General features: G+C 71.1%; 43 protein-coding genes and 1 pseudogene (2 of these 44 running past the window's edge). 20 read left to right on the forward strand and 24 right to left on the reverse strand.

The annotated features are described in order from the left end of the window. The 4 genes from ACIA8D_RS16880 to ACIA8D_RS16895 all read right to left on the reverse strand — a co-directional run. Window positions 1-664: the 5' portion of a carbohydrate ABC transporter permease gene (locus tag ACIA8D_RS16880; RefSeq protein WP_399232761.1), read on the reverse strand. The gene continues 227 nt to the left of window position 1, outside the view; the window shows 664 of its 891 coding nt (coding positions 1-664); it begins with the start codon at window positions 662-664; its stop codon lies off the left edge, out of view. Continuing rightward, window positions 661-1,524, reverse strand: coding sequence for a carbohydrate ABC transporter permease (locus ACIA8D_RS16885; RefSeq protein WP_399232910.1), 864 nt, complete (start codon window positions 1,522-1,524; stop codon window positions 661-663). The genes ACIA8D_RS16880 and ACIA8D_RS16885 overlap by 4 nt, the downstream gene beginning before the upstream one ends. 119 nt (window positions 1,525-1,643) lie before the next feature. Next, on the reverse strand, window positions 1,644-2,975 hold the full coding sequence (locus tag ACIA8D_RS16890) for an ABC transporter substrate-binding protein (RefSeq protein WP_399232763.1): 1,332 nt from the start codon (window positions 2,973-2,975) through the stop codon (window positions 1,644-1,646). A 126-nt stretch (window positions 2,976-3,101) separates the two neighbouring features. Further along, window positions 3,102-5,078 (reverse strand): beta-galactosidase, encoded by a 1,977-nt coding sequence (locus ACIA8D_RS16895; protein ID WP_399232765.1) that lies wholly within the window; start codon window positions 5,076-5,078, stop codon window positions 3,102-3,104. Window positions 5,079-5,251: 173 nt separating this feature from the next. Between ACIA8D_RS16895 and ACIA8D_RS16900 the strand changes: the two genes are divergently transcribed. Both ACIA8D_RS16900 and ACIA8D_RS16905 read left to right on the forward strand, forming a co-directional pair. After that, window positions 5,252-6,019: an SDR family NAD(P)-dependent oxidoreductase gene (locus ACIA8D_RS16900; RefSeq protein WP_399232766.1), complete on the forward strand. Its 768-nt coding sequence runs from the start codon at window positions 5,252-5,254 to the stop codon at window positions 6,017-6,019. A gap of 71 nt (window positions 6,020-6,090) precedes the next feature. Then, window positions 6,091-6,819, forward strand: coding sequence for a FadR/GntR family transcriptional regulator (locus ACIA8D_RS16905; RefSeq protein ID WP_399232768.1), 729 nt, complete (start codon window positions 6,091-6,093; stop codon window positions 6,817-6,819). Between the two features lie 49 nt (window positions 6,820-6,868). On the opposite strand, the gene kdgD is transcribed toward ACIA8D_RS16905, so the two are convergent. Both kdgD and ACIA8D_RS16915 read right to left on the reverse strand, forming a co-directional pair. Next, entirely contained in the window at window positions 6,869-7,786 is a 918-nt protein-coding gene (gene kdgD, locus ACIA8D_RS16910; RefSeq protein ID WP_399232769.1) for a 5-dehydro-4-deoxyglucarate dehydratase, read from the reverse strand. A gap of 208 nt (window positions 7,787-7,994) precedes the next feature. Beyond that, on the reverse strand, window positions 7,995-9,173 hold the full coding sequence (locus ACIA8D_RS16915) for a mandelate racemase/muconate lactonizing enzyme family protein (protein ID WP_399232771.1): 1,179 nt from the start codon (window positions 9,171-9,173) through the stop codon (window positions 7,995-7,997). A gap of 109 nt (window positions 9,174-9,282) precedes the next feature. On the opposite strand from ACIA8D_RS16915, the gene ACIA8D_RS16920 reads away from it, so the two are divergent. Continuing rightward, a complete protein-coding gene (locus ACIA8D_RS16920; RefSeq protein ID WP_399232772.1) occupies window positions 9,283-10,158 on the forward strand; it encodes a LysR substrate-binding domain-containing protein in 876 nt (291 codons plus the stop codon). Window positions 10,159-10,305: 147 nt separating this feature from the next. After that, a complete protein-coding gene (locus ACIA8D_RS16925) occupies window positions 10,306-10,728 on the forward strand; it encodes a PPOX class F420-dependent oxidoreductase (protein WP_399232774.1) in 423 nt (140 codons plus the stop codon). Window positions 10,729-10,743: 15 nt separating this feature from the next. On the opposite strand, the gene ACIA8D_RS16930 is transcribed toward ACIA8D_RS16925, so the two are convergent. Next, window positions 10,744-11,799, reverse strand: coding sequence for a biotin/lipoate A/B protein ligase family protein (locus ACIA8D_RS16930; RefSeq protein WP_399232777.1), 1,056 nt, complete (start codon window positions 11,797-11,799; stop codon window positions 10,744-10,746). A gap of 188 nt (window positions 11,800-11,987) precedes the next feature. Here ACIA8D_RS16930 and ACIA8D_RS16935 point away from each other — a divergent pair, with 188 nt between their 5' ends. The 3 genes from ACIA8D_RS16935 to ACIA8D_RS16945 all read left to right on the forward strand — a co-directional run bounded on the left by ACIA8D_RS16935 (window position 11,988) and on the right by ACIA8D_RS16945 (window position 17,169). Further along, window positions 11,988-13,103, forward strand: coding sequence for an LLM class flavin-dependent oxidoreductase (locus tag ACIA8D_RS16935; RefSeq protein ID WP_399232778.1), 1,116 nt, complete (start codon window positions 11,988-11,990; stop codon window positions 13,101-13,103). Continuing rightward, a complete protein-coding gene (locus ACIA8D_RS16940; protein WP_399232780.1) occupies window positions 13,100-13,906 on the forward strand; it encodes an SDR family NAD(P)-dependent oxidoreductase in 807 nt (268 codons plus the stop codon). Before ACIA8D_RS16935 ends, ACIA8D_RS16940 begins: the two co-directional genes overlap by 4 nt. A 128-nt stretch (window positions 13,907-14,034) precedes the next feature. Continuing rightward, window positions 14,035-17,169, forward strand: coding sequence for a glycoside hydrolase family 2 TIM barrel-domain containing protein (locus ACIA8D_RS16945; protein WP_399232782.1), 3,135 nt, complete (start codon window positions 14,035-14,037; stop codon window positions 17,167-17,169). A gap of 52 nt (window positions 17,170-17,221) precedes the next feature. On the opposite strand, the gene ACIA8D_RS16950 is transcribed toward ACIA8D_RS16945, so the two are convergent. Then, window positions 17,222-19,387, reverse strand: a complete 2,166-nt coding sequence (locus tag ACIA8D_RS16950; protein ID WP_399232784.1) for a DEAD/DEAH box helicase — start codon at window positions 19,385-19,387, stop codon at window positions 17,222-17,224. A gap of 179 nt (window positions 19,388-19,566) precedes the next feature. On the opposite strand from ACIA8D_RS16950, the pseudogene ACIA8D_RS16955 reads away from it, so the two are divergent. Beyond that, window positions 19,567-19,701: pseudogene (locus ACIA8D_RS16955) on the forward strand (pectin esterase); the annotation flags it as partial. Window positions 19,702-19,741: 40 nt separating this feature from the next. On the opposite strand, the gene ACIA8D_RS16960 reads toward ACIA8D_RS16955, so the two are convergent. Continuing rightward, window positions 19,742-21,568: an AMP-dependent synthetase/ligase gene (locus ACIA8D_RS16960; protein WP_399232786.1), complete on the reverse strand. Its 1,827-nt coding sequence runs from the start codon at window positions 21,566-21,568 to the stop codon at window positions 19,742-19,744. 188 nt (window positions 21,569-21,756) lie between these two features. Between ACIA8D_RS16960 and ACIA8D_RS16965 the strand changes: the two genes are divergently transcribed. Beyond that, on the forward strand, window positions 21,757-22,269 hold the full coding sequence (locus ACIA8D_RS16965; protein ID WP_399232788.1) for a hypothetical protein: 513 nt from the start codon (window positions 21,757-21,759) through the stop codon (window positions 22,267-22,269). 12 nt (window positions 22,270-22,281) lie between these two features. Here the strand turns inward: ACIA8D_RS16965 and ACIA8D_RS16970 are convergent, their stop codons facing one another. Then, a complete protein-coding gene (locus ACIA8D_RS16970) occupies window positions 22,282-23,748 on the reverse strand; it encodes an MFS transporter (protein ID WP_399232790.1) in 1,467 nt (488 codons plus the stop codon). A gap of 87 nt (window positions 23,749-23,835) precedes the next feature. Beyond that, entirely contained in the window at window positions 23,836-25,008 is a 1,173-nt protein-coding gene (locus tag ACIA8D_RS16975; RefSeq protein WP_399232792.1) for an epoxide hydrolase family protein, read from the reverse strand. An 82-nt stretch (window positions 25,009-25,090) separates the two neighbouring features. On the opposite strand from ACIA8D_RS16975, the gene ACIA8D_RS16980 reads away from it, so the two are divergent. Further along, window positions 25,091-25,666 (forward strand): CGNR zinc finger domain-containing protein, encoded by a 576-nt coding sequence (locus ACIA8D_RS16980; protein ID WP_399232794.1) that lies wholly within the window; start codon window positions 25,091-25,093, stop codon window positions 25,664-25,666. A gap of 62 nt (window positions 25,667-25,728) precedes the next feature. Here the strand turns inward: ACIA8D_RS16980 and ACIA8D_RS16985 are convergent, their stop codons facing one another. Then, window positions 25,729-26,970 (reverse strand): CynX/NimT family MFS transporter, encoded by a 1,242-nt coding sequence (locus ACIA8D_RS16985; RefSeq protein WP_399232796.1) that lies wholly within the window; start codon window positions 26,968-26,970, stop codon window positions 25,729-25,731. Between the two features lie 162 nt (window positions 26,971-27,132). Here ACIA8D_RS16985 and ACIA8D_RS16990 point away from each other — a divergent pair, with 162 nt between their 5' ends. Then, window positions 27,133-27,813 carry a FadR/GntR family transcriptional regulator gene (locus ACIA8D_RS16990; protein WP_399232797.1) on the forward strand — a complete coding sequence of 227 codons (681 nt, stop codon included), beginning with the start codon at window positions 27,133-27,135 and terminating at the stop codon, window positions 27,811-27,813. Between the two features lie 101 nt (window positions 27,814-27,914). Then, the gene (locus tag ACIA8D_RS16995; protein ID WP_399232800.1) at window positions 27,915-29,573 is read left to right on the forward strand and encodes a cytochrome bc complex cytochrome b subunit; all 1,659 of its coding nucleotides are present in this window, start codon (window positions 27,915-27,917) and stop codon (window positions 29,571-29,573) included. 50 nt (window positions 29,574-29,623) lie between these two features. Here the strand turns inward: ACIA8D_RS16995 and ACIA8D_RS17000 are convergent, their stop codons facing one another. Further along, on the reverse strand, window positions 29,624-32,269 hold the full coding sequence (locus ACIA8D_RS17000) for a TIM-barrel domain-containing protein (RefSeq protein ID WP_399232802.1): 2,646 nt from the start codon (window positions 32,267-32,269) through the stop codon (window positions 29,624-29,626). Window positions 32,270-32,405: 136 nt separating this feature from the next. Here ACIA8D_RS17000 and ACIA8D_RS17005 point away from each other — a divergent pair, with 136 nt between their 5' ends. Further along, window positions 32,406-34,595, forward strand: coding sequence for an MGH1-like glycoside hydrolase domain-containing protein (locus ACIA8D_RS17005; protein WP_399232804.1), 2,190 nt, complete (start codon window positions 32,406-32,408; stop codon window positions 34,593-34,595). Window positions 34,596-34,610: 15 nt separating this feature from the next. Here the strand turns inward: ACIA8D_RS17005 and ACIA8D_RS17010 are convergent, their stop codons facing one another. The 3 genes from ACIA8D_RS17010 to ACIA8D_RS17020 form a co-directional block, all read right to left on the reverse strand. Next, a complete protein-coding gene (locus ACIA8D_RS17010) occupies window positions 34,611-35,747 on the reverse strand; it encodes a serine hydrolase domain-containing protein (protein ID WP_399232805.1) in 1,137 nt (378 codons plus the stop codon). A 77-nt stretch (window positions 35,748-35,824) separates the two neighbouring features. Continuing rightward, window positions 35,825-37,213, reverse strand: a complete 1,389-nt coding sequence (locus ACIA8D_RS17015; protein ID WP_399232807.1) for a hypothetical protein — start codon at window positions 37,211-37,213, stop codon at window positions 35,825-35,827. Continuing rightward, the gene (locus ACIA8D_RS17020; RefSeq protein ID WP_399232809.1) at window positions 37,206-40,091 is read right to left on the reverse strand and encodes a peroxidase family protein; all 2,886 of its coding nucleotides are present in this window, start codon (window positions 40,089-40,091) and stop codon (window positions 37,206-37,208) included. Before ACIA8D_RS17020 ends, ACIA8D_RS17015 begins: the two co-directional genes overlap by 8 nt. A 301-nt stretch (window positions 40,092-40,392) precedes the next feature. Between ACIA8D_RS17020 and ACIA8D_RS17025 the strand changes: the two genes are divergently transcribed. The 3 genes from ACIA8D_RS17025 (at window position 40,393) to ACIA8D_RS17035 (ending at window position 42,533) form a co-directional block, all read left to right on the forward strand. Next, a complete protein-coding gene (locus tag ACIA8D_RS17025; RefSeq protein WP_399232810.1) occupies window positions 40,393-40,599 on the forward strand; it encodes a hypothetical protein in 207 nt (68 codons plus the stop codon). Window positions 40,600-40,779: 180 nt separating this feature from the next. Further along, a complete protein-coding gene (locus tag ACIA8D_RS17030; protein ID WP_399232812.1) occupies window positions 40,780-42,261 on the forward strand; it encodes an RNA-guided endonuclease InsQ/TnpB family protein in 1,482 nt (493 codons plus the stop codon). Next, window positions 42,192-42,533, forward strand: a complete 342-nt coding sequence (locus ACIA8D_RS17035) for a hypothetical protein (protein ID WP_399232813.1) — start codon at window positions 42,192-42,194, stop codon at window positions 42,531-42,533. Before ACIA8D_RS17030 ends, ACIA8D_RS17035 begins: the two co-directional genes overlap by 70 nt. A gap of 9 nt (window positions 42,534-42,542) precedes the next feature. Here ACIA8D_RS17035 and ACIA8D_RS17040 read toward each other — a convergent pair whose 3' ends face one another. From ACIA8D_RS17040 to ACIA8D_RS17060, 5 genes are all read right to left on the reverse strand, one after another. Beyond that, a complete protein-coding gene (locus ACIA8D_RS17040; RefSeq protein WP_399232815.1) occupies window positions 42,543-43,982 on the reverse strand; it encodes an amidase in 1,440 nt (479 codons plus the stop codon). Continuing rightward, the gene (locus ACIA8D_RS17045; protein WP_399232817.1) at window positions 43,979-45,304 is read right to left on the reverse strand and encodes a purine-cytosine permease family protein; all 1,326 of its coding nucleotides are present in this window, start codon (window positions 45,302-45,304) and stop codon (window positions 43,979-43,981) included. The genes ACIA8D_RS17040 and ACIA8D_RS17045 overlap by 4 nt, the downstream gene beginning before the upstream one ends. 131 nt (window positions 45,305-45,435) lie before the next feature. Next, complete coding sequence (locus ACIA8D_RS17050; RefSeq protein ID WP_399232819.1) at window positions 45,436-46,341, reverse strand: polysaccharide deacetylase; 906 nt, start codon at window positions 46,339-46,341, stop codon at window positions 45,436-45,438. Window positions 46,342-46,358: 17 nt separating this feature from the next. Then, complete coding sequence (locus ACIA8D_RS17055) at window positions 46,359-47,552, reverse strand: GAF domain-containing protein (protein WP_399232821.1); 1,194 nt, start codon at window positions 47,550-47,552, stop codon at window positions 46,359-46,361. Next, window positions 47,549-48,901, reverse strand: coding sequence for an MFS transporter (locus ACIA8D_RS17060; protein WP_399232823.1), 1,353 nt, complete (start codon window positions 48,899-48,901; stop codon window positions 47,549-47,551). Before ACIA8D_RS17060 ends, ACIA8D_RS17055 begins: the two co-directional genes overlap by 4 nt. A 162-nt stretch (window positions 48,902-49,063) precedes the next feature. Between ACIA8D_RS17060 and ACIA8D_RS17065 the strand changes: the two genes are divergently transcribed. The 4 genes from ACIA8D_RS17065 to ACIA8D_RS17080 all read left to right on the forward strand — a co-directional run bounded on the left by ACIA8D_RS17065 (window position 49,064) and on the right by ACIA8D_RS17080 (window position 52,283). Then, on the forward strand, window positions 49,064-49,762 hold the full coding sequence (locus ACIA8D_RS17065) for a GntR family transcriptional regulator (protein WP_399232825.1): 699 nt from the start codon (window positions 49,064-49,066) through the stop codon (window positions 49,760-49,762). Between the two features lie 19 nt (window positions 49,763-49,781). Continuing rightward, window positions 49,782-50,237 (forward strand): hypothetical protein, encoded by a 456-nt coding sequence (locus tag ACIA8D_RS17070; RefSeq protein ID WP_399232826.1) that lies wholly within the window; start codon window positions 49,782-49,784, stop codon window positions 50,235-50,237. Window positions 50,238-50,275: 38 nt separating this feature from the next. Continuing rightward, window positions 50,276-51,412, forward strand: coding sequence for a sensor histidine kinase (locus tag ACIA8D_RS17075; RefSeq protein WP_399232829.1), 1,137 nt, complete (start codon window positions 50,276-50,278; stop codon window positions 51,410-51,412). A gap of 253 nt (window positions 51,413-51,665) precedes the next feature. Continuing rightward, complete coding sequence (locus tag ACIA8D_RS17080) at window positions 51,666-52,283, forward strand: DNA-binding response regulator (RefSeq protein ID WP_399232831.1); 618 nt, start codon at window positions 51,666-51,668, stop codon at window positions 52,281-52,283. Between the two features lie 20 nt (window positions 52,284-52,303). Here ACIA8D_RS17080 and ACIA8D_RS17085 read toward each other — a convergent pair whose 3' ends face one another. The 3 genes in view from ACIA8D_RS17085 to ACIA8D_RS17095 are tightly spaced (at most 1 nt apart) and all read right to left on the reverse strand, a layout consistent with a single transcriptional unit that may run on beyond the window. Continuing rightward, the gene (locus ACIA8D_RS17085) at window positions 52,304-55,126 is read right to left on the reverse strand and encodes an NHLP bacteriocin export ABC transporter permease/ATPase subunit (protein WP_399232833.1); all 2,823 of its coding nucleotides are present in this window, start codon (window positions 55,124-55,126) and stop codon (window positions 52,304-52,306) included. Window position 55,127: 1 nt separating this feature from the next. Next, the gene (locus ACIA8D_RS17090) at window positions 55,128-57,359 is read right to left on the reverse strand and encodes an NHLP family bacteriocin export ABC transporter peptidase/permease/ATPase subunit (protein WP_399232834.1); all 2,232 of its coding nucleotides are present in this window, start codon (window positions 57,357-57,359) and stop codon (window positions 55,128-55,130) included. Further along, window positions 57,356-57,671: the end of a DUF2118 domain-containing protein gene (locus ACIA8D_RS17095; protein ID WP_399232837.1), read on the reverse strand. It continues 482 nt past the right edge of the window; the window shows 316 of its 798 coding nt (coding positions 483-798); the start codon falls outside the window, past its right edge; its stop codon occupies window positions 57,356-57,358. Before ACIA8D_RS17095 ends, ACIA8D_RS17090 begins: the two co-directional genes overlap by 4 nt.

Raw genomic sequence — 57,671 nt, forward strand, 5'->3', positions numbered from 1 at the left:
GCACGAACTGGAAGAGGAACACCGTGACGAGCGCCGGGGTCATGATGCGGAGCACCAGCGTCGCGAAGATCCGCTCTTCGCCCGCGCCGTCCACCCGCGCCGCCTCCAGGAGCGAGTCGGGGATGGAGGCCTCCGCGTAGATCCGGCACAGGTACACGCCGAAGGGCGAGACGATGCTGGGGATCAGGACCGCCCAGTACGTGTCCGTCAGGTGCAGCTTGCTGAAGAGCAGGTACAGGGGGAGGGCGAGCGCCGTCGAGGGGACCAGGACGCCCGCCAGGACGAACTTGAACACCGCCTCGCGGCCCCGGAACCGGTACTTCGCGAGCGCGAAGCCGGCCGCCGCCGAGAACAGCGTGGCGAGCACCGCGCCCACCCCCGCGTACAGCAGGGAGTTCAGCGCCCACTGGAGATAGACGTGGTGGTCGTAGGAGAAGACGTTGCCCAGGTTGTGCAGCAGCTGCGGGTTGTCGAACCAGAAGCCGAACGAGCCGTAGAGGCTGTCGTTGTTCTTCGTCGCCGCGACGATCAGCCAGTACACGGGGACCAGGAAGTAGATCGCGGCGATGGTGAGGACCGCGACCAGTACGATCCGGCCCGGTGTGACACGGCGCGGCCTGTCGGCGGTCACGCCCTCGGGTGTCTTGACGTCGACGGCGCTCATCGCTCGCTCCTCTGCTTGCGGGTGACGAGGCTCAGGAAGCCGAAGGACAGGACCATCGCGACGACGGCGAGGATCACGGACTTGGCGGCGGCCACATAGATGTTGGCGTTGGAGAACGCGTCGAAGTACGCGCTGAGGTTCGGCGTGTAGTCGGGGATGACGGCCGGCGCGATCTTCTTGAGGACCAGCGGCTCCGCGAACAGCTGCATCGTTCCGATGATGGAGAACACGCAGGTGAGGACGAGGGCCGGGCGCACCAGCGGGATCTTGACACGCAGCGCGATCTGCCAGGGTCCGGCGCCGTCGATCCTCGCGGCCTCGTACAGCTCCTGGGGAATGGACTTGAGCTGGGCGACGATGATCAGCATGTTGTAGCCCGCGAACTCCCAGATCACGATGTTCGCGATGGACCACAGCACGTTGTCCGGGCCGAGGAAGTCCGGCTGAAAGCCCATGTCACCGAGCATCTCGGTGATGGGGCTGATGCCGGGGACGTACAGGAAGCCCCACAGGATCGTCGCGATGACGCCGGGGATGCCGTACGGGAGGAAGTACGTCGCCCGCATCAGGCCGGCCCAACGGTCGGAGATCTGGTCGAGCAGCAGCGCGAGCACCAGTGAGAGCAGCAGCATCACCGGGACCTGCACGATCCCGAAGAGCAGCACCCGGCCGAAGCCCTCCAGGAAGGCGTCCTGCTGGAGCGCGAGCGCGTAGTTGTCGAGGCCGCCGAAGACGACCTTCGGGGAGCCGAGCCCGAGCGGTCCCGAACGCTCGACCTTCAGCATGCTCTGGTAGATCGCGTAGAACACCGGGATGATCATCGCGAACAGATAGACCGCGAGGAACGGTCCGAGGAACATCCACGCCTTGCGGTCGGGCCTGGCCCGCCGGTTGCGGCGGCGACCGGTCGCCTTCGGGCCGGCGGCCGTGGACGCGGCGCCCTTGGCGTCGGATCGCGCGGACCTCACGGATGATGTCGTCATCGTGCGCTCCTCGCCTTGAGTCCCTTGGCCTTGAGGTCGTCGACGAACTTGGTCTGCGCGTCCTTCAGCGCGTCCACGAAGGAGCCCTTGCCCGCGAGGGCGAGCGCGAGGTTGTCCTGGATGTGGGTGAAGGACTGGGTGGTGGTCGGCGCGTACCGCCAGGAGGTGTCGACATTGCGGTCGGAGGTCTGGAAGACCTCGTTGTAGCGCTGGCCGCCGAAGAACGGGTCGGGCTTGCCGAGCGGCGTCTTCGGAAGGTCGATCTTGGCCGCCGGCCAGCCGTACCCGGCCTCGATCAGCAGCTTCATGCTGTCCGGATTCGTGTTCAGCCAGTGCGCGAACTTCAGTGCCTCGACCGGGTGTTGGGAGCCCTGGAGGATCGCGGTGGAGGAGCCGCCCCAGTTCGACGAGGCGTGCGCGCCCCGCTCCCACTGCGGCAGTTCGGCCACCGCCCACTTGCCCTTGGTGCGCGGGGCGTTGCCGCGGATCAGCGCGTCGTACCACTGCGCGCCGGGCCAGGTCGCCAGCTGCCCGGTTTGCAGCCCCTTGTAGAAGGCGCTCTGCGCGTCCTGCGTCTGCAACAGGAAGCGGTCCCGGATCAGTCCGTCCCAGTAGTCCGCGACCTCCAGGGACTCCTGCGAGGTCAGGTCGACGATCCAGGTGTCGCCCTCGGTGCGCACCCAGTGCGCGCCGCGCTGCCAGGGGAAGGACGCCCACCACTGGGCGTTGGACGGCGGGAAGGCCGTCATGTACGAGCCGTGCTTCTTGGCCTTCTTCGCGACGGCACGGAACTCGTCCCAGGTCCTGGGGGCGTCGGCGTCCCACTTCTCCAGGAGGTCCTTGCGGTAGAAGAGGCCCATTGGACCGGAGGCCTGCGGGATCGCGTACGTCTTGCCCGCGAAGACGCCCTGCTTCCACTGCCAGTCGACGTACTGGTCCTTGAGCTTGTCCGCGCCGAATTTGCTCAGGTTGGTCAGGCCGCCTTCCAGCATGAACTCGGGCAGCGCGTAGTACTCGACCTGGGCGAGGTCGGGCGGGTTGCCGGTCTTCAGGGAGGCGTGCATCTTCTGGTAGCCGCCGGAGGTGTTGGCGGGCACCATCTGGGCGACGACCTGGATGTCCGGGTTGCGCTTGTTCCACAGGGCCACCGCCTTTTGCAGCGGCACCCAGGTCCAGATCCTGAGGGTGACCTTCTGGCCCGGCTTGCGGCCGTGGTCCTTCGACATGCGGGCGGCGCCGGCGGATTCGCCGCAGGCCGCTACCGCGGGGGTCGCGGCGGTTGCTGCGGCCCACGTGAGGATGTTTCGCCGGGTGGGTGGTTGAGGCATCTGACCTCCTTGTCAGAGTGCGCGTTGCGGCATCCCGGCGTTGCGGTCTCGGGGCGCTGCCCCGGACCCCGCTGCTCAATCGCCGCAGGGGCTTGGTTGGCTCAAGCTGCCGCAGAGTCTCGAATCTCAGGTTTGGAGCACGGTGGCGCCATAGGCCGGAAGTGTGATGCGAGTGGTGGGGGGCGCGTCGACGGTGAGGCGGTCCCGCATCGGTGCGGGGAGGTCGACCGTCGTCTCGGTCCTGGCGTGGTTCAGGAGGAACAGGAAGCGGCCGCCTTCGCCCTCGCGGACGGTCGCCTGCACCTGGTCCGGCAGGTTCGGCAGGACGGGGGTCACTCCGGCCTCCCCGCGTACTCGGTCCAACAGGGTTCGCAGCGTGGCTGGTTCGAGGCGGGTGCCGACGTACCAGGCCGTACCGGCGCCGTAGGTGTGGCGGGTGACGGCGGGGCGGCCCGCGAGGTCGCCGTCCTCGAAGCGGGCGACGGCTTCGGCGCCCTCCAGGTCGATGGCCTCCGACCAGAGGTCGGCGAGACCGGTCAACTCGCCGCGCAGGCTGCGGTGTTGGCCTTCGTCGAGCGGCCAGAACTCCTCCGTGCGGATGCCGAGCAGCCGCCGCAGATGGGCCGGGTAGCCGCCGAGTTCGACCCGGTCGCAGTCGTCGACGATGCCGGAGAAGAAGGACACGACGAGGTGTCCGCCGCCCTCGACGTGGGCCGCGAGCCGCTCGGCGTTCTCCTGGCTGAGCAGATACAGGTTCGGTACGACGACGAGCTTGTACGAGGACAGGTCGCGGTCCGGCGGGACGATGTCGCACGGCACGCCCGCGTCGAACAGGGCGCGGTGGTGCGCGAGGTTGATCTCGGTCTGGTTCAGCGCCGTGGACGGGTGCGAGTCCAGCTCCAGGGCCCACCAGCTGTTCCAGTCGGTGAGGAGCGCGGCGTCGGCGGTCGAGCGGGTACCCGCGATCTCCGGGACCGATGCCAACTCCCGCCCCAGGGCCGAGACTTCGCGAAAGATCCGGGTGTCGGTCCCGGCGTGCGGGACCATCGCCGAGTGGTACTTCTCGGCGCCGCCGCGCGATTGGCGCCACTGGAAGTAGAGGACCGCGTCGGCGCCCTGCGCGACGGCCTGCCAGCTCCACAGGCGCATCCGGCCGGGCTGCTTCGGACTGTTGCGGGGGCGCCAGTTGACCGCGCTTGGCGCCTGCTCCAGGAGCAGCCAGGGCTGCCCGCCGCGCGCCGAGCGCATCAGGTCGAAGTTGTACGCGGCGGTGCGCTGCGGGTCCGCCTCGTACGGGTCCTGGTAGTGGTCGAGCGCCATCACGTCCATGTGCTGCGACCAGGCGAACGCGTCGACCGGCTTGTGGTTCGGCATCAGGTTCGTGGTGATCGGGACGTCCGGTGTGACGCGGCGCAGGACGGCCTCTTCGGCGAGGTAGCACTGGCGCAGCGCGTCGTCGCTGTAGCGCCAGAAGTCCAGCTGCTGGGCCGGATTGGCGAAGGTCGGGGCCAGGCGCGGCGGCAGGACCTCGTCGAAGTCGTCGTAGCGCTGCGACCAGAAGGCCGTGGACCAGGCCTCGTTGAGCGCGTCCACGGTCCCGTACCGCTCGCGCAGCCAGCGGCGGAAGTCGGCGGCCGACACGTCGCAGTAGCACTGGCGGGTGTGGCAGCCGAATTCGTTGCCGATGTGCCAGGTGTCGAGGGCCGGGTGCTCGGCGTAGCGGGCCGCGAGCCGTTCGACGAGGCGGGCGGCGTGCTCCCGGTAGACCGGGCTGGAGGGGCAGTAGTGCTGGCGGCCGCCGGGCCACTTGCGGCGGCCGTCCTCGGTCTCCGGGAGAACCTCGGGGTGCAGGCGGGAGAGCCACGGCGGCGGGGACGCGGTCATGGTGGCCAGACAGACCCGGATGCCAGCGTCGGCGAGGTTGTCCATGACGCGGTCGAACCAGCCGAAGTCGTATGCACCGGGCCGGGGTTCGACCTTGGCCCAGGAGAAGATCCCGGCCGTGACCATGGTGACCCCGGCCTCCTTCATCAGCCGGGTGTCCTCGGCCCAGACCTCCTCGGGCCACTGCTCGGGGTTGTAGTCGGCGCCGAAGTGGAGCATCGCACCTCACAGGATCCGTGGGATTCGCCGGTAGTGCTCAGGCCTGTTCAATCCATTAATTAGGAATTAACGTGGCGGAATATAGGAGCGTGAACTGAGGGGGGTCAACCCCTTGTGCGGCCGAACAGTTGACGAACATGTTCCCGGGTCACCGGAGAACCAGGAGGCAGCCCATGACAGCCCCGCGCGCCACCGACCGCTTCGCCGGGCGCACCGCCATCGTGACCGGGGCCGCCGCGGGCATCGGCGCAGCCACCGCCCGCAGGCTCGCCGCGGAGGGCGCCGCCGTCGTGCTCGCCGACATCGACGCGCGACACGGGTCCGAGGTCGCGCAGGAGATCGAGCGGGACGGCGGCCGCGCCGCGTTCGTGCCCGCCGACGTCGCCCGCGAGGAGTCCTGGCGGGAGGTGCTGACCGCCGTGCACGCCTTCGGCCCTGTCGGGGTCCTGGTCAGCAACGCCGTGAAGATCGAGGTCGCCCCCGCGCACGAGACCTCGCCCGAGTCCTGGAACCGTCAGCTGTCCATCGGGCTCACCGCGGCGTTCCTCGGTGTACGGACCTGCCTCGACGATCTGCGCGAGCAGGAGGGGGCCGTCGTCCTGGTCTCGTCCGTGCACGCCCGGCACGGCATCCCGGGCCACCCGGCGTACGCGGCGGCCAAGGGCGGCCTGCTGTCGCTGAGCAGCCAACTCGCCGTGGAGTACGGGCCGTCGGTGCGGGTCAACACGGTGCTGCCGGGGCCGATCCTGACCGGGGTGTGGGACCGGGTGCCGCAGGAGGAGCGGGAGGCGAGCGTCGCGGAGACCGCGGCCCGCCGTTTCGGCAGCCCCGACGAGGTGGCGTCCGCGATTGCCTTCCTCGCCTCGCCGGAGGCCTCGTACGTGACCGGGACGAGCCTCGTCGTCGACGGCGGCTGGAGCGTGGTGAAGTCGTCCGCGTGAACACGGGGTGAACGCCCGTCGCCCTGGGGATACTTGGCGGGCCGATACGTCGAGAGAACAGCAGGTAGGACATGGCGGGGTACGCGCGCCGCGGGGTGCACGGGCAGACCGTGGAGACCATCGCGCACCGGGTGCTGAGCGGCCGGATCGGGGAGGGCGACACGCTCGACCTCGGCGCGCTCCAGGACGAGCTCGGCGTCAGCCTCACCGCGCTGCGGGAGTCCCTGAAGGTGCTCGCCGCGAAGGGCATGGTCGACGCCCGGCAGAAGCGCGGCACCTTCGTACGGCCCCGCGCGGACTGGCACCTGCTCGACGCGGACGTGCTGCGCTGGCAGTTCGAGTCGGTGGACGCGGGCCTCGCGGCGGGCGCGGGCAATCCGCTGCTCGGCGACCTGGACGAGGTGCGCGGCATCGTCGAGCCGGCCGCGGTCCGGCTCGCCGCGCGCCGCCGCACGGTGGACGACCTGGCGGCGCTCGACGCGGCCCTCGAGGCGATGGGGGAGGAGGCCGAGGACGGCGCGGCCCACGCGGTCGAGGCGGACCTCGCGTTCCACGGTGCGCTGCTGCGGGCCTCGCACAACGAGTTGCTGGAGCGTATGGACCTGGTGATCGCGGCGGGGCTCGCCCACCGCGACCGCCTCGTGCACGGTACGGGCCGCCGCCCGGGGGACCCGGTGCCGAGCCACCGCGCGGTCCTGGATGCGGTCCGCGCCCAGGACCCGGACGCGGCGGAGGCCGCTATGCGGATGCTGCTGTCGCAGGCCGCGCGGGATCTTGAGTGGCTGCGGGGGCGGCGTTGACGTCGCGGGGCTCTGCCCCGGACCCCGCTGCTCAATCGCCGCAGGGGCTTTAAATAGTTGCGCCGATCAGTGTTCGCAGTTCGGAAAGTTCCGAATCCGTGAGGTCGACGAGCGGAGGGCGGACCGGACCCGCCGGGTGGCCCGTTGCCGTCATGCCCGCCTTCACGATGCTGACCGCGTACCCGGCCTTGCGGTTGCGGAGCTCCGTGTACGGGAGCACGAAGGCGCGCAGGTGCTTGAGGACGGTGGCGTGGTCCCGGCCGCGTACGGCGGCGTAGAAGTCGAGCGCGAACTCCGGCAGGAAGTTGAAGATCGCCGACGAGTAGGTGGTGACGCCGAGTTCGAGGTACGGCAGCGCGTACATCTCGGCGGTCGGCAGACCGCCGACGTACGTGAAGCGGTCGCCGAGCTTCGTGTAGATACGGGTCATGGCGTCGATGTCGCCGACGCCGTCCTTGTAGCCGATCAGGTTCGGGCAGGACTCGGCGACGCGGGCCAGGGTCTCCGCGCTGTACTGGGCGTTGGCCCGGCCGTAGACGATGACGCCGAGGTCCGTCGCCCCGCAGACCGTCTCGACGTGCTCGGCGAGGCCGTCCTGCGAGGCCTCGGTGAGGTACGGCGGGAAGAGCAACAGGCCGTCGGCGCCCGCCCGTTCGGCCGCCTGCGCGTACTCGATCGCGGTCCGCGTGCCGTAGCCGGCCGGGGCGAGGATCGGGGTGCCCTCGGGCGCCGCCCGCACGGCCGCGGTCACCACTCGGTCCGTCTCCGCGGCGGTCAGCGAGAAGAACTCGCCGGTGCCGCCCGCGGCGAAGAGGCCGCCGACCTCGTACTGCGACAGGCGCTCGATGTTGGCGCGGTAGGCGGTCTCGTCGAACGCGAGGTCGTCGGCCGTGAAGTGGGTGACGGGGAAGGAGAGCAGGCCCGAGCCGATGCGCTGGCCGAGCTCGGACGGGGTGAACGAGGACATGGGTGGTCTGCTCCTGCTGAGTGGTGAGGTCGGTGAAGAGCGGGTGTGAGGACGACGTTACGAGGCGTCACTCATGCGCGTCCAACACTGTTTTTGCATTCAGCGATACCCGGCAGGTATGGCGGGTGGGTCCGGTCATGGCTCTGGCGCGAGCCCCGCGCTGTCCGTCGGCGGGGCCCGCGCCAGAAGCGGGGGAGGGGCGGCGGGCCTACGGGCGCGCGCCCACCTCGTGCGTGGCGACCGTCCACGCGCGGGCCTGCTCGCTCAGGGTGATGCCGAGTCCGGGCCGGGAGGAGACGCGCATGCGGCCGTCGCGGGTCTCCAGGCGCTCGTTGAACAGCGGCTCCAGCCAGTCGAAGTGCTCGACCCACGGCTCGATCGGGTAGGCGGCTGCGAGGTGGAGGTGGATCTCCATCGCGAAGTGCGGGGCCAGTTGCAGGTTGTGGTGCTCGGCCAGCGTGGCCAGCTTGAGGAACTGGGTGATGCCGCCGATGCGCGGGGCGTCGGGCTGGATGATGTCGCAGGCGTTCGCCTTGATCAGCTCGACGTGCTCGGCGACCGAGGCGAGCATCTCGCCGGTGGCGACGGAGGTGTCGAGCGAGGCGGCGAGCGCGGCGTGGCCCTGCGCGTCGTAGGCGTCGAGCGGCTCCTCGATCCAGACGAGGTTGAACTCCTCCATCGCCCGGCCCATGCGCTGGGCGGTGGGCCGGTCCCACTGCTGGTTGGCGTCGACCATCAACGGCACGTCGTCGCCGATGTGTTCGCGTACGGCGGTCAGCCGGGCGAGGTCGGCCCTGCGGTCCGGGTTGCCGACCTTGATCTTGATGCCGCCGATGCCGCTGGCCAGGGACGCGGTGGCGTTCTCGAGGACCTGCTCGGTCGGCGTGTGCAGGAAGCCGCCGGAGGTGTTGTAGGTCTGCACCGAGTCGCGGTGGGCGCCGAGCAGCTTGGCGAGCGGGAGGGCGGCCCGCTTGGCCTTCAGGTCCCACAGGGCGATGTCGATCGCGGCGATGGCCTGCGTGGCGACGCCGCTGCGGCCGACGGAGGCGCCGGCCCACACCAGCTTCGTCCACAGCCGGCCGATGTCGCTGGGGTCCTCGCCGATCAGGTTGTCGGCGATCTCCTTGGCGTGCGCGAACTGGGCGGGGCCGCCGGCCCGCTTCGAGTACGAGAAGCCGATGCCGCAGTGGCCCCCGGTGGTCTCGATCTCCGCGAACAGGAAGGCGACCTCGGTCATCGGCTTCTGCCGTCCCGTGAGCACCTTGGCGTCGCTGATCGGCGTCGCGAGGGGCAGCGTGACGGACGAGAGCTTGATCCAGGCGATGGTGTCGAGGGTCGCCGCACCCTGACGGGAGGCGGCTGAACTGGCTGTGGACGTGCTGGTCACCACTGCGAATCCCTGGGGGTGTGAGCCGTTGGTTGCCCTTGACGCTAAGGTCGGCGATTGATCCACGTCCAACATAGTTTTTGGATGATCCAATACCAGGAGGGCATCGTTGTTCACGCTTGCGCAGCTGGCGAGCTTCGTGGCCGTCGCGGAGGAACTGCACTTCACGCGGGCCGCCGAACGGCTGCGGATGACGCAGCCGCCGCTCAGCCGGCAGATCCAGCTCCTGGAGCACGAGCTGGACGTGCAGCTGCTCGACCGGACGAATCGTACGGTCCGGCTCACGCCGGCGGGCCGTGCCTTCCTCAACGAGGCGCGCACGATCCTGCGGCAGGCCGAGGCGGCCACGCTCGCCGCGCGGCAGGTGTCCACGGGGGAGGCGGGGGCCATCGCGGTCGGGTTCACCGCGGCGAGTGCGTACTCCGCGCTCGGGCCGTTGCTCGACGTGGCGCGGACGTCCATGCCCGGAACGGAGATCGTGCTGCGCGAGAAGGTGACGCGGGACCAGCTCGAAGCGCTCACCGAGGGGTCGCTCGACCTCGGCATGATCCGGCCGTCCAGCACGGGGCCCGACCTGGAGACCCGGTCGACCACGCGTGAGGGGCTGCTCGCCGCGGTGCCGAGCGGGCATCCGCTCGCCGAGGGCGAAGGGCCGTTGCCGATGGGGGAGTTCGACGGTCAGGACGTGCTCATGTACTCGCCGATCGAGGCGCGGTACTTCCACGAACTGCTGGTCAGCATCTTCCGGGAGGCGCGGGTGCGGCCGCGGTTCACGCAGTACCTCAGCCAGGTGCACAGTCTGCTCGCGATGGTGCATGCGGGGTGGGGGATCGCGTTCGTGCCGGAGTCGGCGGCGCAGATGCGGTTTCCCGGGATCGCGTTCCGTCCGCTGGAGCTGTCCGACGCGACGCCGGTCGAGTTGCATCTGGTGTGGCGCAAGGCCAACGACAATCCGGCGCTGGCGGCGCTTTTGCGGTTGCTGTGACGGGGCCTGTTGCGGTCGGCCGTGCCTACGTCACGGGGCTCTGCCCCGGACCCCGCGCCTCAATCGCCGGCGGGGCTCGATTTGGCGCACTCGCCGCTGAACGTCACTAAGGTCGACCGCGTACCCCTCGACGTAGCAGGAGGAACCGTGTCCAAGCCCCCGCTGTCCGCCGCCGCCGTCGCGATGCTGGAACGTGCCAATCCGGCCACCGTCGCCACCCTCCGGTCCGACGGCTCACCCGTGTCCGCGGCCACCTGGTACCTCTGGGAGGACGGCCGCGTGCTGCTGAACATGGACGAGGGCCGGGTCCGCCTGGGGCATCTGCGCCGCGACCCGCGACTCACCCTCACCGTCCTCGACAAGGACAGCTGGTACACGCACATCACCCTCATCGGCAGGGCCGTCGAGATCCGCGAGGACAAGGGCCTCACGGACACCGACCGGATCTCGACCCACTACGCGGGCGGCCCCTACCCGGACCGCGAGCGCACCCGCTTCACGGCGGTCATGGAGATCGACCGCTGGCACGGCTGGGGCGAATTCCGCGACAGCAGCCAGGCCACCGTCTGAACAACCACCCAGGGCCTACGGCACGCGTGCCGTCCACTCGTCCGTGCCGAACTTGGTGCGGACGAGGTCCTGGGCGCGGGTCAGTTCCTCGTCGGTCACCTTGCCCTCCGTGAGGCCGTACCGGTTCCGGAACGAGTCGATCATGCGCGTGATGACCTCCTCGCGGGGCAGACCGGTCTGCCGCCGCAGCGGGTCCACGCGCTTCTTGGCGCTCTTCGTGCCCTTGTCGGACAGCTTCTCCTTGCCGATGCGCAGCACGTCGACCATTTTGTCGGCGTCGATGTCGTACGACATCGTCACGTGGTGCAGCACCGCCCCCTGCCCGGCCGCGACCCGCTTCTGGGCCGCGCCCGCGACCTTCCCGACGTCCGTGGCGATGTCGTTCAGCGGCTGATACCAGGCCTTGATGCCCATGTCGGCGAGCGCGCCGAGCACCCAGTCGTCGAGGTAGGCGTAGGAGTCCTGGAAGGAGAGGCCCGAGACCAGGGACTCCGGGACCGCGAGGGAGTACGTGATCGTGGACTTGGGCTCGGCGAACATCGCGCCGCCGCCCGAGACCCGGCGCACGACGGTGACACCGTGCCGCTCCACGCCCTCCGGGTCGACCTCGTTGCGCAGCGACTGGAAGCTGCCGATGATCACGGCGGGCCGGTCCCACTCCCACACGCGCAGCGTCGGCGGCCGCAGCCCGAGCGCGACCTGCTCCACCATCACCTCGTCGAGCGCCATGTGCAGGACGGGGGACTGGGGCGCGTCGTGCACGAGCTGCCAGTCGTAGTCCCGCCAGTCCGTGGCCTGGGCGAGCGCGCGGCGCACCGCTGTGGCGACGCCCTCGGTGGTCAGGCCGAGCATCACCGTGCCCGCGGGCAGCGCCGCGTCGATCCGGCCGGCGAGCGTGGCCGTGTCGGCGTCGGCCGGGGCGCCTTCGAGGGCGTCGTTGATCGCGAGGAGCGCGTCGTCCGGTTCGAGGAAGAAATCGCCCGCGACCCGGACCTGACGCAGCACGCCGTCCGCCACGTCCACGTCGACGACGACGAGCTTGCCGCCGGGGATCTTGTACTCGCCGTGCACGGTGTGCCGCCTTCCACCAAGTTGTCCGTCCTCGCGGACAACGCTATCCGGAGTCCGGACATTCCGGGATCCGTGGGCGTCCCGGCGGCCGCCGCCCCTCTCTATTGACTCTTCGTCAGATCTCCCGCATCGTCGCCCCGCGTCCCACCGGACCGCCTACTGCCACCGTCTTCCGGAGGAGCTGGGCCATGGACCTCGACGTGCTGTACGAGATCGACGTACCGAAGCCCTGGCAGGGCGCCCATCCGCACGGCCAGCGCGCCGCCGAGCAGCGCGCCTACCGGGAGGCCGTCGAGCAGATCCGGCTCGCGGACCGGATGGGCTTTCGCACGGTGTGGGCGGTGGAGCACCACTTCAGGGAGGGCCGCTCGCACTGTCCCGCGCCCGAGGTGCTGCTCGGCCATCTGGCGGCGCTGACCGACCGGATCCGGCTCGGCTTCGGCGTCACCCTCACCCCGTTCGGCTTCACGCCGCCGCCCCGGCTGGCCGAGAAGGTGGCGGCCGTCGACGTGCTCTCCGACGGCCGCGTGGAGTGGGGCACCGGCCGCTCCACGCCCATGGAGCAGACCGCGTTCGGCGTCGACCGGGAGCAGTCGCGGGCCGACTGGCGCGAGGCCATCGAGATCGTCACCGGCATGTGGCGCGAGGAGTACTTCGCGTACGAGTCCGAGCGGTACAGCTTCCCGCGCCGCATGGTCACCCCGAAGCCCGTGCAGGACCCGCATCCGCCGTGCTGGATGGCGGCCACCTCCGCCGGGTCCGCGGAGGTCGCGGGCGCGGCCGGGCTCGGGCTGCTGTCCTTCTCGATCATGCAGCCGCTGGAGGCGATGGGCCGGCAGGTCGCCGCGTACCGGGCGGCCGCCCGTACCCCGAGCCCGATCACGGACGTCACCACGGACAAGGTCGCCGCGTACACCCTCGTGCACGCCGCCGACCGCCCATCGAAGCGCGTCTGGGACTCGGTCGCCTGGTGGTACCGCAACCTCGCCCAGTTCACCCTCGACTGGGAGCTGCCGCACCTGTCCGCGCGCGAGCGCGACGAGACCTTTCCGCTGCTGAACCCGATCATCGAGGGGAACGTCCCGGTCGCCGACTTCGACGCGGGCGACATGATCCTCATCGGCGACGCGGAGACCATCGTCCGCAAGGCCAAGCGGTACGCGGACCTCGGCATCGACCAGCTCATCTGCTACGTCCAGTGGGGCTACCTGGAGCATCAGGAGATCCTGCGCACGATCGAGATCCTCGGCAAGGAAGTCATCCCGGAACTGGCCGCGTACAAGCCGAGGTCGGCCGCCTCGTGAGCGAGCCGCTCGACGACACCCCGGTCCCCGATTACGCCGCCCTGCACCGCGTCGACGGCCGTACCTTCGTCCTGCTCGGCGCGGGCAACGGCATCGGCAGGCAGACCGCTCACGCGCTCACCTCGGCGGGCGCGCGCGTGGTGTGCGTGGACGTCGACAAGGGGCGGGCGGAGGCGGTCGCGGCACGGACCGGCGGTGTCCCGTACGTCGCGGACGTCACGCGGCGGCAGGACGTGCAGGACCTCTTCGCTTACGCACAGCGGGAGTTGGGGCCGGTCGGCGGTGTCGTCGACATCGTCGGCTTGGCCCGCTACGAGGCCCTGGACGCGCTCGACGACGACGCGTGGCAGTGGCACTTCGACCTGGTCCTGCGGCACGCCTGGCTCGCCGTTCAGTACGGGGGAGCGGCGGTGGCGGCGGCGGGCGGCGGACCGCTGGTGTTCGTGGCATCGGTCTCCGGGCTCACGGCGGCCCCGCTGCACGGCGCGTACGGGGCCGCCAAGGCGGGCCTGATGTCCCTGGTGCGCACGGCAGCCGTCGAGTACGGGCCGCGCGGGGTGCGGGTCAACGCGGTGGCGCCCGGCGTCGTGTGGACGCCGCGCGTCGCGGGGCTGCTCGGCGCGGAGGGCCGCGCGGCCAACGCTGCGAACGCCCCGCTGGGCCGCGTCGCCGAACCGGCTGACATCGCCGCCGCCCTCCTCTTCCTGGCCTCGCCGCTCTCCGCCTACGTGACCGGCCAGACGCTCGTCGTGGACGGTGGCACGGGGGTCAAGTTCCCGTATCCGACGATCGGCGACACCTGAGGCGCGTCGCCGCGCCGCCAACCAGGTTGTTCTGTAAGGCTCTTGACTAATCCCCACACGAAGCCACAAGAATCTGTTGACTCACGTTCGCTTGTGGCGAGTCATGTTGGCTTCGAGGGGATTTCCGCATGTCTGTCCGTCGTAGATCCGTCAGTCGTAGATCCGTGTTGGCCGCGAGTGCGGCCGCTCCCGTCGTGGGAGCGCTGGCCGCGCCCGCGGCCGGCGCCAGCGAAGGGCGTACCGGCCATGCCGGCCGCCGCACCGTCGACCTCGCCGACGGCTGGCGCTTCGCGCTGGTCAGCCCGGACGGCATCACCGATCCGACCGGCGCGTACGCGGACGCCGAGCGGCCCGGCTTCGACGACGCGAAGTGGCGGAAGGTCGCGATCCCGCACGACTGGTCCATCGAGCAGACACCCACCGCCGAGCACAACACGACGAGCGGCACCGGCTTCCTGCCCGGCGGACTCGGCTGGTACCGCAAGACGTTCACGGTGCCGAAGGCGTACGCGGGCAAGCGGATCTCCGTCGAGTTCGACGGTGTCTACATGGACGCCAACGTCTACGTGAACGGCGAGCTCGTCACCCACCACCCCTACGGCTACACCGGGTTCGCCCACGACGTCACCGACCTGCTGCACGTCGACGGCGCCACCCCGAACCTGCTCGCCGTCGAGGTCCGCAACCGGCTGCCCAGCAGCCGCTGGTACTCCGGCAGCGGCATCTACCGCAGGGCCCGCCTCGTCGTCACCGAACCGGTGCACGTCCAGCGCTGGGGCACCTTCGTCACCACGCCCGACCTCGCGCGGACCCTGAAGAAGGGCTACGCCACCGTCGACGTGCGCACCACCGTCGCCAACGCCTCGGGCGCCGCACACGACGTCACCGTCCTGTCCACCGTCCGCGACGCCAAGGGGCGCCGCGTGGCCCGCTCCGAGTCGACCCTCGCGGGCGTCGGGAAGGACGGCAAGACCGATCACGTACAACTGCGGCTCGACAAGCCAGAGTTGTGGTCCATCGAGACCCCGGGCAACCGCTACACCCTCGTCACCGACCTGCGTGTCGGCGGCCGCACCGTCGACACCTACCGCACCCGCTTCGGCCTGCGGCACGCCACCTTCGACCCCGAGCAAGGTCTCTCGCTCAACGGTACGCACACCAAGATCAAGGGTGTCGACCTGCACCACGACCTCGGCGCCCTCGGTGCCGCCGTCCAACCCGACGCCGTGCGGCGCCAGTTGAGCATCATGAAGTCCATGGGTGTCAACGCCCTGCGCACCTCGCACAACCCGCCCGCGCCCGAGGTGATCGAGGCCTGCGAGGACCTCGGCCTCATCATGCTCGTCGAGGCCTTCGACTGCTGGCGCACCGGCAAGAACACCTACGACTACGGCCGCTTCTTCGACGAGCACTCCGACGCCGACATCGCCGAGATGGTGCGCGCCGCCCGCAACTCCCCGGCCGTCCTCATGTGGTCCATCGGCAACGAGATCCCCGACTCCACCCGCACCGAGGGCATCGCCATGGCGGAGCGCCTCATCGCCGACGTCAAGGAACTCGACGGCACCCGCCCCGTCGTCATCGGCTCCGACAAGTACCGCTCGCTGCCCGCCGTCGGCTCGCCCGCCGACAAGATCGTGGCAGGGCTCGACGGGCTCGGTCTCAACTACAACACCGCGGCGTCCGTCGACGCGCTGCACAAGCGCTACCCGCACCTGTTCCTCTTCGAGTCCGAGTCCTCCTCCGAGACGTCGAGCCGAGGCACGTACCAGGAGCCGCAGCACCTCAACACGGGCGAGAACCAGACCCCGGGCAAGCGGGCCACCTCCTCGTACGACAACAACCTCGCCTCATGGACCATGAGCGGCGAGTACGGCCTGAAGAAGGACCGCGACCGGCGCTTCTTCGCCGGCGAGTTCCTGTGGTCGGGCATCGACTACATCGGCGAGCCGACCCCGTACGACGTGTTCCCGGTGAAGGCGTCGTTCTTCGGCGCCGTCGACACCGCCGGTTTCCCGAAGGACATGTACCACCTCTTCCGCAGCCAGTGGACCGACGAGCCGATGGTGCATCTTCTGCCGATGGACTGGACGACGTACGAGAAGGGTGCGGAGGTGGAGGTGTGGGCGTACGCGAACGTCGCCGAGGTCGAGCTGTACCTCAACGGCCGGTCCCTGGGCGTGCGTTCCTTCGACGCGAAGAAGACCGTCGACGGCCGCCCGTACCTGGAGACCACGGAGGCCACCCACGACGACAAGACCGTCACCTCCGGCCCCTACCCGGGCAGCTACACCTCGCCGAACGGCAGCGCCGGCAAGCTGCACCTGACGTGGAAGGTGCCCTTCGCGGCCGGTGAGCTGAAGGCCGTCGCGCGGAGCGGCGGCAAGACGGTGGCGACGGACGTGCTGCGCACGGCGGGCGCCCCGCACGCCGTGCGGCTGACGGCGGACCGGAAGTCGCTCGCGGCGGACGGGCGGGCCCTCGCGTTCGTCACGGCGGAGGTCGTCGACGCGAAGGGGACCGTCGTCCCCGATGCGGCGCGGCTCCTCGAATTCACCGTCAAGGGCGGCCACGTGGCGGGCGTCGACAACGGGCAGCAGGAGTCCGCCGAGCGCTACCAGGCAAGTACCCGCACGACGTTCCACGGGCTCGCGCTCGCGATCGTGCGCGCGGGTACCGAGCCCGGCAGCCTCATCGTCACCGCGCGTGCGAAGGGCCTGCGGCAGGGCACGGCGACGCTGCGGGTCACGGGCCCGGCGGGGGAGCCGGTCACCCCGGCCGAGCCCTTCGCCCCCGACCCGGGCCCCGGCGCCACCAAGTACCCGCACGCCGACGCCAGTTACTCGGGAGCCACCAAGACGCTCCCCGCCGCGATGCTCGACGGCGATCCGGCCACCCAGTGGTCCAACGCCTTCAGCAAGGCCGCCACCGCCCTGCTGCCCACCTTCAACGGCGCCCGCCCGGACGACTGGGTCTCGGTGACCTGGGCGGAGGAACGGCGGTTGGGCCGCGTCGAGGTCTCCTTCACGGTCGACGCCACCCACTCCCTGCCCGCCGCGATCGAAGTGGCGGTCGGGGACGGCGAGACGTACACCGTCGTGGACGACGTCGACATCGCCTGGGCCGACGGCACCGGTGAACCCACCGTCCTCACCTTCGACGCGGTACGCGGCCGGTCACTGCGCCTGAGGGTGCGCAGCAGCGAACCCGGGGAGGCCGAGGGCGGCATCGGCATCAGCGCCGTGGACGTGGCGGAGTCCTGATTCCGGGCAGGGCGCCCACGAGTGACGGCCGGGGACCGAACCGATTGACGCGTCAGCCCTCGGCCGCCACGCCCAGGCGTGCCTGTTCCTCCTCGACGATCCGGCGTGCGATCTCCGCGTCGGACACGTCGACCGCGTCCGGCGTCGCCTCGGCCATCGAGCTGCGCCGGGCGTACGCGTCGAACAGGCGGGACTTGTCGGCGAGTATCCGCACCAGGCGCTCGTCGACGCCGCCGGTGGCCAGGAGGCGGTGCACCCGCACCGATCTGACCTGGCCCATGCGGTGCGCCCGCGCCACCGCCTGGTGTTCGAGGGTCGGCTTGATCTGTGGCTCGCACAGGATCACCACCGAGGCGGCCTGGATGTTGAGACCGACGCCGCCGGCCTGGATCTGCGACACGAGGACCGCGGGCCCGTCCGTGGCCGCGAACTCGTCGACCAGCTGCTGTCTGCGCGCGGGCGGCACGCTGCCGGTGAGCGGACCGAACACCGGGCCCCCGACGGGTGGTTCGGTGCCGAGGGCGTCGCGCACGACACCCAGCACATCGCGGAAGTTCGAGAACACCACGACCTTCTGGCCCGACTCCGCCGCCTCTCCCACCAGTTCGCGCAGCCGCTCCAGCTTGGCGGACTGCGCAGGACGCGCGTACGCCGCCCGGCGCATGGCCATGAAGTTGCCGGACGCGACGGCCTCCCGATAGGCGGCCTCGTCGGCGCCGCTCAAATCCTCCCACTCGTCGGTGTGCTGGAGGCTGGGCAGTTCGGCCAGGACGTCGTCCTGGTTGCGCCGCAGATAGACGGGGGCGACCGCCGTGCGGAAGGCGACCGATCCGGCGAGGCCGTCCTCCTCGTCGAGCCGGTCCGCGAGCGCGGGATCCAGTACGCGCACGAGGTTGCGGAACTCGGCGACGCGGTTCTCCATCGGGGTGCCGGTCATGAACAGGACCCGCTCGCAGTGCTCCGCCCACTCCGTGACCGCCTTCGAGCGCAGCGTCTCCGGGTTCTTCACCGCGTGCGCCTCGTCGACGACGAGCATGCCCAGTTCGCCGCCGCCGGGCGCGGGCAGCGTGCGCAGCGCGTCGTACGTCGTGACGGCGACACCGCCCCGGCCCTTCCAGTCCGCGAAGGCCTCGCCCCGGTCCGCGCCGTGCACCGGAACGACGCGCAGTGCGCTGCGGGCCTCGATCTCCCGCGTCCAGTTCACGAGGACGCTCGCCGGGCAGACGACCATGAAGTGGCTCTGCCCCTCCGCCGCCAGGTGCGTCAGCGCGGCGATGGCCTGGACGGTCTTGCCGAGCCCCATCTCGTCGCCGAGCAGCGCGCGGCGCCGCGCGAGCGCGAAGCGGGCGCCGAACGCCTGGTAGCCACGCAGCGATACCCGAAGCCGCGACTCGTCGAGCTGCTGCGTGCGCACTTGTTCGGCGATGTCGGCGGGCAGGAAGCCCTCGGCGGCGTCCTTGTCGGGGGCGAGGCCGGAGATCTCGCCGAGGACGCTGTAGTACTCGGCGGAGCGCACCTCGAAGTCGACCCAGGCCGCCACGTCCGTCGCGGGCCCGCGCAGCAGGTCCACCGAGGCCTGCGCGAGCAGTGGCCGCGTGCCCGCCCGCTCGGCCTCCACGACGAGGGCCCGCACCTGCTCGGCGGCGTCGAGGGAGCGGGCCCGCCGGGCCCGTCCGGTGAACAGCAGCCGCAGCCGCCCCGCCGCGGGCCGTGCCTCGTCGAGCAGCGGTCCGAGTCGCCGGGCGATGCCGGTCGCGGTGTCCACGGCGTGCCGCGCGTCGGGGCCCGCCTCCACCAGGACGTGCAGCGCCATCACCACCGCGGTCGTCCGGGGCTCCGGATCGTCGACGTCCAGCGGCACCGCCGCCGTCTGCCGCACGCGGTCGGCGATGCGGCCCGCGGCGGCCAGCAGTTGCGTCGCGGTCTGCGGGCCCACTCCGTGGATCTGGTGGAGCCGGGCGGGCCCCGCGTCGAGCACCTGCCGCACCGTGCGCAGCCCGTCCCGCTCCACCAGGCCGACGCGGACCCGCCCGTCCGTGGCCTCCTGAAGCCGCGTCACGGGCATGGTGTCGAGGACGCGGGCGACCGACTCGTCGAGCAGCGGGGCGAGGGCGTCCCGCACGGTCTGGACGGCCTTCGCGTGGTCGTCGAGCAGTGCCCGTGCGGCCGCGTGGAGGCGTGTGCCGTCGGCGATCGCCTCCCGCTCCGTGCGTCCCATGGGGCCCTGCCCTCCTCTTGGCGCGTCCGGCTCCGGCCGGTCCGTGCATCTTCGCATCGGGGTGTGACAGTCGGCATGGCGTCCTGCAACGGGGTTGCGGTCCTGGGGCTCTGCCCCAGACCCCTCTGCTCAATCGCCGCAGGGGCTGAAGACGACCGGCAACCTTCCCGGTGCTCCGCCGGTTCGCCGAGTACAAGAACACCGGTGCCGGGGCCGGTTCGGCGAGCGCCGACCGGCCGCAGCTGAGCGACGCCCAGGCCGCGCAGCAGGAGGTCGCGGACTGGCTGGGGGACTGGGCGCCCACGGCCTCCTGACGGCCGGACGACGGGACACCGCGTGTGTGCGCGGCGCCGCTCACCGCGCCGCGTACAACTCCTCGATGTCCTGCGCGTACGCCTGGAGGACCGCCGCCCTGCGGACCTTCAGGGACGGCGTGAGCAGGCCCTGGGTGGCGCCGAACTCGTGCGGCAGGATGCGGAAGGCGCGGATCGACTCGGCGCGCGAGACACGGGAGTTGGCACGTGACACCGCGCGTTGGATGTGGCCGTGCAGCTGCTCGTCGAGGATCGCCTCCTCCGGCGCGCTGGGCACACGGCCCTTGAGCGCCTGCCAGCTCGCCAGGGCCTCCGGGTCGAGGGTGATCAGGGCCGTGACATAGGGGCGGTTGTCGCCGATCACGAGGCAGTCGGAGATCAGCGGATGGGCCCGCAGCTCCTCCTCGAGGGTCTGCGGCGAGACGCTCTTGCCGGCGCTGGTGATGATGATGTCCTTCTTGCGTCCGGTGATCACCAGATAGCCGTCGGCGTCGAGGTGGCCGAGGTCGCCGGTGGCGAACCAACCGTCGCGCAGCGCCGCCTCGTTGGCCTTGCGGTTGTTGAGGTAGCCCGCGAAGACGACGTCGCCCGCCACCCAGATCTCGCCGTCGTCCGCGATGTACACGGCGTTGCCCGGCATCGGCTTGCCGACCGTGCCGTGCCGCACCGCGCCGAGCGGCTGCACGGTGACTGCGGCCGCCGTCTCGGTGAGGCCGTAGCCGTTGTACACGGTGACGCCGCACCCCTGGTAGAACAGGCCCAGGTCGCGGGAGAGCGGCGAGCCGCCCGAGACGGCGTCGCGCACCCGGCCGCCGAGCACCGCCCGCACCTTCGCGTACACGAGACGGTCGTACACCTTGTGCATGAGCCGCGTGCGGGGGCCAGGACCCGGGCCCTCGCCGGCCGCGTGCCGCTGCACCGAGGCCGCGTACCGGATCGCGGTGCGCACGGCCCGCTCGAACAGGGCGGTGTGGCCGCTGTCCTGGGCGTTGACCCGCGCCTTGGAGAATACCCGCTCGAAGATGTACGGGACCGCGTACAGGATCGTCGGCCGGAACGCCGCGAGGGCGGGGAGCAGCGCGCTGGGCGAGACGTCGGGCTGATGGGCGATGTGGATCCGGCCGCGCACCGAACTCACCACCACCATCAGGCCGTAGCAGTGCGCCAGCGGCAAGAAGGCGAGCAGAGTGTGCTGTTGGCCGGGCGGCGTGAGCGCGGGAGCCCAGCCGACGAGCAGGTTGTCCGACTCGGAGGCCAGGTTGCCGTGGGTGATGACGCAGCCCTTGGGGCGGCCCGTCGTGCCGGACGTGTAGCAGATGACGGCGGGGGAGCGCGGGTCGACCGCGGCCCGGTACCGGTGCACGTCCTCGTCCCGCACCGCGGCGCCCGCCTCGACGAGCAGATCGAGGCCGCCCGAGTCCAGCTCCCACAGGCGGGTCAGATCGGTGCGCGCGCCGTAGGCCGCGGCCACCGTCATCGCGTTGTGCTCGTTCTCGACGACGACACCGACGGCGTCCGTGTCGTAGAGGATCCACCGCACCTGCTCGGCCGACGAGGTCGGGTAGACCGGCACGACCTCGGCGCCCACGGTCCACAGCGCGTACGCGATCAGCGTCCACTCGTAGCGGGTGCGCGACATCACGATCACCCGGTCGCCCATGCCGACGCCGCCGGCGAGGAAGCCGCGGGCCACGGCCATGACCTCGTCACGGAACCGCGTCGTGCTGACCTCCTGCGCCGGACGGCCGTCCTGGAGCAGCGAGAACTGCGTGCGGTGCGGTTCCTCCAGCGCGGCGTCGAAGACCGAGTCGGCAAGACCGCCCGACACCAACACGGGTGCCAGGCGGGGCGATGCGTATTGCCGCATGTGTCTGCTCATCGCTCCCTCTGGTGGGCGAACCGGGTCGACGATTCAACCTGAATGCGTCGGAACGGCAAGCTACCCGCAAGGGGAACTTTTCGCCCTGGGGTTGCATAACGAATCGGCAGTCACCGGTGGCGCTTCCGATACGCTGCGGGTTCCCAATGGCATGTACATCTAGAGGAGAGATCTCCGTGAAGCGGCGCCCGACCCTGGCCGGACTGACGATGGTGCTGGTGGTCGCGCTCGCGGCCTGCGGCGGTGGACCGGAGAAGTCCGCCTCGGTGCACGGCGGTGGCGGAGCCGCCGACAGCCGGTCGATCGAGCAGCACGACGACGAGGTGACCGGGGTGCGCGACGGGGTCCGCCACGTGACCCGGCGGACGACCCGCGCCACCCGGCCGCACCTGGTGAAGAAGTGCGCCACGGACACCCGCAAGGTCCGGCACACCAAGCGCAGCAAGGGCCGCACCAAGACCTACTACACGACGGAGAAGGTCCGTGACTGTCACAAGGTGCGCAGGGGATCCGAGAAGTACACGCGGGTCCTGCGCGCCGAGCGGTGGTGCGTCCGCCTCGACGACGTCGCCGGCAAGCGCACCGCCGACGACCGCTGGTACCGCGTCAACTCCACGGTCTACGGCGAGGTGAAGGGCGAGGCGGACCGGGCGAAGGTCACCATCCAGCCGCAGCGCGAGGGCTGCTGAGCCCGGACGGGGTCACGTGGCGGCGACCTCCGGGATGCGTTCCTTGACCATGGCGTAGAGGACGACCGCCACGGCCATCACGCCGGCCGCGGTGAACACGCCCGCGGCCCAGCTGCCGGTCGCGTCGCGCAGCACACCGCTGACGACGGGGCTGGCCACCGCGCCGATCTCGGCGACCAGGTTGAACAGGCCGAACAGCGAACCGCGGTCCTTCTCCTCGGCCAGGTCGCCGAGCAGGCTGTGCACGATCGGCTGGAGCGCGTTGAAGAACAGGCCCGAGCAGAACAGGATCAGGCCGAGCAGCAGCAGCGAGGGGTCGCCGTTCGCGACGCTCGCCCCGAACGCCACCGCGAGCACCGTGTGCACCGCCGCGCAGATCACCGCGAGCGGCTTGCGGCCCCTGCCCGCGCGCACCCGCCGGTCCGCGATCCAGCCGCCGACGGGGAAGCCGATGATGCCCGCGCCCGCGTTGAACGCGGCGGTGAGCGCCGCCGCACCGAGGCTGCTGTGCGCGGCCTCCGCGACGATCTGCACCGACCAGAACGAGAAGAACCACAGGTTCCACATCACGGCGATGAAGCCGATGTAGATCAACCAGACGTTCCGGTTGAGGAGTTGGGTGCCGCGGCCGGTGCGCACGATGCCGCGGATCACGATGGTGACCATCACGAGGAACAGCACCCCGGAGCCGATCGCGGTCAGCCAGTCCGGCCAGCTGAACTCGTCGGCGAGCAGGAACAGGCCGAGGATCGCGACGGCCGCGGGGATCGAGTAGCCGATGAGGCGAAGGGCGGGCGGGCCGATCCGCAGCGGCTTGTCCCCGCGCCCCCGGAAGAACGCCCACGTCGCCCCGGCCACGAGCAGCGACACCACGCCGAACACGTACAGCGGCATGCTCCACGCGCGCCCGCCCATGCCGAGCGTGCCGCCCCAGTCGATGAGGTGCGGGGTGGCGACGATGCCGACGGTCAGGCCGATGGAGAGGCCGGACAGGACGACGCCGAGGCCGATGGTGCGGCGGGCCGCGGGCGTGTGATTGATGACCAGGACACGGTCGTTGGAGTAGAAGACGCCCTCGCCGAGCCCGGTGAGCACGCGCGCCACGACGAAGCCGATGAGCCCGCCGGTCAGGCCCGACACGAGGGTGAGCAGGCCCGCCCACAGCAGGGAGACGACGAGCATCTCGCGGTGGCCGTAGCGGTCGCCGAGCCGGCCGCCCGCGTACTGCGTGAGCATGTAGCCGGTGAAGAACATCGAGCCGATGAGCCCGCCGAGCGTCGCCGGGTTCGAGGCGTCACCGATGAAGCCCGCCTTGTTCTCGATCATCCAGGCCACGACGGGCCCGGTGACCGTGCGGTCCGCGTAGCTGATCAGCCAGCCCGCGAGCAGAAAGCCCCACAAGTGGGTGTGGTGCCCCGAGAAGAGCGCGCGGCCCTTCGTCTCGGTGGTGGTGCGTGGTGGAGCGGCTGAATCCGACATGGGTTCCCCTGGGCGCTGAGCGGCGAGAAAGCGCTTGCTAACCTTGCAGAGGCTCGCGCGCCGGTCAACGGGTTGACGGGGCCGTCTTCACCGATTCGCCGCCAGTACGGCCGTTAGGCCCTGCCGCAGATCCTCGACGAAGAGCTCGGGAACCTCCAACGCCGCGAAATGTCCGCCGATTTCGGGCTCGCTCCACCGGACGATCCGCCGGTACCGCTCCTGTGCCCAGGGGTGCGGGCACTTCTCGACGTCGCGGGGGTACGCGGTGATGGCCGAGGGGACGTCGACCCGGAGGTCGGGGTCCAGCGCGTTGTGGCTCTCGTAGTAGATGCGGGCCGCCGAGGCGCCGGTCCGGGTCAGCCAGTACAGGGTGACGTCGTCGAGGATGCTGTCGATGGAGATCGCCTCGAACGGGCTGTCCTTCGTGTCCGACCACTCGGCGAACTTGTCGAGAATCCAGGCGAGGAGGCCGACCGGCGAGTCGACGAGCGAGTAGCCGATGGTCTGCGGCCGCGTCGCCTGCTGCTTCGCGTAGGCCGCGCGCCGGTGCCAGAAGTCGCGGGTCTCCTCGGCCCAGGCGCGCTCGGTCGCGCTCAGCCCCTCCGTGGACAGGCCGGGCGGGCCCTCGGCGAACGTGGTGTGGATACCGAGCACTTGGGCGGGGAAGCGGCCGCCGAGGACCGTGGTGATGTTGCCGCCCCAGTCGCCGCCGTGGGCCAGGAACGTGCCGTAACCGAGGCGTCCCATCAGCTCCACCCAGGCGGCCGCGATCTTTTCGGTGCCCCAGCCGGTGGTCACCGGGCGGTCGCTGTAGCCGAAGCCCGGCAGCGAGGGGGTCACGACGTGGAACGCCGGCGCGTCCGGGTCCTTCGGATCCGCCAACTCCTCGACGACATCGGTGAACCGGGCGACGCTGTCCGGCCAGCCGTGCGTCATGAGCAGGGGAGTGGCGTCGGCGCGCGCGGACCGGCGGTGCAGGAAGTGGATGCCGAGTCCTTCGACGGTCGTGCGGAACTGGCCGATGCGGTTCAGGCGGTCCTCGAACGGCCGCCAGTCGTACTCCGTGCGCCAGTAGTGCACGACCTCGGTGAGGTCGGCGAGCGGGACGCCCTGCGCCCACCGGCCGGGGCCCGGCTCGGCGTGCCGGACCGTCTCGGCCTCCGGCAGGCGGGCCGCGGCCAGGCGTGCGCGCAGCTCGTCGAGCTCGGCGTCGGTCGCGTGGGCTGTGAACGCTTGCACGTCGCTGCTCGGGCGGGACATGAGACCTCCTGGCCATCGCTGAACCGGCTAAGACGGTTCTAGCAGTGCCCACAACGGTGCCGCAACCGCCTAAGGTGGTTCCATGCGTGCACGGTTCCCCGAATTCCGCCTCGGCAAGGTGCTGGCGACCAGCTTCACCGCGACTCTGACGGAGCGCCAGGGAGACGCCGTCGAGCGCGTTCCCACGCCGCAGAGACTCATCGACTGGCTGGCGGTGTACGGCCTCGACGTGGACTCGTGCACCATCGCCCAGCTCGATCTGGCCCGGGAGCTGAGGGAGTCGATCCACGCCGCCGCGACGGCGGCCGCGACCCAGGAGCCGCTTCCGGCTTCCGCCGTCCAGGTCATCAACGACCGCAGCGTTCAGGGTCGGGCCGCGGCCGTCCTGACGGCCGAGGGGGAGCGGCGCTGGCGGCTCGGCCCGGACTCCAGCGTGGAGGACGCCCTCAGCGTGATCGCCGCCGACGCGATCGGCATCGTCGCGGGCGAACGCGACGGAAAGCTGGCCCTGTGCGCGTCGCCGACCTGCCGGGCCGCCTTCTTCGACGCCAGCCAGAGCCGTACGCGCCGCTGGTGCGACATGAACACATGCGGAAACCGCCAGAAGAAGGCGCGCTTCCACGCGGGCCGCGGCGGAGTCCCTGGGCCGGGGCGGTGAGCGTCGCTGGGCGGTCCGGGCGGGTGACGTCTCCCGGTCGTCACCGCGCCGGGCCAGGAGGCCTACGCCTCCAAGTGGCGGTTTCGGCCCGCGCCCACGCCCGCGAGCCCCATCGGCACGCACAGCACCGCGAGCATCACCAGCGGTACCGTCCAGCCGTCCGTCGCGTCGTGCAGTGCGCCGAGCAGGAACGGGCCCGCGGCGGCGAGCAGATAGCCGACGCTCTGCGCCATGCCGGACATCTCCGCGGCGCGCGCGGCGTCGGGGGAGCGCAGCACGATCACGGCGAGCGCCGTGCTGATCAGCAGCCCGCAGCCGAAGCCCTGCATCAGCATCCACGCGTACGCCCCGCCGACCGGCGCCACCAGCAGGCCGAGCACGGAGCCGAGGACGAGCAGGGTGCCGGTGAGCCCGAGGGTGACCTGGTTGGAGGACCGGCCGACGAGTGCCGTGAAGGCGAGCGAGCCCGCGATGCCCGCGAGGCTCATCACGGACAGCATCCACCCCGCCTGCGCGCCGTCCATGCCCTGGCTGGTGAGCATCGCCGGGATCCACGCGGCACACGCGTAGTACTGCAGCGACTGCAGGCCCATGAGGAGCGTGATCTTCCACGCGAGCGGTGAACGGCGCAGCGGGGTACGGGAGGCGCCGGCGCCCGGCGCCACCACGGGCGGCGCGTCAGAGCGGCGCAGCTGCGGTATCCACAGGACGAGCGCGAGCGCGGAGAGCACCGCCCACACGCCGATCGCCCCGCGCCAGCCGAGCCCGAGCGCGTCCCCGAGCGGCACGGTCACCCCGGCCGCGAGCGCGGCGCCGCAGAACAGGGCCACCGAGTACAGGCCCATCATCAGCCCCGTGCGGCGCTCGAAGTTGCGCTTGATGACACTCGGGACGAGGACGTTCGAGAGGGAGATCGCCGCGCCGATGAGGACCGTCCCCGCGAAGAGGGCCGGCAGGCCGGGCGCGAGGCGCAGCGCGATGCCCGCCGTGAGCAGCGCCATCATCGCGCCGAGCGCCCGCGTCATGCCGATGCGCCGCGAGAGCTTCGCCGCGAACGGGGCCAGGAGGCCGAAACAGAGGATCGGCAACGTCGTGAGCAGCCCCGCGAGCGAGCCGCTGAGCCCGGTGGAGCGGCGGATCGTGTCGAGTTCGGGCGAGACGGACACGACGCCGGGCCGCAGGTTCATGGCGATGAGCAGGACGCCGGCGGCGAGGAGCCCGCCGGTGGCCCCGGCCGTGGTGGCGGGGTTCGGGGATGTGGTCGAGGCGGATGTGGAGGTGGGCGTGGGGGCACTTTGCGGCATGCGTGCCAACGTAACATCCCATGTTTCCGACGGCAGAGCCGCGAGAATGGGGCGAGGGTGTGCAAATGCGCACCAATCCGGACTGGCCAGCACCGCAAACATGGGATATTTTTGACCCCGCACCCCGCACCCCGCACCCCGCACCGCGAGAAAGGCCACACCGTGCCCGCACCCACCCTGGTCCAGCGCACCATCGGCCGGATCGAGCGGAGCATCGAGAGCGGTGAGTGGGCCGTCGGCGACCGACTCCCTCCGGAGGGGCGGCTCGTCGAGGAGCTCGGCGTGGGCCGCAACACCGTGCGGGAGGCCGTCCGCGCCCTGTGCCACACCGGCCTCCTGGAGGCGCGGCGCGGCGACGGGACGTATGTGCGCGCCGCGAGCGACCTCAACGCGGCACTCCAACGCCGCCTGCGCCGCGCCGAGTTGAAGCACATCCTCCAGATCCGTCTCGCCATCGAACGGGAGGCCGCGCCCGCCGCCGCCGCGCACCGCGGCGAGGCCGACCTCGCCCGCATCCTGTCCGCCCTGCTCGCCCGGCACCGCGCCGAGGAGGGCGGGGACCCGGTTGCGTATGTGGAGAAGGATGTGGAGTTCCACCGGGCCGTCGTCGCCGCGAGCGGCAATCCGCTGATGACCGAGCTGTACGAGAGCATCGTCGAGTCGGTGCGCGACAGCATCGCCTCGCTGCGCCCGAGCTGGACGCCCGAGCTGCCCGGCGCGAGCTCCCACGACGACCTGGCCGATGCCATCGCGCGCAGCGACCCGAAGGCGGCGGCCGAGGCGGCGTGGGCGCACACGCGGACCGTGGAGGCGGCGATGGAGCGGATGACGGACGATCAATAGCCCTTGCCCCGCGGCCAATTGACCGCGCTTCGCCCTCTGTCGGTGCCACCGCCACGCGCTCTACCCTGGCGAGAGCCTCAACGGCCTTGAGGGGGAGTCGCATGAGCGATGACAGCGAGCGCGCCCGGAGCGACGGACGCCGCCGCGATCCCCCGAGCTCCGGTGAACGCCTCGCCGACTGGGCGGACGGCCGGCTCGGGATCTACCAACTCGCCAAGTCCCAGATGCGCAAGGTCTTTCCGGACCACTGGTCCTTCATGCTCGGCGAGATCTGCCTCTACAGCTTCATCATCCTCATTCTCACCGGCGTCTTCCTGACCCTGTTCTTCGACCCCAGCACCCAGGAAGTCGTCTACAACGGCTCCTACGTGCCCCTCAAGGGCATCAGGATGACCCAGGCGTACGAGTCGACGGTCGACATCAGCTTCGATGTGCGCGGCGGGCTGCTGATCCGTCAGATCCACCACTGGGCGGCGCTCGTCTTCGTCGCCGGCATGACGGTGCACATGATGCGCGTCTTCTTCACCGGCGCGTTCCGCAAGCCGCGCGAGCTCAACTGGGTGTTCGGCTGGACCCTGTTGTTCCTCGGCATCATCACCGGCCTCACCGGCTACTCGCTCCCGGACGACCTGCTGTCCGGTACCGGACTGAAGTTCGCGCAGGGCGCCGTGCTCGCGGTGCCGATCGTGGGCACGTACCTCGCGATGTTCCTGTTCGGCGGCGAGTTCCCCGGCGACGACTTCATCGCGCGGCTCTATCCGATCCACATCCTGCTGCTGCCGGGCATCATGCTGGGCCTGGTGGCGCTCCATCTGATCCTGGTCTTCTACCACAAGCACACCCAGTTCGCGGGCCCGGGACGCAGCGAGAAGAAGGTCATCGGGGCGCCTTTCTTCCCCATCTACGTGGCGAAGGCCGGCGGCTTCTTCTTCCTCGTCTTCGGGGTGCTCGCGGTCCTCGGCGCGGTGGCGACCATCAACCCCGTGTGGGCCTTCGGGCCCTACAGAACGGATCTCGTCACGACGGGCGCACAGCCCGACTGGTACCTCGGTTTCTCCGAGGGGCTGATCCGCGTGATGCCCGCCTGGGAGATCAACGCCTGGGGGCACACGCTGCAACTGGGCGTCTTCCTCCCCTTCACGCTGTTCCCGCTGATCCTGTCCTTCATGGCGGTGTACCCGTTCCTGGAGGCGTGGATCACGGGCGACAAGCGCGAGCACCACACGGCGGACCGCCCGCGCAACAAGCCGGTCAGGACCGGCGTCGGCGTGGCCTGGCTGTCGCTGTACGGGGTGCTGCTGATCGGCGGCGGCAACGACATCGTCGCGACGAAACTGCACCTGTCGATCAATGCCATCACCTGGTTCGTGCGCATCAGCGTCTTCGTGACGCCCGTCCTGGCGTTCATCGTCACCAAACGGATCTGTCAGGGCTTGCAGCACCGTGACCGCGACAAGGCGCTGCACGGCCGCGAGTCCGGCACGATCAAACGGCTGCCGCACGGCGAGTTCATCGAGGTCCACGAGCCGCTCACGCGCGCGGAGCTGTACACCCTCAACCAGCACGAGCAGCCCAGGGTATATGAGTTGGGTCCGCGGTTCGACGAGAACGGGGTGGAGCGCAAGTTCACCGTCCGGCAGCGGATGCGTGCGCGGCTCGCCAAGGCCATGTTCGGCCCCGGCACATACGTACCGAAGGTGACGCCCGAGGAGTACCGGGCGCTGCACGCGGGGTGGCACGAGTCGGAGCGGGTGGACTGAGCGGGAGAGGGGCCGGTCCGCGCGCGGACCGGCCCCCGACTGTCAGCCGATCAGCCGCTGAGTCGCACCGTGAACGCCCTGTCCGTCGGCAGCTGCGCCGTGCGGACCGTCGTCACATGTCTCTTCTCGTCGTACGACCATGAACTCCCGGCCAGCGGGCGGCCGTTCACCGTCACCCGGTCCGGCGCACCGTCGCCGTGCACGGTGAAGGTGTACGCGCGCTTGCTCGCCTTGCCCGCGTAACTGCCCTTGCTGGCGCCGACGTCGATGACCGATCCTCGCTTGTCGGTGTCGACGCTCACGCGCTGCGTCGCCGACGCGCCCTCCTTGAACTTGCGGGTCACCCCGTCGTCCTCGTACAGGGTGTAGGAGCTGTGGCCCGGCTCCGACGCGTGGATGTCGTATCCCAGTTGGCCCTTGTCGCGGGTCTTCCACGACGTGGTGCCCTTGGGCCACATCGGCACGATCGCCCCGGACTTCACGAAGAGCGGGAGCGTGTCGATCGGGGCGTGGTAGCCGTCGATCGTGGTCGGGCCCTTGTACTGCTTGCCGGTCCAGTAGTCCGTCCACGTGCCCTTCGGCAGATAGATGCCGTCGCGGGTGTCGGAGTCCTCGTAGACCGGGGCGACGAGGAAGTCGTCGCCCGCCAGGTACTCGTACTTGGCCTGCGCGCCCAGGGTGTTGGCGTCCCTCGGGTACTCCAGCCACAGCGGCCGTACGCCGCCGACGCCGGTGTCCGAGGCCTGCTTGGCCAGCGTGTAGAGGTACGGCATCAGGCGCTCGCGCAGCTGGAGGTACTTGCGGTTGATGGACGTGTACGGCTCGCCGTCCACCCACGGCTGCTGGTTGATCTTCTCGCCCGTGGTCATGTCGCGGGCCCAGCCGTCCATCGTCATGACGGCGGGCAGGAACGTCTTGGCCTGGAGGTCGCGCGCGTACATCTTCGCGTCGTGCGAGTAGATCGAGCCGATGTCGCCGGTGTTGTAGGCGATGCCGGACATCGTCGCGCCCGCGTACGTCGGGATCTGCCAGCGGACGAAGTCCCAGGACAGCTTCTGGTCGCCCGACCAGAGCACCGCGCAGCGTTGTGCGCCCGCCCAGGACACCGGCATCCAGACGAAGCCGCGGGCGTCGCTGTTGTCCTCGATGCCGGCCTTCGCCTTGTCGCAGGCGTCGAGGGCCATGCCGTAGCCGTTGCCGACCCAGGCGACGTCCAGCTTGGCGACGCGCTGGCCCGCCTTCACCTGGTCGGCGAGCTTGTCGATGCCGTCCTGCGTCCACAGGCCGAGCTCGGCGCCCCGGTCCTGGAGCCCCTTGGCGGTCTCGGCGAGGTTCTCGTAGCCGCAGCCGTAGCCGTCGTTGACCAGCATCCAGCCGAGCGGCAGCTGGTTCGCCACGTACTTGTCGGCGACTTTCAGGGAGTCCAGGGTGTGGCGCTCGCCCTGGTTGGCGTTGTGCAGATAGCAGTCGGCGTCGCCGGGTTCGAGGCCGTAGACCGGCGGCATGAACGGCTTGCCGACCAGCGACGTGTAGTCGCCGATGACGTGCTTCGCGTCACCGAGGAAGTAGTACGCGTCCAGGCGGCGCTCCTGCTGCCCGGTGTGGACGGAGGGGCCGAAGTCGTAGACGCCGGGCGCGAAGGTGTTCCGATACACGCCGTAACCGGCCGAAGAGAGGTAGAACGGCTGGGAGTTGGGGTAGCCGCCCTCGTTCCAGTCGGTGTTGTTGGCGACGCGGATCGTCTTGTCGCGGTGGGAGAGGCCGCCGTTCTGCTCGCCGCCGCCGAAGAACTGCTCGTCCGCGCCGCGCTCCAGGCTCTGCCGCATCCCGCCGGTGGACCAGCGCAGCGGCTTGTCCTCCTGCCAGACGCGCGTCCTGTTGTCCGCCTTGTAGAGGCCGAACCGCAGGGGCTTCTTGTAGATGCGCAGGACGGCGTCCGCCGACCGGATGCCGTAGTAGGCGCCGGTGTCGAAGGACGTCGTGTGCGGGTCGACGGCGGGCTGCTTGCGCACGATCTGAGAGCCGGCCGGATCGCTGAACTCGCCGGAGGGGTCGGCCTGGAGGCGGAGCCCGCCGCCCTTGAGGAAGTCGGCCCGCGCCTTCAGGTCCCCGGCGGCGATCGTGTAGCTGCCGTCGTCCCCCTTGAAGGAGGTGAGGTTCCCGGCGTCCGTCGTCTCGGGCAGATAGGCCTTGCCGACGAAGGAGTTGTCGTGCACGTCGTAGGGGACGACCACCACGTGGTACGTGCCGTCGGCCCTCGGGATGACGGTCGCCTCGGGATCGGCGGTGCCCGCGCTCGACGCCACCTGCTTGCCGGCGTCGTCGTAGACGTACATGTCGAAGTCGTCCTTGGGCTGCTCCGCCCACTCGACGGAGACCGGCACCCCGCCCTCGGGGTTGTCGCTCCAGTACCCGTCCGGGACCGCCACCGTGAGGTCGAAGCGGTCGCAGGTCTTCCCGTCCGGATCGTCGGCCGGGGCCGGGCACTTCTTCGGGTCGTCGACCGTGCCGGCCGGATAGGTGGGGCTCTGCCAGGTGACGCTCTTGTGGTCGGCGTCGAGCACGCCGCTGCCCGGGGTGGCCGCGCCCGCCTGGTGCGCGGGGGCGGCGAGGAGCGCGGCCGCGAGGGCCGCGGTGGTGCAGGCGGCGAGGGCGCGGGCTCTTCGGTGGGGTTGCCTTTGGTGCAGTCTTCGCATGAGGTGCGTCTCCGCTCAGAACGACCAGTCATTGTTTACTTGTGCTTGAAACTCCTTGCACGCGTGCAGGATTGCGCAGAGAGTCAGGGTTGAAGATCCCGCTCGCACAGGTTCATGTCAACAGGAGAAGCGCCTCGTGACCGTTCGTCAGTCCGCCCGCCGACCCGGCCGTGCCGCCCTCGCCGCCCTACTGCTTGTCGGCGGCGCGAGCCTCGCCGCCCCGCCCGCCTCCGCCGCGCCGCACCCAGGGTCCGACTACGCCGACGTCCTCGACCTGCACGGCACTCCGAAGGCCGCGCTGCCCGGCGACGCCGAGGACAACAACCCCATCAGCACCTTCTCGGACCGCGGCGCCTGGCACTCCTACGCCCTGCCGAAGGCCGGGGACCGCTCCGCGTACGGCGGGTTCAGCGGCCCGCTGTACATCGCGCAGGAGTACCCGTGGTGGCTGAGCAAGTCGTTCAGCCGGATCCGGCTCACCGAGGGCGGCCGTACCCTCGACCTCGCCGGCGGCGGCACGCCCCGCTTCACCTCGCAGCCCGGCCGGCTGCTCCAGTCGTACGACCTCGGGCGCGGCCTGACCCTCACCCTTGAGCTGCGCTTCGCCACCAACCGGACGGCCCTGGTGCGCGCCGAGGTGCGCAACACCGGGTCGACTGCCCGCACCCTCGGCGCCGACTGGACCGGCAGCCTGCTGCGCCCCGGGAAGGCGCCGATGCGCGACGCGCCCTCTCTGGAGTCCACCGACCACGGCGTCGGCGTCGACTTCGCCAAGGTGCGCGAGAAGTGGGACTACCTCACCGACGGCACCGAGCGCTTCGAGGTCACGCACAAGGACGATGTGCGCACCAAGGTCGACGGCGACTCCTACCGCACCGAGACCACCGCCCCTGTGAAGATCGCGCCCGGCGCCGCGCACCACTTCGACTGGACCGAGTCCTACACGTTCACCGACGCCGAGCGCACCCGTGAGGCCCGGCGGGCGCGCGCCGTGCTGGCCGCCCCGCAGGCGTACGCCACCGCCGGTGACGCCCGCTGGCGCGGCTACGTCGCCGGGGTCACGCGCGGGGTGCCCGCCGAGCGGCGCCGCACCGCGGTGAAGTCCCTGGAGACCCTCGTCACCAACTGGCGCTCCGCCGCAGGGCAGTTGAAGCACGACGGGGTGACGCCCTCCATCTCATACAAGTGGTTCACCGGCGGGCTGTGGGCCTGGGACAGCTGGAAGCAGGCCGTGGGCACCGCGCGCTTCGACCCGGCGCTCGCCGAGTCGCAGATCCGGTCCATGTTCGACCACCAGATCACCGCCGACTCCAAGACCCGCCCGCACGACGCCGGGATGGTCCCCGACGCCGTCTTCTACAACGACCCCGCGCGCGGCGGTGGCAACTGGAACGAGCGCAACTCCAAGCCGCCGATGGCCAGTTGGTCGGTGTGGGAGGTGTACCGCAAGAACGGCGACCGGTCCTTCCTGCGCGAGCTGTACCCGAAGCTCGCCGCCTACCAGGCCTGGTGGTACCGCAACCGGGACCACGACCACGACGGGATCGCCGAGTACGGTGCCACCGTCGACCCCGCCAACGACTCCACCGAGGAGCGCCGGCAGGCCGCGGCCTGGGAGAGCGGCCTGGACAACGCGCCGCGCTTCGACGCCAAGCTCGGCACCTCCGTCGTCGCCAATCACGCCGCCGACGGCACGCTCCTCGGCTACTCGCTCGACCAGGAGTCCGTCGACCTCAACGCGTATCTCGCCCAGGACCAGGGCTACTTGGCGCGGATCGCCGACGCGATCGGACGCCCCGACGAGGCCGCGAAGTGGCGCGAGAAGTCGGAGGCGACGAGCGCCGCCGTACGCTCCAAGTTCTACGACAAGGCCGACGGCTGGTTCCACGACATCACCCTGAAGGACGGCGCCCCGCTCACCGACCGCGGCCGCGGCATCGAGGGCGCCGTCCCGCTGTGGACCGGCGCCGCCACCAAGGAGCAGGCCGCGCGGGTGCGCGAACGCCTCACGGACCCGGGCGAGTTCGCCACCCACGTGCCGTTCCCGACCGTGTCGAAGGCGTCCCCGTACTTCGACTCGACGGCCTACTGGCGCGGCCCTGTCTGGTTCGACCACGCCTACGCCGCGCTGGGCGGCCTGCGCCGCTACGGCTACACCAAGGACGCGGACGAGCTCACCGGTAAGCTCCTCGCGGGCGCGAAGGGGCTCACCGGCGACCGTCCGATCCAGGAGAACTACGACCCGCTGACCGGCGCCCCGCTCAACTCACCGAACTTCAGCTGGTCGGCCTCGCTGCTGCTGCCGATCCTCTCCGGAGAGCAGTAGCGGCAGGCAGGGCGCTCAGGACGCCGCGTACGTCCAGAAGTCCCGCATGATCTGCGGGGGTGTCGGTCCGGCCAGGCCGAGCTGGGTCAGCAGGACCGACACCGTCCCGGTCGCCGGGGTCAGGTGGGCGGACGTGCCCGTGCCGCCCACCCAGCCGTAGCGGCCCGGCACGTTGTAGGGGTGGGTGCGGGTGACGTCGACGGAGCCGCCGAAGCCCCAGCCCTCGCCCTCCGTGAACAGGCCGCTCGCCGCGCGCTGTTCGGAGGTCAGGTGGTCGGTGGTCATCAGCCGCACCGACTCAGCGGAGAGCACGGACCCGCCGCCGGCGAGCAGCATCCGGGCGAACGCGTGCCAGTCGTCCACGGTGGAGACGAGCCCGCCCGCGCCGGAGGGGAACGCGGGCAGGCTGCTCCACTCGCCGTCCGGGGCGTCGACGAGCTCGGCGCCGCCGTCGGGCGTGGGTACGTAGCAGCTGGTGAAGCGGTCGCGCTTGGCGGCGGGGACCTCGAAGCCGGTGTCCACCATGCCGAGTGGCTCGAAGACCCGCTCGGCGAGGAAGTCGGGCAGCGAGAGACTCGTCATCCGCGAGATCAGCACGCCCTGGATGTCCGAGCACGCGTTGTAGAGCCAGACGTCGCCGGGCTGGTGCAGCAGCGGCACCCCGGCGAGCGAGGCCAGCCAGGTGTCCGGCTCGGGCAGCCGCTGCGGGTGGTGCGGGTCCATCAGTGCGAACAGCGGCTGCACCGCGGGCAGCGAGAAGTCCGAGGGGAAGCCCCAGCCCGCCCGGAAGGTCAGCAGGTCCTCCACGGTGATCGGCCGGTCCGCTGGGACCACGTCCTCGATCGGACCGGCCGGATCGCGCACGACGTTCGGTGCGGCCAGCTCGGGCAGCCAGTGCGAGATCGGCGAGTCGAGCGCGATGCGGCCCTCCTCGACGAGCGTCATGAGCGCCGCCGCCACGATCGGTTTGGTGATCGACGCGAGCCGGAAGATCGAGTCGCGGGCCATCGGCGTGCTGCCCTCGGTGTCGGTGTGGCCGACGGCCGCGACCTCCACGCGGTCGCCGCGCGCGACGAGTCCCACGGCGCCGGGCACGGGGCCCTTCGACACGTGCGGGGCCAGGACCTCGGTCAGGCCGGAGTTGTCGGTCATCGGGCGATCCTCCTGTGCGTACGGGGTGCGGTGCCGTCGTGCGCGTGAGCGTACAGAGGAAGACCGCCCGGACCGGCTCAACTCATCGGCTCCCCGTCCCAGAGCGTGTCGTGGGCGCGGTGGGCGTCGGTGAGTCCGTTCGTGAAGAAGCGCTCGTAGTACTCGCCCTCCACGTGGTGCGCCTGCAACCAGACCCCCGGCACATGGATGGCGTCCGTGTGTGCGGGGAAGCGGCGGTGCGTGGCGAGGATGTACGTGCACACGTCGCGGGCGCACTCGATGACACGCTCGTCGTACTCGCTGGCCTCGGCGAGATAGCGCTGGCCGTAGTCCTCCTTGTAGATGCGGGCGAAGACGTCCTTGTCGCCGTAGGTGCCGCCGGTGCCGAACTTGGCGTCCACGATCGCGTCGACCGCGTCCGACATCGAGGCGTGCGCGGGCGGGCAGGCCGCGGCGATCAGCGGTTCGCCGGTCGCCGGGTCGGCCAGGCCCACCGGGTGCGAGCGCAGGTTGGCGTACTTGGGCAGCGGGACGTGCCAGCGCCACAGGTCCGCGAGGCGCCAGCGTGGCGTGACGAACGTGAAGCCGAGCATCCTCCCGTACGTCTTGGAGAACTTCGGGTCGCCCAGGGCGATCGCCGGGTTGATGGAGGCGTGGATCCAGGCGCCGAGGCCCATCGCCTCCGCCGTCAGCATCACGGTCTGAAGGAGCAGGTCCGCCTCGATCTGGGTGCGCATCGGGCCGAGCGCGCCCAGCGGCAGCTTCAGGTCCTTGTTGAGGAACCCGTTGTCCACCCACTTCTTCACGCCCGCCGCCCGGTACAGATTGCGGTCGTCGACGAAGGTGGGGCGTGCCCCGTCCGGCTGTGTGAGCAGGTACATCAGGGCGTTGATGTACTGGTGCGAGAGGTCGACCACCGGGAACAGGACGGTCGTCCCCGGCAGATTCGACAGGAACCGGTTGGAGTCCAGATAGGCCGGGAAGTCGCGCAGGCCCTCGGCGACGTCCAGGCGGCGGTCGAGGACCTTCACCTTCGACTGCCGGGCCCGCTCGACGAGCGTGTGCGCGTCGAACGGTTCCTGCGGGGCCGCCGGCAGCCTGCGCAGGAAGTACGTACCGCTGTCGTTGATCAGGAAGAAGTGCGTGCCCTGCGCGTTGTCGGGGCTGCCGGCCGTGCGGCCCGTCATCGTCAGGTTCGGCTTGGACATGATGGGCTTGCCGTCGCGCGGGTCCTCGAAGGGGCGGTCCGGCATCGTCAGCCCCGTCGAGCCGGTCACCGCGATCAGCAGCGCCTCCTCCAGCTCGCTCAGCGGCTGCGGCTCGTGCTTCGAGCTGTAGCTCATGGATCCGGCCGGCACCGACGCGCCGCGGGAGACCCGGTGGGTGCGGCGGCGCCAGATCGTCTTCAGGAGCGGGCGCGCGAGCAGGTCGTCGAGACCCTGGTGCCCCGTGGTGCCGTCAGCCATGCTCGCCACCGTTCTGGGCCGGCGTCACGGGACGCCACGGCGCGAACGCGCTGGCGTCGCGCGGCAGCAGGCTCGCGAGGTCCGGGCAGTGCCGCAGGATCACGGACTTCATGCCGCCCTTCTCCACCCAGGCCATGCCGAGCGGCGTGTAGATCTCCGGGCGGTAGTCGACGGTGAGGAAGCGGTCGCTCTGCAACCGCCGCGTCGCCATCAGGATGAAGATGCGGAACGCGGTGTCGGAGAAGCCGAAGCCGGTGGGCGGGTTCTCCGCGAACAGGCCGACGACCGTGTCGATCTCGTCGACGTCCCGGTACACCTCCTTGAGGCGGGCGAGGGTCTCCGGCTCCTGGGTGAGGTCCTCGAAGCGGCGGATGCGCTCCTTGTGCAGGCCCGCCCGAAAGTCGTTGTAGCGGGGCACACCGCGCCTGCGGGTGCGCATCAGGTCGACCACCGACAGGTCGATGATCTCGCCCTCGCGCTGGAAGTGCGTCAGCGACCTCGGGTAGTTGTGCAGCGTGATCGCGCCGGGGTGCGCGATGCCGAACGAGTAGAGCGTGTCCGCCAGGCCCGTCTTGCGGATCTGGCTCTCGGCGGCCGCGCCCTGGATGTCGTTGAAGCCGAGCGTTTCGAGGCGCTGCCCGAAGCGGTGCTCGCGCAGCTCGTAGTCGTCGGGGATCAGCGGGTGCATGCGGTAGACGGTGACGAAGTCCTCGGTCAGCGAGTACGGGGCGCCGTGGTGGTCCGGCATCGTCTTCGGGATGCCGGTCAGGGAGTGCGATTCGAGCAGCCACAGACCCAGCTGGTTCAGCCAATTGCGCGGCGGACCCTCCCAGTTGGTGCGCAGACCGATGTCGATGGCCTTCGTCGCGAGGATCGCCGGCGTCCACTCCACCGTATGGATCTTCGCGATCAGCGCGGACACCACGAGCCGCGCCGTGTGGTAGATCCGCTCCTCGCTCATCGACGGGTACTCGGCGCGCAGTGCGTCGCACACCGCGTTGTGCTCGCGGGCGAACAGGGTGTGCATCGAGCTGAGCCCCATCCACCAGTTGTCCTTGAACCCGGTGATCGGGATGCCGGTCCGGTCGATCGGGATGTGCCCGCCGTCCAGCAACAGCCGTGCCCCGCCCTCGGGTTCGCGCAGCTGCTTCGCGGTCTGCTCGTCGCCGCCGTACACCTCGGAGCCGTCCCACCAGTGCGAGGCGGTGTTCCCGAACAGGATCGGCGGCTTGTCGCCGGGCAGCTCGATCCCCTCGTTCTCGGCGAACCGCATCACGCTCTCCTCGGGCCCACCCGGGGTGTTGACCCACGTCCCCCCGCCCGGCGGCAGCGGCACCTCGACCGCCTTGTCGCCCTGCTTGTAGCGCCGGTGGTTGACCCAGTCGTGCACCTGGAACTGGATCCAGGCCGCCGCCAGGACGTTCAGCGAGGTCGCCGGGACGAAGCTCTCGCGCGCCAGCAGGCTGCGGCTGACCGTCACCGGGTTGGGCGTTTCGAAGAGGTCGGGCCGGAACACGGGCTTGAGATTGCGGCCGAACGCGGCGCCCACCGCGCCCATCTGAGGCTCCGACAGATCGTTGTACGTGCCGTCGTAGGAGCGCTCGGTGCGCAGCCGCTCGTCGACCGGGACCGGCACCGGCTCGGCCTTCGGCGGCGCTTCCTGGACGTCGGTGTCGATGAGGTTCAGCCTGCGCAGCACCTTCCGCAGGAACACCAGGTTCAGCAGGCTCAGGTCCACCGGCAGCCTGTGCCACGGGACATAGCGGTTCAGGGCGCGGAAGACGAGGCCCACGGGCGCGCCCAGGACCCGGTTCCTGAGTGGTTCGTGCGGGGTGAAGCGGGTGCCGTGCCGCTGCGCGCCGCTCGCCCGGTACGCGGCCTTGCGGGCCCGGTTGATATTGCCGAGCGGGCGGAACTCGTCCGTGGTGTACCACGGATTGAAGGACAGGTCCTCGATCCGCCGGGCCGCCGAGCGGGCCTCGGCCGTCGTGATGTCCTGGCTCGGCACGGTGAGGCGGGCCACGGGGATCGGCGGCGTGATCGCCTCCTTCCACTCCACGGCGCCGTTCTCGACGGGGGTGCGCCGCTCGTCGACGTAGCGCTGCACGCACAGGTCGAAGGCGACGTCGCCGCGGGAGAGGCGGTGCGCGAGCTCGCGGTGCAGGAAGTTCGGGTCGCGGCGGTCGGGGCGCGGCTCGGGGCCGCCGCCCACGGCGGGCCGCAGCAGGAACCGGACGGGTCCCGCGTCGGCCCACAGCATCGCGCCGCGGCTCCAGTACGTCTCCTGGGCCAGGCTGTTGACGGACTTGCGGGTCGCCGCCTGGACGTTGCGGCGCATCCGGTTCGCGGTGCCGAGACCGACGGCCAGCGGCAGCTTCACGAACAGGCCGAAGGCCTTCTGGAGCGGATTCCTGGCCCCGGCCATCGCCTTGGCGAACGCCACGAACTCGCGGGCGTTGGCGGCATGGGACACAGGGAAGGAGGTGGCCAGCAGGTCGTGGCTCTCCTCGGACGTGGTCCGCACCCGTACCGCGATGCCGTGCAGATCGGGCGCCCCGTCGGGCCCGCGCATCCCGCTCGCGTTGGAGAGCCGCACGGTCGCCGGATACTCGGCGCCGGGCTGGGCGAAGCCGGCGCGCAGCGCGGCCGGCAGGTCGTCGTTGAACCGCAGGCGGGCGTTCTCCACGCCGAGCACGGCCTTCGCGTGGAAGGCACGCTCGAAACCCTGGGCGCCGCTCGACCGACGGTTCGCGACCTGAACCTTCATGATCTCTCGGGCGAGGCGTTCGAACACGAGGCGCTCCGCCTCGGGGCTGCCGCCCTCGTACCGCTCGTACTGCGCAGGCTTGTAAGAAGCCTGACGTTCGTTCTCGGCCATCGGTTGCCGTCCCTGTCGGAGGTACGTGGGGAAGGTTCGTTCAGGGGGAGGGGCAGCGACGCTATCGGCGCCCTCGGGCCTGCCGCAGCGACCGATCCCGCCATGTACGTGCACACGAACTCCCGTACGCACAAAGGGATTTGCCCCTGTCAGTGCGCGGGCGGCACGGGCCGGGCCCGCACCGCGCGTCGCCCGCCCCACACCCGCCCCACCCGCAGAACCCGCGCGTGGCCGATCGACGACGCCTTGACGGCGGCAGGCCCCGATGGTGTGCTGCACAGCCCGTCATCCGGGAGGTGCCATGCGCCACGCGATCGTGCACGGACCCGCCTTCGCCGACCTGCGCCCCCTCAAGGACGCCATGTTCGTCGAGCCGGGCAGGACCACCTTTCCCGTCCATCCGGAACTGCCGCGCCTGCTGCGGGAGGACAAGGCCTCCTGCGCTACCGAAATCCAATTGCAGTGCATCGGGCTTCAGCCCGGTGGTGAAGCAAGTCTTCGATCGTGACGCGGAGCGTCGCAGTGTCGTGCCCCGCGGAGCGGGGTGCTGCCGTTTTCAGGGCTGGTGCCGCGCAGCGGCGCGGCGGTGTTCCGGTGGAGCCGGGCCCGAGGTTCTGCGAAACACGGTGAACTCGGAAACATACGTTCCTCATAGCCGTGGATGAATGAGGCTCGTACGCTCGTCGGTATGCAGCTTCGGTACGCCTTTCGCCTCTACCCGGAGCCCGATCAACGCTCCGCGCTGGCAAGGGCGTTCGGATGTGCGCGCGTCGTGTTCAACGACGCCGTGGCCGCCCGGCGCGCCGCCCGGGCGGCGGGCGAGCCCTACCCCACCTCGAAGGTCCTGTCGGCCTGGCTGATCACCTGGGCGAAGCAGTGCCCCGAGCGGTCCTGGCTCGATGAGGTCTCCGCCGTCGTCCTCCAGCAGGCGTTGCGGGACGCCGACGACGCCTACGGCAACTTCTTCGCTTCCCTCAAGGGCGAGCGCATGGGTCCCAGGATGGGTGAGCCGTCCTTCCGCTCGCGCAAGGACGCCCGGCAGGCGATCCGGTTCACCGCGAACGCCCGCTGGAAGATCACCGGGAGCGGGAAGCTGGTCCTGCCCAAGATCGGCCCTGTCAAGGTCAAGTGGTCACGGTCTGTGCCGGCGGTGCCGTCCTCGGTCACCGTCATCAAGGACGCGGCCGGGAGGTACTTCGCGAGCTTCGTCATCGACACCGACCCGGTCGCCGATGCCGCATGCCTGCCCCACGCCGACCCCGACAGCAGTGTCGGCATCGACCTCGGCCTCACACACTTCGCGGTCCTGGACGACGGCACGAAGATCGACTCCCCCGGGTTCCTTCGCCGCGCGGAGAAGAAGCTGAAGAAGGCCCAGCGCGAACTGTCGCGCAAGCAGAAGGGATCGAAGAACCGCGAGAAAGCGAGAGTGAAGGTCGCCCGCGCCCACGCCGCCGTCGCCGATGCGCGCAAGGAGTTCTGCCACCAGCTGTCCACCCGGATCATCCGTGAGAACCAAACGGTGGTCGTGGAGAACCTGTCAGTGGCCGGGCTCGCGCGCACCAGGGTGGCCAAGAGCGTGCACGACGCGGGCTGGTCGATGTTCGTGAACATGCTCCGGTACAAAGCCGAGCGGTACGGGCGCACGTTCGTGCAGATCGGCCGGTACGTTCCCACCAGCCAGACCTGTTCGGCCTGCGGGCGCCGAGATGGCCCCAAGCCGCTGCACGTCCGGGAGTGGACGTGCCCCGTCTGCGACACCCTGCACGATCGCGACATCAACGCCGCGAAGAACATCAAAGCCGCCGGACAAGGTGGTTCGAGCCTGCGGAGCACCGGTAAGACCACCCCCCCCAGCACCATCGGGGCAGCGGCACGGTGCGAAGAAACAGGAAGCCACGGAATCCCACACCGAAAACCGTGCCCCGGAGGGGCACAGCATTCGGTAGGGACGGCCAGAATCCTCGGGCTTCAGCCCGAGGAGCATGTCAAATCTACGACCGCGACGTGGTGCCCGCGCTGCCGCCGCGTCCCGTCGGCCCCTACGAGGCGTTCGGCCGCGAGTTCCACTTCCGCAGGCCGCGCCGCGCGGTCGACGCGGTGTTCACGGCGGCGGCCGACGCGGCGGCGGAGGCGGCCGCCTTCCCCGGCGACCTCCTCACCGGCGTGAACCCCCTGCGCAGGCTGCGCCGCCTGGGCGCGATCCCCGGCCGCGCCCGCGAGGAGGGCTGGATCGAGCGGGTGGAACCCGCCCTTCCGTACCCCCAGATGGACAGCCTCGCGGGCCTGGCGGTGGTGGCCCCGCTCGCCTTCTTCGCGGCGCGCCTGGCCCTGACGCGGACGCTCCCGTTCAAGTACTCCTTCGACGACCACGGCCCCGCGCACTATGTCAACGCGCTGGCACCGAAAAGGGTGTTGAGCGAGTACGGGGACGTGCGCTGACGCCTGGGGTCACACGGCCGTCGGCCACGCGTCCCGCCACGGCGCCGCCTCCTCGTAGGCCGCGCACACGTCCAGGAGCGCGCCGTCCGCGAGGTGCCGGCCGATCAGCTGCACGCCGACCGGGAGCCCGCCCTGCGTGCGGCCCGCCGGTAGTGAGGCGGCGGGCAGGCCCGTGAGGTTGGCGATCGGGGTGAACGACGTCCAGTGGTCCGTGGGCACCACCCGTCCGTCGATCAGCTCCGGGCCCGGCACCCCGACGGGGAACGCGGCGACGGAGGTGGTCGGCGTGAGGACCAGGTCGTACGTCGCCATCAGCCGGGCGACCCGGTTCACCACCGCCTTGCGCATCAGGTTGGCGTCGGTGAACTGCTCGGCCGTCCACGGCGTGCGCACGAGCGCCGCCAGGTGCGGGGACATGGCGGGACCGAGCCGGTCGGCCAGCTCCCGCATGCCCGTCAGATCGGTCTCCGCGGCGATGATCGCCCCGAACGCCTCGCTGAAATCGGGGAGTTGGAGGTCGATCCGGTCGACCTCGGCGCCCAGGCCCTTCTCGAAGACCTTCGCCGCGTCGTCCGCCACCCGGCGCACGTCGGGGTCGACGGCGACCCGGCCCAGATCCGGGCTGTAGGCGATGCGCAGCGGCCCTGCCGGGCGGCGCCGGGTCCAGGCCACGTCCGCGCACGGGATCGAGTGCCGGTCGCGCGGGTCGGGCCCGGCGAGCACCGAGAGCATGAGCGCGGCGTCGGCGACGGTGCGGGTCAGCGGGCCGATGTGCTCGATCGACTCCCAGCCCGACACCCCCGGATAGCGCTCGTCGCGGCACCCCGGATACACCGGCACCCGCCCCATCGACGCCTTGAACCCGAAGATGCCGCACAGCGCCGCCGGGATGCGGACCGAGCCGCCGCCGTCGCTGCCGAGCGCCACGGGACCGAGACCCGCCGCGACGGCCGCCGCCGAACCGGCACTTGAGCCGCCCGGCGTCCGTTCGAGGTCCCAGGGGTTGCGCGTCACCGGGAACAGCGGGTTGTGCCCGTTCGCGCTGTAGCCGAACTCGGTGGCGTTGGTCTTGCCGAGGACGACGGCGCCCGCCGCCCCCGACCGCTCCACCACGATGTCGTCCTCGTCCGGCACGAAGTCCGCGTACGCGTGCGAGCCGGAGGTCGTCCGGATGCCCTTGGTGGAGATCAGGTCCTTGACGCCGAGCGGGACCCCGGCCAGCGGGCCCGGGTCGCGGCCCGCGGCGATGTCGTCCGCGATCCGCCGGGCGGCGGCGCGGGCCAGGTCGGGCGTGGGCGTGCAGAAGGCGCCCAACCGCCCGTCCACGGCGTCGATCCGGTCGAGCACCGCGTCCGTGACCTCGACGGGGGACAGCTCCCGCGCGCGGATCAGCGCGACGGTCTCGGTGGCGGACAGGCGGCACAGCTCGCCGGTGTCGGTGGGGCTCACGGGTGGCGCCCTTCTGTGGTTCCGGTGGGGACGGTGGCGGGACGGGGTGCGTCGACGGCGGGCCCGGCGGCGGCCGCGCGCGGCGTGCGGCGCTCGACGAGCAGCAGGACGGCCGCGGCGACCGCCATGCCGAACAGCGGATCGACGGACCCGGGCAGGAAGAAGTGCGCGAGGCCCGCGACCAGGGCCCCGGCCGCCCACGCGCCGAGCGCGCCCCACCGGTAGTCGCGGGCGACCGGCGCCCGGCCCTTGCGGCGCAGGTACTGGTCGGTGATGAGCACGGCGCCGATGGGCGGCACGAACACACCCAGCAGATTCAGCCAGTCCACGAAGTGGCCCCACACCCCGCTGAGCGCGAACAGCAGCCCGACGACGCCGAGCCCGAGCGCGAGCGGACGCATCCGGGCGGGGGTGAGCGCCGCCCAGCCGACGGCGCCGTTGTAGAGGCAGTGCGCGGCGACGGAGCCGAGGTTGACGAAGACGAACAGCACCGCGAGCGCGGTGAGCAGCGGGCCGTGCCCGGTCAGCAGCGGCAGGAAGCCGCCGCCGTCGGCCGCGGGATCGGCGGACCCGCCGATCGCCACGACGACGCCGCCGAGCGCGTAGGCGACGAAGTTGGCGAACGGGAAGGCGAACGCCGTGGCGGCCACCGCGCTGCGCCCGTTCCTGGACCAGCGGGTGAAGTCGGCGGTCATGGTGCCGGAGTCGGCGAACCCGGCGATGACGATGGCGACGGCACCGCCGAACCCGAGGGCGCCGCCCGTGCCCTGATAGGTGAGGGCGTCGGAGGCGGAGGTGTGGCCCGCGCCGTAGCCGATGGCGACCGTCGCGAGGACCACGAACAGGGGCGTGGCGACCGCGCCGACGAGCGCGAGGGCGCGGATCCCGGCGACGGTGAGCAGGGTGTAGACCGCGCAGCCAAGGAGGGCGCCCCACATCGGGGCCCAGCCGAGCGTGTCCTGGAGGGTCGTGCCGGTGAGGCCGACCTGGAAGCTGAACCAGCCGATGACGACGGTGGCGAGCAGCCCGGCCGCGGCGAGCCTGCCGCGGCGCCCGAAGGTGTCGGCGGCCTGGAGCGCGAAGTTCTCGCCGGTGCGGCCCGCGTAGTGGCTGAGGGCGCCGACGTAGCCGAACAGGACGAGGTTGCCGACGAGGATCGCGAGCAGGCCGTCGAGGAGGCCCAGGTTGTAGACGATCACGCCGCCGAATACGGCGTTGCCGAGGTTCATCGGGAACCCGAACCAGACGGCGGCGACGGCCGGCAGGCTCTTGCGGGTGGTGGGTGGAACGGGTGCGTGTTCGTACTCTTCTGCGCTGGCCATGTGCCCCTCCGAGGGGGTGCCGGGGACCGGTTGGTATACCGCAAACGCGAGTGAAGGTAGAAGCCGCTTGTTACGCGGGAGGGCGCCCCGGGTTTCCCCTGGCGCGCCCTGCGTTGCCGCGGTGTAAAGGATCAGCGCATGTCGGCAGGGCGCTCCGTGCCGTCGAACGGGAAGCGGCGCCGGAAGGTGTCGGCCGCGTCCTCCAGTGTCACGAACGAGACACCCTCGTGGCCGGAGACGTACTCGATGAAGCGCTCCAGCATCAGCAGGACGTTGGGGCGGCCCGAGACGTCCGGGTGCAGGGTGATCGGCAGGACGGCGTAGTCCAACTCCCGGTGCACCCAGTCGAACTGGTCGCGCCAGTCCTGCTCCAGGGCGCGCGGCGAGACGTAGCCGTGGCTGTTGTGGGCGTGCTTGTTGAACAGCATGGGCGGCAGGTCGTCGACGTACCAGTTGCCGCAGAACTCGACGAGGTCCACCTCGTGGCCGTGCACCAGCGGCTTCATCCAGTCCTCGGCCGCACCCGTGTAGTCGATCTTCGTCCAGGAGTCGCCGACGCGGGCGTAGAACGGGGTGAAGTCCCGGTAGTTCTGCGAATGGTCGTAGGAGAAGCCGTACTTGTGCAGCAGCGCGGCCGTCGACTCCGACATCTCCCACCAGGGCGCCACGTAGCCCTTGGGGCTCCGGCCCGTGAACTGCTCGATCAGCTCGACGGACTTGGCGAGGACGTCCTCCTCCTGCTGCGGCGACATCTCGATGGGGTTCTCGTGCGAGTAGCCGTGCGCGCCTATCTCGTGGCCGGCCTCCACGACCATCCGGGTCTGCTCGGGGAACGTCTCGATGGAGTGGCCGGGGATGAACCAGGAGGTGCGGATCCCGTAGCGCTCGAAGAGCTTGAGCAGGCGCGGGGTGCCGATCTCGCCGGCGAAGACGCCGCGCTGGATGTCGTTGGGGGAGTCCTGGCCCCCGTACGAGCCGAGCCAGCCGGCGACCGCGTCGACGTCGACCCCGAGGGCGATCTGGATGTCCTTGGCCATGGGTGAACTGCTCCTTGCTAGCGGGGGGTTCGTGCGGTGAGTTCGGCGGTGGCCGCCGCGAGCGCCTGCCGGTCGGCGTCCGTCCAGTCGCGCTCGCGCGTGCTGTGCACGGAGATCCAGCCGGTCAGCGCGTCACCGGCCTGGACGGGCGAGAGCATCTGGGCGCGCACGCCGTACACGTCCTTCAGCGCCTCTGGCGGGTGCGGCGCCTCGCGGAAGTGCGGCTGCACCAGTGCGCGGCGCTCGGCCTCCAGCCACTCGACGGTGTGCAGACGGCGCTGGTCGAGGGAGGCGTCGCGGCGGATGGAACGGATGCCGGGGGCCAGCGCCTCGCCCGCGGTGAGATCGACGTGCAGGTCGTGTCCGGGCAGGTCGACGCGGAACGTCGTGCGGTCGGCGCCGGTGGCCTTCAGGAGCCGCTCCAACGTGCGCTGGACGTCGGCGCGCAGGCTGCCGTCGCGCAGCAGCTGCCCGTGCCCGGACCACGAAGGGCGCGCCCCGGCGAGGTCGAGCGCCCGCCACAGCGTCGCGCTGACCGAGTCGAACACCGGGATTCCCAGGGCCCGTTCGAGGCGCTCGGCCTCCAAGGCGCCGTACACGTTCGTGCACACCACGGCGACGGCCTGCGCCCCGTCGGTGGCCGCCGCCTCGATCTGGCGGGCCACGTCGGCGGGCGGGATCCGGGCGAAGGCCTCGTTGTCGTGCTCCCCGAAGGGCTCCGCGAGCACGCACTCCAGGCCCCCCTTCGCGTACGTCGACACGATCGCGTCGGCGACGTCGCCGGTGTACGGCAGGGCGAGGCCGAGGCGGGTCACCCCGTAGGCGGCGCAGGCGTCGAGCAGCGCGAGGGTCGACGTGGTCGCAGGGATGCCGGTCTCGGCGGTGAGCGCGGCGGCAAGCGCCCGGTCCCGCTCGATGCCGAGCCAGGACCCCGACGTCCCGTTCCACACGAGGACGTCGACCTTGGCGTCGGCGAGCTGCCGGGCCGCGGCCAGCATCGGCTCGGGCGCGAACTGGGCGTCGCTGCCGGTGTCGAGCGCGATCCGGGTGACCGGCACCCGCGCGAAGTGCGCGGTGGCGAGCCCCGGAGCGCCCTGGAGGAGCCCGTACGTGACCGGTTCGAGGCAGGTGTTGGAGGACGGCGTGAGCATGCCCACGCGCAGCGGACGGTTCTCGCTCGACAGGCGGTTCTCGGTCGATGAGTCGCTCATCGGACGGCAAGCCTCCTTGAGTAGTCGATGACCAGGGACGCGGCGGTGAACAGCAGTGCCGCGCCGACGAAGTAGAGCAGCGCCCAGGTGTAGGAGCCGGTGCCGCCGACGATGAAGCCGACGGCGATGGGCGTGACGATCCCGGCGATGTTGCCGGACAGGTTCATGGCGGCGCCGACCACGCCCGCGTTGGCGCGACCGCCGAGCGTGGAGGGCAGCGCCCAGTACAGGCCCGCCCAGCGCAGGAAGAACAGCACGACGGAGAGCAGCGCGACCGCCGTCATCGCGTCGGGGACCAGGACGACGCCGAGCAGGCCTGCCGTCACGGCCGTGCCCGCGATGCCCATCAGGGTGCGCAGGACGGTGTTGGCGGCGGTGCCGCGCGAGCGCCAGTGGTCGGCGAGCCAGCCGCCGATCAGCTCGCCGACGAAGCCGGCGCCGAAGATGACGAGCGTGGACCAGCCGATGGACTTGATGTCGAAACCCTTCGTCTCGGACAGGTACAGCGGGCCCCAGGTGAGCAGCCCGTAGAAGACGCCGTTGAAGCCCATCCAGCCCAGGCACATGCCCCAGAACGAGCGGTACTTGACGTAGTCGCGCAGCTTCGCGCGCCGGTCCTCGCCCGGCGCCGCCGCGTCCTCGGCGGCGTGCTCCCGCTCGATGTACGCCGCCTCGGCCTCGTTCACGCCCGCGTGTTCGCGCGGGGTGTCGCGCAGGTACCGCAGGGCAAGCACGCCGACGGCCACGGTCACCGTGCCCGCGACGACGAAGCTGATCCGCCAGCTGCCCGTCCAGGCGATCAGACCGGAGATGGCGATGCCGCCGAGCGCGGAGCCGAGCGGGGCGCCGCCGTCCATGAGCACCGCGCCGCGCCCGCGCTCCTTCGCGGGCAGCCAGTGCGCGTTGAGCTTGCCGCCGGCCGGCATCACCGGGGCCTCGACCGCGCCGAGCGCGAGCCGGGCCGCGAGCAGCGAGCCGACGCCGGTGGCGGCCGCCGTGGCACCGGTCGCGAGACCCCAGCCGACGCAGGCGCCGCCGGCCATTCGGCGCGGCCCGAACCGGTCGATCAACCGGCCGCCGGGGATCTGCATCAGCGCGTACGTCCAGAAGAACGCGCTGAGGACGAAGCCGGTGACCTCCTTCGACAGGTGGAGGTCCTGGGTGATCAGAGGCAGCGCCACGGACACGGAGCCGCGGTCGATGTAGTTGAGCGTGACGATGCCGAGGAGGAGCAGGAACACCTTCCAGCGGGTGCGACTGGGTGAAGCGGACGGAGCGGAAGGGGACTTGGTGGTTCTCGCGCCCTCGGCGGTCGCGGCGGCGACCTGCGGCGGATTGGCTGACGGCATGGCAAACCCTCTGTTGACGGGACCTTCGAGGTCCACGGTCCGGACAGGTGGGCACGCTTGTGACGTGCAGTGCACGAGCTATGGCATACCAAAGAATGGGGATCGGACCGTCGTCCGTCAAGGCGTTGGTATACCGTGAGCGGCAATTGACGGGGAGGAAACATGGCACAGGCGGGGGCCGGCGAGGCGGGCTGGCTGCGCGACCAGGTCTGCGAGGGCATCAGGGACCGGATCATCTCCGGTCAACTGCGGCCGGGGGACCGCTTGTTGGAGCGGGAGGTCGCCGAGGGGTTCGGGGTGTCCCGGATCCCGGTGCGCGAGGCCATCAGGGTGCTGCTCAGCGAGGGCTTCCTGGAGGCGGCCTCGGCCCGCAAGATCGTCGTCAAGCAGCTCTCGTTCCAGGACGTGCTCGACCTCTTCGACCTGCGCGAGGCGCTTGAGGTGCTCGCCGTACGGCGCGCCACGGAGCGGGCGCAGAAGCCGCAGATCGCCGCGCTTGGACGGCTGTTGACCAGCGCGGAGCGGGCCACCCGCACCGGAAAACCGGCCCGCATCTCCCGCGCGAACACGGCCTTCCACCACCACATCGTGGAGATCGCGGGCAACACCCTGCTCGCCAGCACCCTCGAGCCCCTGGAAGGCCGCATGCGCTGGCTCTTCCAACAGGTCGACGACCCGCACGCGGTGTGGGAGGAACACCAGTCCCTGTACGAGGCCATCGCGGCCCACGACGCGGACCTGGCGGCGACCCGCGCCCTGAGCCACGTCCGCCACTACCGGGAGGTGGCGATGAGGGTGCTGTTCGGCGCGGAGGTGCCGGGCGGGCGGGAGGAGGCCAGCGGCGCCGGCCCGAACCCCTGACAAAAGTCATGGTCGGGACGTGGACCAGCTCACTGCCGCCGGGACGGGCCGCGCGCCGACCATGACGTGCATGGACACCTCGGCAGCACACACTCGTCAGGCCCTCCGCCCCGTCAAGCGGCTGGTCGCCTCGTATCTCGCGCTCAGCGCCGCGACCCTGGTGGCCGTGGTCCTGCTGCGCCACCACCCCGCCGTCGTCGACGACGCCGTGTGGGTGCGCACCGTGATCGTCGTCGCGAGCGCCCTGCTCACCTACCGCTTCGCCGCAGGTGCCGCGCGCGGCTCGATCGGCGCCTACCGGCGACTGCGCATCGTCACCGCCGTGATGACGGTGGCCATCGTCGTCATCGTGGTGCTGCCCGGGGTCTTCCCCGTCTGGCTGCGCGTCGAGCAGAGCGTGTGCGGACTGCTCCTGCTCGCCGTCGTCGTCGCCCTCAACGGCCGCGCGATCCGTTCCCTGTTCCAGCCCGCATGACGGCTCCGCAGGCCGAGCGCGGTGTTAGCGTGCCCGCCATGGAGACGCGGGGCACACCGGCGGTGAGCCGCGATCCGCAGCGCTGGTCCCACGGCTGGCGGCGGATCGGGCTCGCTGCGGGCATGCTCGCCTATCCGGCCATCGCCGCGGTCGGCGTCGCCCAGTACAGCACCGGCACAGGCCGCCTCGTCGGCCTCGGGCTCGTGGTCGCGTTCTGCGTCTGTTACGCCCTCGGGACGATCGACGCCGAGCGCGGCCAAGGGCGGCGCCGCACCCTGCCGTTCGTCGTCCTCACTGCCCTCTTCCTCGCTTCGCTGCCCTTCGCCCACGAGTTCGCGTTCTTCCTGTGCACCGTGATCGTCTCCTTCGCCGCGCTGCGCTGGCGCCGCCACGCCGCCGCCCTGATCTGCGCGGGCGCCTTCGCCGCCCTCCTCGTGCCGTGGGCCGTGCGGCCCTGGCACACCGGCCCGGCCTGGATGGAGGCCGTCGCCCTCGTCTTCACGGCGCTGACCGTGTACGCCTTCGGGGAGATCGCCACGTCCCACCGCGCGCTCGTCGAGGCCCGCGCCGAGGTCACCCGGCTCGCCCGGCAGGGTGAGCGGGACCGGATCGCCCGCGACCTGCACGACCTGCTCGGCCACTCGCTCACCGTCATCACCGTCAAGAGCGGCCTCGCCCGCAAGCTGGCCGCGGCCGACTCGGAGCGGGCCGTCGACGAGATCACTGAGGTCGAGCAGTTGTCCCGGCAGGCCCTCGCCGACGTACGGGCCGCGGTGTCCGGCTACCGCGAGGTCACGCTCGCCGGTGAACTCGCCCGCGGCCGCGAGCTCCTGCGCGCGTCCGCGATCACCGCGGATCTGCCCGCGACGACCGAGGCCGTCGACCCCGCCCACCAGGAACTCTTCGGCTGGGCCCTGCGCGAGGGCCTGACCAACGTCGTCCGCCATGCCCGCGCGAGCCACTGCGCGGTCTCCCTGACGCCGACGTCGATCGAGATCCACGACGACGGCCACGGCGCCACCGCCCCTGCGGGCAACGGCCTCACCGGCCTGCGCGAACGGGCCGCCGCCGCGGGCGCCACGGTGACGACGGGCCCGGCACGCCCGGGCGGCTGGTGCCTGCGGGTGACGGTGCACCCGGGACGACCTACCGACGACCCGCGCTCCGATGCCTGACGCACGGCCGGGCACCTCGGAGCGGCCCGCTGCGACGGGGGCTCACCGCGACGCCCCAATGACAAAGCCCCCGCCAGCGAGCCTCCCGACATGGCGAAGGCCCGACATGGCGAAGGCCCGCCCCGCGAAGGCCCGCCCCGCGACGGCCCGTCATGGCGAAGGCCTGCCCGCACGACAGCCCGGCCCGGTGACAGCCCGCCCCGGTGACGGCCCGCCCCCGTCACGGCCCGCCCCCGCGACAGAAGGACCCCGCATGACGACCGCCCCGATCAGGCTGCTGCTCGCCGACGACCAGGACCTGATCCGCGGCGCCCTGTCCGCGCTGCTCGACCTGGAGGAGGACTTCGAGGTCGTCGCGGCTGTCGACAGCGGCGACAAGGTGCTCGCCGCGGCGCGCGCCCACCGGCCCCACGTCGCCCTGCTCGACATCGAGATGCCGGGCACGGACGGGATCACCGCGGCGGCGCAGCTGCGGGACGGGCTGCCCGAGTGCCGCGTCGTCATCCTTACGACCTTCGGCCGTGCTGGCTATCTGCGCCGCGCGATGGCCGCGGGCGCGGTCGGCTTCGTCGTCAAGGACGCACCGCCGGAGGCCCTCGCGGACGCGGTCCGCCGCGTGCTGCGCGGCGAACGCGTCGTCGACCCGGAGCTCGCCGCGGCCACTCTGGCGGCGGGCGACTCCCCGCTGACCGCGCGCGAACGCGACGTCCTGGAGGCGGCCCGTGCGGGCGGCGCGGTCGCCGACATCGCGGCGGCCCTGCACCTGTCGGAGGGCACCGTGCGCAACTACCTCTCCTCGGTCATCGCCAAGACCGGTACCCGCAACCGCATGGAGGCCCTGCGCACGGCCGACGAACGCGGCTGGCTCTAGCGCACGGGCCACGACAAGCCCTAGGCCATCTGCCGCCGCACCAACTCGTGCAACCGCCCACCCGTATCCGCCAACAACTCCGCAGGCGACCCCTGCTGAACGACCCGCCCCGCCGACATCACGACCACCCGATCCGCGTCCATGACCGTCGACAACCGATGCGCGATGACGACCCGCGACGCCCGGAGGGCCTTCGTGCTGTCGATCACGATCCGCTGCGTCTCATTGTCCAGCGCACTCGTCGCCTCGTCGAAGAACAGAATGCGCGGCCGCCGGATCAGCGCCTGCGCGATCATCAGACGCTGACGCTGACCACCGGAGACCGCGCCGCCGCCCGAGATCATCGTGTGCAGCCCCATCGGCATCCGCTTGATGTCCTCGGCGAGGCCCGCCATCTCGGCCGCCGCCATCGCCTCCTCCTGCGTGAAGGACTCGGCGCCGCAGATGCAGTCGAGGATCGACCCGCTCAGCGGCTGGGCGTTCTGCAGGACGACCCCGCACTGGCGCCGCACGGCCGCCTGGTCGAGCGCCGACAGGTCCTGGCCGTCGTACAGGACGCTGCCGTGGGCCGGGACGTCGAATCCGATCAGCAGGCGCAGGAGCGTGGATTTGCCGCAGCCGCTCTCGCCGACCACCGCCACGAACTCCCCGGGCTCGATCCGCAGGTTCACGTCGTCGAGAACCAGCGGTCCGTCGTCGGTGTAGCGGAAGGAGACGCCGCGGGCCTCCAGGGCGCCGGTCAGCTCACCCGGCTGCGTCGCCGCCTCGCGGACCTCGGGCTTCTCGTCGAGCACCGGCTTGATCTGCTCGAACATGGGCAGCACCGCGGCCGCCGAGATCAGCGCGCCGGTCAGCTGCGTCACCGACGTCAGAAGCATCGTCACCGACGTGTTGAAGGTGAGGAACGACGCCGCCGACATGCTGCCGCGGGCCGGACCCGCGAGCAGCATGAACATCACGAGCGAACACAGCGGCAGATAGACCGAGTTGAGGACCGACGTCGCGTTCTTGATGCGGCCCGCCCTGCGTTGCAGCTCCCGGGTGCGCGCGAACTCCTTCGCCCACGCCGCGTACGCGAAGCTCTCCGCGCCCGCGACGCGCAGCTTCGGCAGCCCGCGCAGCGTCTGGAACGCCTGGTTGTTGAGCTTGTTGCCGAGCTTGACCAGGCGGCGCTGCCAGCGCAGTTCGAGCAGCCCGAGGGTGAGGAAGATCGCCGCGACGAGGACCAGCATGCCGAGCGCCGCCATCGCCAGCGGGACGCTGTAGAGCAGCAGCATCACGAGGTTCATCGCGCCGACCGTCGTTGACTGCACGACGATCGGTCCGACGCCCGAGAGCAGGCGCCTGATGGAACTGATGCCCATCGCCGCGCTCGCCAGCTCGCCCGTCGAACGGGAGGCGAAGAAGCGGGTCGGTAGCCGCAGCAGCCGGTCCCAGACCGCCGGTTGGAGGACGCTCTCCACTCTGCCCTCGATGCGCAGCACCGTGAGGTTCTGCAGCAGCATGAACGCCGCCGTCACGACGCTGGTGACCACCACCGCCAACGACACCTGCGTGATGAGGCTCGTCTGCGCGTTGGGGACGAAGGTGCCGAGGACCTGGCCGGTCGCGACGGGGACGAGCGCGCCGAGGCCCACCGTGACCAGGCCAGCCAGCAGCAGCCTGCGGATGTCCGTCGTCATCGACTGCATGCTGAAGCGCATCAGCCCGAGCGGCGTCAGACCGCCGTCGGGGAGCGGGCGGTACAGCATGATCGCCCGCTCTTCGAAGTCCTCCGCGTTGTCCTCGTCGACCCGCACCCGCCGGTCGCCCGCCGGGTTCACGGTCTCGTAGCCGCCGCGCCGGTACAGCAGCGCGACCGGGGCGCCGGACGAGACCCGGTAGCCGACCAGCGGGCCCGCGTCGCGGCGCCACCAGTCGCCGGCGAGGCGCACCGGGCGGGTACGAAGCCGGGAGGCCGTGGCGAGTTGTTCGACCGGGTCGAGGCGGTCGCTGACCGCGCCCACGTGGTCGGGGTCGACGAGCCGGATGCCGGCCGCGTCCGCGACGATCTTGCAGGCGGCGTACGTGGCGTCGGCGCCCGCGTCGGCGGAGCGCACCCGGCCGCGCTTGGTGCCCATGGACGCGAGCAGCGTGCGGTCGGCCTGCTCGCGGACGGCCTCGCCCGCACGGATACCGGCCGCCGCGCGGTCCTCGTGGGCGCTCTCGAGCTGCTCGATCCAGCGGTCGAGCGTGGAAAGGAGCCGCCACTGCTGGTTTACCATGCGCTGCCACAGGCCTGTGTCGACCAGCAGATCGGCCGCCGCGTCCGCCGCGTAGGCGGACCCGTACTGCACGCTGCCGGGCGCCAGTTGGGGCCACAGTACGTCGTCGTCGGTGACGAGGGAGTCGCCCTGCACGTCGTGCGCGCCGACCGTGCGCCCGTCGAGCGGCGCCTCGAAAAGGATTTTCTGCCCGCGGCCGACGCCGAGCGCGAAGGCCTCCTCAAGGAGGCTCCAGCCGTACGAGCCGTCGTAGGCGGGCGGCGCGTACGGAAGCTCGCGCAGCGGGATGCGGCGCACCTGGCAGCCGCTGAGCGGCCGCCCCACGAGGGTGTGCTGGGTGCCCTCGACCGGGCCGAGCAGCAGCGTGCCCGGCTCCAGGCGGCCGAGGAAGTGCCAGTGGCCCTGGCTCTGCACGTCGACGGCGAACAGGTCGAGCGCGCCGCCCGCGACGAGCCACAGCACGTGCGGGCCCTCCAGCGGCAGGCTGCGCAGGTCGGTGCAGTCGACGGGGGCGCCGAGGCCGCCGAAGGCCGCCACGACTTGGTCGGAGGAGGTGAACTCCGCTTGCAGGTCGGTCATGTCAGTGCTCCTTGACCAGGTCCGCGTACGGCCCGCCGGCCCGCACCAGGTGCTCGTGGCGGCCGCGCTCGACGACCTGGCCGTGGTCGAGGACCACGATCTCGTCGCTGTCGCGCACGGTACTGAGACGGTGCGCGATCACGACGCAGGCGCAACCGCGTCGCCGGATGTTGTCCATGACCGTCTGCTCGGTCTCGGCGTCGAGGGCGCTGGTCACCTCGTCGAGCACGAGGATCGACGGGCGCCGTACCAGTGCCCGTGCGATCTCCAGGCGCTGGCGCTGGCCGCCGGAGAAGTTCCTGCCGTCCTGCTCGACCCGGCCGCGCACACCACCGGGGCGGCGCGCCACCACGTCGTACAGGCAGGCGTCGCGCAGCGCCTCCTCCACGGCCTCGTCGGAGATCGACGGGTCCCACAGCGCGACGTTGTCGCGGACCGTGCCCTCGAAGAGGAACACGTCCTGGTCGACGAAGGAGACGGAGGCCGCGAGCGCACCGCGCGGGATGTCGTCCAGGCGCCGGTCGTCGATGCGGATGACGCCCTCCCACGGCGCGTACAGGCCGGAGATCAGGCGGGAGACCGTGGACTTGCCGCTGCCGGAGCCGCCGACGAGCGCGACCTGCTGACCGGGTCCCACGGTCAGCGAGAAGCCGGACAGGAGCGGCTTGTCGAGCGGGCTGTAGCCGAACGTGATGCCGTCCAGCTCGATGTGCCCGCGCAGCCGGCGGGTGCTCTGCACCTGCTCGGGGCGCGCGTACAGCTGGTCGACGGGGAAGTTCTCCACGTCCTTCAGGCGGGCCACGTCGGCGGCGAAGTCCTGGATGCGGCCCGCGACACCGTTGAGGCGGGTCAGCGGCGCGGTGAAGCGGGTCACGAGCGCCTGAAAGGCGACAAGGAGACCCACCGACAAATGCCCCTCGACCGCCCGCATGCCTCCGATCCACAGGATGAGCGCGCTGTTGAGGGTCGCGAGGGTGGGCGCGACGACGCCGAGCCACGCGCTCGGCACCCCCAGCTTCTGCTGCTCCTCCAGGGTCGTCGCGTGCTGGCCCGCCCACCGCCGGAAGTAGCCGTTCTCGCCGCCGGTCGCCTTCATCGTCTCGATGAGCTGCAGGCCCGTGTACGAGGTGTTGGTCAGCCGCGCCGTGTCCGCGCGCAGCTTCTGCGTACCCGTCGCCCGCAGCCGTACGACCACGCGCATCGCCACGACGTTCAGCAGCGCGATCCCGACGCCGACCGCCGTGAGCTGCGGGTCGTAGGAGTACAGCAGCACCGCGTACAGCAGCACCACGATCCCGTCGACGCCCGCCGACGTCAGGTCGCGGGCCAGGGTCTCGGCGACCGCGTCGTTCGACTGGAGGCGCTGCACCAGGTCGGCCGGGCTGCGCTGCGAGAAGAACGTGACGGGCAGGCGCAGCAGATGCCCGAAGAAGCGGGCGCTGCTCAGCGTCGAGGAGATGATGCGGCCGCGCAGCAGGTTCGCCTGTTGCAGCCAGGTCAGGAGGGCGGTCAGCGCCACCATGGCGCCCATCGACGCGAACAGCGCGCCGAGCAGCGAGGTCTGGTCGCCGATGAGGAACAGGTCGATGTACGTCTTGCTGAGCGCGGGCACCGCCGCGCCCACGCCGACGAGCAGCAGGCTCGCGAGCAGCGCGACGAGCATCGTGCCGGTGGTGCCGCGCAGGCGTGCGGGCAGGGCCGTCATGATGCCCGGCTTGCGGCCTCCCGTGCGGAAGTCGTCGCCCGGCTCCAGGACGAGGACAACACCCGTGAAGCTCGTGTCGAAGTCCTCCATCGGCACGAAGCGGCGGCCCTTGTCGGGGTCGTTGATGGACACGCCGCGCCGCCCGAAGCGCCGCGTCATCCCCTCGTAGACGACGTAGTGGTTGAACTCCCAGAACAGGATCGCCGGGCCCTGCACCTCGGCGAGCGCGGTCGGCTCCATCTGCATGCCCTTGGCGGTCATGCCGTAACTGCGGGCCGCCTTGAGCAGGTTGGAGGCGCGCGAGCCGTCCCGCGAGACGCCGCACGCGATGCGCAGCTCCTCCAGCGGGATGTGCCGGCCGTGGTGCGCCAGGATCATCGCGAGCGCCGCGGCGCCGCACTCGACGGCCTCCATCTGGAGGACCGTGGGCGTGCGCACCTTCTTGCGGCGCTTGGCCGGCGGGGGAGCGGGGCGCGCGCGGCGGCGGTCCGGGCGGTGTCCCGCGGGCGGCAGGGAGGTCGTGGTCACGGCTTCAGCCAATCCATCGGACGCTGATCGGCGAGGTGCACGGAGCCGGAGGCGAGGGTCATGGAGGCGAGCGGATAGGGCGGCCCGCCGTCGGAGGACCAGGCGTACCCGGACTTGGTGTCCGCCTCCTTGAGCCGCACCAGGACCGGGACCCGGGCCCCGCCCTTCGTGAACTCGCCCGCCAGCGTGCTGTCCCCGATGAAGTCGGTGACCTGCCGCTTCGTCTCGGCGGCGCGGCCGACGGCCTTGACCGTCCCGCGCAGCACGCCGTACTGCTGCGCCTGCGGCACGTTCAGGTCGACGTCGGCGCCC

Origin of the sequence: Streptomyces sp. NPDC051684 (assembly GCF_044453445.1) — a bacterium.
Lineage (GTDB): Bacteria > Actinomycetota > Actinomycetes > Streptomycetales > Streptomycetaceae > Streptomyces.

Coding starts and splice junctions, on each gene's coding strand:
- ACIA8D_RS16885 (WP_399232910.1), bottom strand. CDS start 1,524: ATGTTCCTCGGACCGTTCCTCGCGGTCTATCTGTTCGCGATGATCATC.
- ACIA8D_RS16890 (WP_399232763.1), bottom strand. CDS start 2,975: ATGCCTCAACCACCCACCCGGCGAAACATCCTCACGTGGGCCGCAGCA.
- ACIA8D_RS16895 (WP_399232765.1), bottom strand. CDS start 5,078: ATGCTCCACTTCGGCGCCGACTACAACCCCGAGCAGTGGCCCGAGGAG.
- ACIA8D_RS16900 (WP_399232766.1), top strand. CDS start 5,252: ATGACAGCCCCGCGCGCCACCGACCGCTTCGCCGGGCGCACCGCCATC.
- ACIA8D_RS16905 (WP_399232768.1), top strand. CDS start 6,091: ATGGCGGGGTACGCGCGCCGCGGGGTGCACGGGCAGACCGTGGAGACC.
- kdgD (WP_399232769.1), bottom strand. CDS start 7,786: ATGTCCTCGTTCACCCCGTCCGAGCTCGGCCAGCGCATCGGCTCGGGC.
- ACIA8D_RS16935 (WP_399232778.1), top strand. CDS start 11,988: ATGGACCTCGACGTGCTGTACGAGATCGACGTACCGAAGCCCTGGCAG.
- ACIA8D_RS16945 (WP_399232782.1), top strand. CDS start 14,035: ATGTCTGTCCGTCGTAGATCCGTCAGTCGTAGATCCGTGTTGGCCGCG.
- ACIA8D_RS16950 (WP_399232784.1), bottom strand. CDS start 19,387: ATGGGACGCACGGAGCGGGAGGCGATCGCCGACGGCACACGCCTCCAC.
- ACIA8D_RS16960 (WP_399232786.1), bottom strand. CDS start 21,568: ATGCGGCAATACGCATCGCCCCGCCTGGCACCCGTGTTGGTGTCGGGC.
- ACIA8D_RS16970 (WP_399232790.1), bottom strand. CDS start 23,748: ATGTCGGATTCAGCCGCTCCACCACGCACCACCACCGAGACGAAGGGC.
- ACIA8D_RS16975 (WP_399232792.1), bottom strand. CDS start 25,008: ATGTCCCGCCCGAGCAGCGACGTGCAAGCGTTCACAGCCCACGCGACC.
- ACIA8D_RS16980 (WP_399232794.1), top strand. CDS start 25,091: ATGCGTGCACGGTTCCCCGAATTCCGCCTCGGCAAGGTGCTGGCGACC.
- ACIA8D_RS16985 (WP_399232796.1), bottom strand. CDS start 26,970: ATGCCGCAAAGTGCCCCCACGCCCACCTCCACATCCGCCTCGACCACA.
- ACIA8D_RS16995 (WP_399232800.1), top strand. CDS start 27,915: ATGAGCGATGACAGCGAGCGCGCCCGGAGCGACGGACGCCGCCGCGAT.
- ACIA8D_RS17000 (WP_399232802.1), bottom strand. CDS start 32,269: ATGCGAAGACTGCACCAAAGGCAACCCCACCGAAGAGCCCGCGCCCTC.
- ACIA8D_RS17010 (WP_399232805.1), bottom strand. CDS start 35,747: ATGACCGACAACTCCGGCCTGACCGAGGTCCTGGCCCCGCACGTGTCG.
- ACIA8D_RS17015 (WP_399232807.1), bottom strand. CDS start 37,213: ATGGCTGACGGCACCACGGGGCACCAGGGTCTCGACGACCTGCTCGCG.
- ACIA8D_RS17020 (WP_399232809.1), bottom strand. CDS start 40,091: ATGGCCGAGAACGAACGTCAGGCTTCTTACAAGCCTGCGCAGTACGAG.
- ACIA8D_RS17025 (WP_399232810.1), top strand. CDS start 40,393: ATGCGCCACGCGATCGTGCACGGACCCGCCTTCGCCGACCTGCGCCCC.
- ACIA8D_RS17030 (WP_399232812.1), top strand. CDS start 40,780: ATGCAGCTTCGGTACGCCTTTCGCCTCTACCCGGAGCCCGATCAACGC.
- ACIA8D_RS17045 (WP_399232817.1), bottom strand. CDS start 45,304: ATGGCCAGCGCAGAAGAGTACGAACACGCACCCGTTCCACCCACCACC.
- ACIA8D_RS17050 (WP_399232819.1), bottom strand. CDS start 46,341: ATGGCCAAGGACATCCAGATCGCCCTCGGGGTCGACGTCGACGCGGTC.
- ACIA8D_RS17055 (WP_399232821.1), bottom strand. CDS start 47,552: ATGAGCGACTCATCGACCGAGAACCGCCTGTCGAGCGAGAACCGTCCG.
- ACIA8D_RS17060 (WP_399232823.1), bottom strand. CDS start 48,901: ATGCCGTCAGCCAATCCGCCGCAGGTCGCCGCCGCGACCGCCGAGGGC.
- ACIA8D_RS17065 (WP_399232825.1), top strand. CDS start 49,064: ATGGCACAGGCGGGGGCCGGCGAGGCGGGCTGGCTGCGCGACCAGGTC.
- ACIA8D_RS17075 (WP_399232829.1), top strand. CDS start 50,276: ATGGAGACGCGGGGCACACCGGCGGTGAGCCGCGATCCGCAGCGCTGG.
- ACIA8D_RS17080 (WP_399232831.1), top strand. CDS start 51,666: ATGACGACCGCCCCGATCAGGCTGCTGCTCGCCGACGACCAGGACCTG.
- ACIA8D_RS17085 (WP_399232833.1), bottom strand. CDS start 55,126: ATGACCGACCTGCAAGCGGAGTTCACCTCCTCCGACCAAGTCGTGGCG.